Origin of the sequence: Zavarzinella formosa DSM 19928 (assembly GCF_000255705.1) — a bacterium.
GTDB classification, from domain to species: Bacteria; Planctomycetota; Planctomycetia; order Gemmatales; family Gemmataceae; genus Zavarzinella; species Zavarzinella formosa.
The window spans coordinates 309,673-367,343 of sequence record NZ_JH636441.1 but is presented as its reverse complement, the minus strand read 5'-3'; the positions used below and the strand labels follow the sequence as shown (position 1 = coordinate 367,343).

48 protein-coding genes (1 of these 48 running past the window's edge) are annotated in these 57,671 nt (G+C 58.9%); 29 read left to right on the top strand and 19 right to left on the bottom strand.

Annotation, left to right across the window (positions count from 1 at the left end; all coding sequences use genetic code 11):
* Positions 1-811, top strand: the final stretch of a protein-coding gene (locus BGIM_RS57760) for a PAS domain S-box protein (RefSeq protein WP_020471123.1). It extends 1,913 nt beyond the left edge of the window; the window shows 811 of its 2,724 coding nt (coding positions 1,914-2,724); the start codon falls outside the window, past its left edge; it ends in the stop codon at positions 809-811.
* 41 nt (positions 812-852) lie between these two features.
* On the opposite strand, the gene BGIM_RS0117940 is transcribed toward BGIM_RS57760, so the two are convergent.
* Positions 853-1,809 carry a PepSY domain-containing protein gene (locus tag BGIM_RS0117940; RefSeq protein WP_020471122.1) on the bottom strand — a complete coding sequence of 319 codons (957 nt, stop codon included), beginning with the start codon at positions 1,807-1,809 and terminating at the stop codon, positions 853-855.
* Positions 1,810-2,041: 232 nt separating this feature from the next.
* Here BGIM_RS0117940 and BGIM_RS0117935 point away from each other — a divergent pair, with 232 nt between their 5' ends.
* Positions 2,042-2,863: a sugar phosphate isomerase/epimerase family protein gene (locus BGIM_RS0117935; protein ID WP_029630150.1), complete on the top strand. Its 822-nt coding sequence runs from the start codon at positions 2,042-2,044 to the stop codon at positions 2,861-2,863.
* A gap of 4 nt (positions 2,864-2,867) precedes the next feature.
* Here the strand turns inward: BGIM_RS0117935 and BGIM_RS0117930 are convergent, their stop codons facing one another.
* Positions 2,868-3,584 carry a lipoate--protein ligase family protein gene (locus BGIM_RS0117930; RefSeq protein WP_040889652.1) on the bottom strand — a complete coding sequence of 239 codons (717 nt, stop codon included), beginning with the start codon at positions 3,582-3,584 and terminating at the stop codon, positions 2,868-2,870.
* A 45-nt stretch (positions 3,585-3,629) separates the two neighbouring features.
* Here BGIM_RS0117930 and BGIM_RS0117925 point away from each other — a divergent pair, with 45 nt between their 5' ends.
* Complete coding sequence (locus BGIM_RS0117925; RefSeq protein WP_020471119.1) at positions 3,630-4,019, top strand: hypothetical protein; 390 nt, start codon at positions 3,630-3,632, stop codon at positions 4,017-4,019.
* A 3-nt stretch (positions 4,020-4,022) separates the two neighbouring features.
* Here BGIM_RS0117925 and BGIM_RS0117920 read toward each other — a convergent pair whose 3' ends face one another.
* From BGIM_RS0117920 to BGIM_RS0117905, 4 genes are all read right to left on the bottom strand, one after another.
* Positions 4,023-7,220, bottom strand: a complete 3,198-nt coding sequence (locus BGIM_RS0117920) for a PSD1 and planctomycete cytochrome C domain-containing protein (protein ID WP_020471118.1) — start codon at positions 7,218-7,220, stop codon at positions 4,023-4,025.
* Positions 7,221-7,267: 47 nt separating this feature from the next.
* Positions 7,268-8,170 (bottom strand): dihydrodipicolinate synthase family protein, encoded by a 903-nt coding sequence (locus tag BGIM_RS0117915; RefSeq protein WP_020471117.1) that lies wholly within the window; start codon positions 8,168-8,170, stop codon positions 7,268-7,270.
* Positions 8,171-8,209: 39 nt separating this feature from the next.
* Positions 8,210-9,526, bottom strand: coding sequence for a serine--tRNA ligase (serS, locus tag BGIM_RS0117910; protein ID WP_020471116.1), 1,317 nt, complete (start codon positions 9,524-9,526; stop codon positions 8,210-8,212).
* 590 nt (positions 9,527-10,116) lie between these two features.
* The gene (locus BGIM_RS0117905; protein WP_020471115.1) at positions 10,117-11,973 is read right to left on the bottom strand and encodes a DUF4129 domain-containing protein; all 1,857 of its coding nucleotides are present in this window, start codon (positions 11,971-11,973) and stop codon (positions 10,117-10,119) included.
* Between the two features lie 439 nt (positions 11,974-12,412).
* Here BGIM_RS0117905 and eno point away from each other — a divergent pair, with 439 nt between their 5' ends.
* Positions 12,413-13,708: a phosphopyruvate hydratase gene (gene eno / locus BGIM_RS0117895; protein WP_020471113.1), complete on the top strand. Its 1,296-nt coding sequence runs from the start codon at positions 12,413-12,415 to the stop codon at positions 13,706-13,708.
* 43 nt (positions 13,709-13,751) lie between these two features.
* Positions 13,752-14,141 carry a Dabb family protein gene (locus BGIM_RS0117890; RefSeq protein ID WP_020471112.1) on the top strand — a complete coding sequence of 130 codons (390 nt, stop codon included), beginning with the start codon at positions 13,752-13,754 and terminating at the stop codon, positions 14,139-14,141.
* Positions 14,142-14,236: 95 nt separating this feature from the next.
* On the opposite strand, the gene BGIM_RS0117885 is transcribed toward BGIM_RS0117890, so the two are convergent.
* Both BGIM_RS0117885 and BGIM_RS0117880 read right to left on the bottom strand, forming a co-directional pair.
* Complete coding sequence (locus BGIM_RS0117885) at positions 14,237-15,868, bottom strand: ArnT family glycosyltransferase (RefSeq protein WP_020471111.1); 1,632 nt, start codon at positions 15,866-15,868, stop codon at positions 14,237-14,239.
* Between the two features lie 11 nt (positions 15,869-15,879).
* Entirely contained in the window at positions 15,880-17,373 is a 1,494-nt protein-coding gene (locus BGIM_RS0117880; protein WP_020471110.1) for a glycosyltransferase family 87 protein, read from the bottom strand.
* 337 nt (positions 17,374-17,710) lie between these two features.
* On the opposite strand from BGIM_RS0117880, the gene BGIM_RS0117870 reads away from it, so the two are divergent.
* Positions 17,711-18,418, top strand: coding sequence for a hypothetical protein (locus BGIM_RS0117870; protein ID WP_020471108.1), 708 nt, complete (start codon positions 17,711-17,713; stop codon positions 18,416-18,418).
* A 52-nt stretch (positions 18,419-18,470) separates the two neighbouring features.
* Positions 18,471-20,651 (top strand): hypothetical protein, encoded by a 2,181-nt coding sequence (locus tag BGIM_RS0117865; RefSeq protein ID WP_020471107.1) that lies wholly within the window; start codon positions 18,471-18,473, stop codon positions 20,649-20,651.
* Between the two features lie 313 nt (positions 20,652-20,964).
* Here BGIM_RS0117865 and BGIM_RS0117860 read toward each other — a convergent pair whose 3' ends face one another.
* The gene (locus BGIM_RS0117860; protein ID WP_020471106.1) at positions 20,965-21,801 is read right to left on the bottom strand and encodes an alpha/beta hydrolase family protein; all 837 of its coding nucleotides are present in this window, start codon (positions 21,799-21,801) and stop codon (positions 20,965-20,967) included.
* A 165-nt stretch (positions 21,802-21,966) separates the two neighbouring features.
* Here BGIM_RS0117860 and BGIM_RS0117855 point away from each other — a divergent pair, with 165 nt between their 5' ends.
* The 9 genes from BGIM_RS0117855 (at position 21,967) to BGIM_RS0117815 (ending at position 30,224) form a co-directional block, all read left to right on the top strand.
* Complete coding sequence (locus BGIM_RS0117855; RefSeq protein WP_020471105.1) at positions 21,967-22,320, top strand: YegP family protein; 354 nt, start codon at positions 21,967-21,969, stop codon at positions 22,318-22,320.
* Positions 22,321-22,515: 195 nt separating this feature from the next.
* Positions 22,516-23,088 carry an ECF-type sigma factor gene (locus BGIM_RS0117845; RefSeq protein ID WP_020471103.1) on the top strand — a complete coding sequence of 191 codons (573 nt, stop codon included), beginning with the start codon at positions 22,516-22,518 and terminating at the stop codon, positions 23,086-23,088.
* Positions 23,089-23,192: 104 nt separating this feature from the next.
* On the top strand, positions 23,193-25,286 hold the full coding sequence (locus BGIM_RS57755) for a serine/threonine-protein kinase (protein WP_020471102.1): 2,094 nt from the start codon (positions 23,193-23,195) through the stop codon (positions 25,284-25,286).
* A gap of 307 nt (positions 25,287-25,593) precedes the next feature.
* Positions 25,594-26,475, top strand: a complete 882-nt coding sequence (locus BGIM_RS0117835; RefSeq protein ID WP_020471101.1) for a WD40 repeat domain-containing protein — start codon at positions 25,594-25,596, stop codon at positions 26,473-26,475.
* A gap of 1 nt (position 26,476) precedes the next feature.
* Entirely contained in the window at positions 26,477-27,625 is a 1,149-nt protein-coding gene (locus BGIM_RS57750) for a glycosyltransferase family 4 protein (protein ID WP_020471100.1), read from the top strand.
* A complete protein-coding gene (locus BGIM_RS0117825; protein ID WP_020471099.1) occupies positions 27,622-28,524 on the top strand; it encodes a WD40 repeat domain-containing protein in 903 nt (300 codons plus the stop codon). Before BGIM_RS57750 ends, BGIM_RS0117825 begins: the two co-directional genes overlap by 4 nt.
* Positions 28,525-28,563: 39 nt before the next feature.
* The gene (locus BGIM_RS0117820) at positions 28,564-28,794 is read left to right on the top strand and encodes an addiction module protein (protein ID WP_020471098.1); all 231 of its coding nucleotides are present in this window, start codon (positions 28,564-28,566) and stop codon (positions 28,792-28,794) included.
* The gene (locus tag BGIM_RS68315; protein WP_072022269.1) at positions 28,791-29,099 is read left to right on the top strand and encodes a type II toxin-antitoxin system RelE/ParE family toxin; all 309 of its coding nucleotides are present in this window, start codon (positions 28,791-28,793) and stop codon (positions 29,097-29,099) included. The genes BGIM_RS0117820 and BGIM_RS68315 overlap by 4 nt, the downstream gene beginning before the upstream one ends.
* Positions 29,100-29,102: 3 nt before the next feature.
* On the top strand, positions 29,103-30,224 hold the full coding sequence (locus BGIM_RS0117815) for a TIGR02996 domain-containing protein (protein ID WP_020471097.1): 1,122 nt from the start codon (positions 29,103-29,105) through the stop codon (positions 30,222-30,224).
* 7 nt (positions 30,225-30,231) lie between these two features.
* On the opposite strand, the gene BGIM_RS0117810 is transcribed toward BGIM_RS0117815, so the two are convergent.
* Genes BGIM_RS0117810 through BGIM_RS57745 form a run of 3 tightly spaced genes read right to left on the bottom strand, consistent with a single transcriptional unit; the run spans position 30,232 to position 33,045 of the window.
* A complete protein-coding gene (locus BGIM_RS0117810; RefSeq protein WP_020471096.1) occupies positions 30,232-30,627 on the bottom strand; it encodes a cytidine deaminase in 396 nt (131 codons plus the stop codon).
* A gap of 10 nt (positions 30,628-30,637) precedes the next feature.
* Positions 30,638-31,561, bottom strand: a complete 924-nt coding sequence (locus BGIM_RS0117805; RefSeq protein WP_020471095.1) for a sulfurtransferase TusA family protein — start codon at positions 31,559-31,561, stop codon at positions 30,638-30,640.
* A gap of 17 nt (positions 31,562-31,578) precedes the next feature.
* A complete protein-coding gene (locus BGIM_RS57745) occupies positions 31,579-33,045 on the bottom strand; it encodes a serine/threonine-protein kinase (RefSeq protein WP_020471094.1) in 1,467 nt (488 codons plus the stop codon).
* A 144-nt stretch (positions 33,046-33,189) separates the two neighbouring features.
* On the opposite strand from BGIM_RS57745, the gene BGIM_RS0117795 reads away from it, so the two are divergent.
* Genes BGIM_RS0117795 through BGIM_RS51040 form a run of 3 tightly spaced genes read left to right on the top strand, consistent with a single transcriptional unit; the run spans position 33,190 to position 36,745 of the window.
* Positions 33,190-35,307 carry an ABC transporter permease gene (locus BGIM_RS0117795; RefSeq protein WP_020471093.1) on the top strand — a complete coding sequence of 706 codons (2,118 nt, stop codon included), beginning with the start codon at positions 33,190-33,192 and terminating at the stop codon, positions 35,305-35,307.
* Positions 35,308-35,366: 59 nt separating this feature from the next.
* Complete coding sequence (locus tag BGIM_RS0117790; RefSeq protein WP_020471092.1) at positions 35,367-36,200, top strand: thymidylate synthase; 834 nt, start codon at positions 35,367-35,369, stop codon at positions 36,198-36,200.
* A complete protein-coding gene (locus BGIM_RS51040; protein WP_020471091.1) occupies positions 36,200-36,745 on the top strand; it encodes a dihydrofolate reductase in 546 nt (181 codons plus the stop codon). Before BGIM_RS0117790 ends, BGIM_RS51040 begins: the two co-directional genes overlap by 1 nt.
* Positions 36,746-36,747: 2 nt before the next feature.
* Here BGIM_RS51040 and BGIM_RS0117780 read toward each other — a convergent pair whose 3' ends face one another.
* Both BGIM_RS0117780 and BGIM_RS0117775 read right to left on the bottom strand, forming a co-directional pair.
* Positions 36,748-37,152 (bottom strand): hypothetical protein, encoded by a 405-nt coding sequence (locus BGIM_RS0117780; RefSeq protein ID WP_020471090.1) that lies wholly within the window; start codon positions 37,150-37,152, stop codon positions 36,748-36,750.
* Between the two features lie 124 nt (positions 37,153-37,276).
* Entirely contained in the window at positions 37,277-38,323 is a 1,047-nt protein-coding gene (locus BGIM_RS0117775) for a DUF1559 domain-containing protein (protein ID WP_020471089.1), read from the bottom strand.
* A 249-nt stretch (positions 38,324-38,572) separates the two neighbouring features.
* On the opposite strand from BGIM_RS0117775, the gene BGIM_RS0117765 reads away from it, so the two are divergent.
* Positions 38,573-42,481, top strand: a complete 3,909-nt coding sequence (locus tag BGIM_RS0117765) for an amidohydrolase family protein (RefSeq protein WP_020471087.1) — start codon at positions 38,573-38,575, stop codon at positions 42,479-42,481.
* 67 nt (positions 42,482-42,548) lie between these two features.
* Here the strand turns inward: BGIM_RS0117765 and BGIM_RS0117760 are convergent, their stop codons facing one another.
* From BGIM_RS0117760 to BGIM_RS51030, 3 genes are read right to left on the bottom strand one after another with little or no spacing between them, the layout of a single operon-like run.
* Positions 42,549-43,127 carry a thioredoxin domain-containing protein gene (locus BGIM_RS0117760; RefSeq protein WP_020471086.1) on the bottom strand — a complete coding sequence of 193 codons (579 nt, stop codon included), beginning with the start codon at positions 43,125-43,127 and terminating at the stop codon, positions 42,549-42,551.
* Entirely contained in the window at positions 43,124-44,344 is a 1,221-nt protein-coding gene (locus BGIM_RS57740; protein WP_020471085.1) for an ABC transporter permease, read from the bottom strand. The genes BGIM_RS0117760 and BGIM_RS57740 overlap by 4 nt, the downstream gene beginning before the upstream one ends.
* Positions 44,290-45,252, bottom strand: a complete 963-nt coding sequence (locus BGIM_RS51030; RefSeq protein WP_020471084.1) for an ABC transporter ATP-binding protein — start codon at positions 45,250-45,252, stop codon at positions 44,290-44,292. Before BGIM_RS51030 ends, BGIM_RS57740 begins: the two co-directional genes overlap by 55 nt.
* Before the next feature lie 148 nt (positions 45,253-45,400).
* On the opposite strand from BGIM_RS51030, the gene BGIM_RS0117745 reads away from it, so the two are divergent.
* The 7 genes from BGIM_RS0117745 to BGIM_RS0117715 all read left to right on the top strand — a co-directional run bounded on the left by BGIM_RS0117745 (position 45,401) and on the right by BGIM_RS0117715 (position 53,324).
* A complete protein-coding gene (locus BGIM_RS0117745; RefSeq protein WP_020471083.1) occupies positions 45,401-46,297 on the top strand; it encodes a sugar phosphate isomerase/epimerase family protein in 897 nt (298 codons plus the stop codon).
* 79 nt (positions 46,298-46,376) lie between these two features.
* Entirely contained in the window at positions 46,377-48,311 is a 1,935-nt protein-coding gene (locus tag BGIM_RS0117740) for a primary-amine oxidase (protein ID WP_390567029.1), read from the top strand.
* Between the two features lie 27 nt (positions 48,312-48,338).
* The gene (locus BGIM_RS0117735; RefSeq protein ID WP_020471081.1) at positions 48,339-48,914 is read left to right on the top strand and encodes a Uma2 family endonuclease; all 576 of its coding nucleotides are present in this window, start codon (positions 48,339-48,341) and stop codon (positions 48,912-48,914) included.
* A gap of 17 nt (positions 48,915-48,931) precedes the next feature.
* Positions 48,932-49,402 carry a hypothetical protein gene (locus tag BGIM_RS0117730; protein WP_020471080.1) on the top strand — a complete coding sequence of 157 codons (471 nt, stop codon included), beginning with the start codon at positions 48,932-48,934 and terminating at the stop codon, positions 49,400-49,402.
* Positions 49,374-49,736 carry a hypothetical protein gene (locus tag BGIM_RS0117725; RefSeq protein WP_020471079.1) on the top strand — a complete coding sequence of 121 codons (363 nt, stop codon included), beginning with the start codon at positions 49,374-49,376 and terminating at the stop codon, positions 49,734-49,736. Before BGIM_RS0117730 ends, BGIM_RS0117725 begins: the two co-directional genes overlap by 29 nt.
* Before the next feature lie 148 nt (positions 49,737-49,884).
* Positions 49,885-51,537, top strand: coding sequence for a vWA domain-containing protein (locus BGIM_RS0117720; RefSeq protein ID WP_020471078.1), 1,653 nt, complete (start codon positions 49,885-49,887; stop codon positions 51,535-51,537).
* A 239-nt stretch (positions 51,538-51,776) separates the two neighbouring features.
* Complete coding sequence (locus BGIM_RS0117715; protein WP_040889634.1) at positions 51,777-53,324, top strand: hypothetical protein; 1,548 nt, start codon at positions 51,777-51,779, stop codon at positions 53,322-53,324.
* Positions 53,325-53,462: 138 nt separating this feature from the next.
* On the opposite strand, the gene BGIM_RS0117710 is transcribed toward BGIM_RS0117715, so the two are convergent.
* Both BGIM_RS0117710 and BGIM_RS0117705 read right to left on the bottom strand, forming a co-directional pair.
* A complete protein-coding gene (locus BGIM_RS0117710) occupies positions 53,463-54,347 on the bottom strand; it encodes a TIGR03009 domain-containing protein (protein WP_020471076.1) in 885 nt (294 codons plus the stop codon).
* A gap of 197 nt (positions 54,348-54,544) precedes the next feature.
* Positions 54,545-55,381 carry a hypothetical protein gene (locus BGIM_RS0117705; RefSeq protein ID WP_020471075.1) on the bottom strand — a complete coding sequence of 279 codons (837 nt, stop codon included), beginning with the start codon at positions 55,379-55,381 and terminating at the stop codon, positions 54,545-54,547.
* Between the two features lie 264 nt (positions 55,382-55,645).
* On the opposite strand from BGIM_RS0117705, the gene BGIM_RS0117700 reads away from it, so the two are divergent.
* Both BGIM_RS0117700 and BGIM_RS51025 read left to right on the top strand, forming a co-directional pair.
* Positions 55,646-56,029 carry a BlaI/MecI/CopY family transcriptional regulator gene (locus tag BGIM_RS0117700; RefSeq protein WP_040889417.1) on the top strand — a complete coding sequence of 128 codons (384 nt, stop codon included), beginning with the start codon at positions 55,646-55,648 and terminating at the stop codon, positions 56,027-56,029.
* 69 nt (positions 56,030-56,098) lie between these two features.
* Positions 56,099-57,671: M56 family metallopeptidase (locus tag BGIM_RS51025; RefSeq protein ID WP_193788998.1), on the top strand; the 1,573-nt coding region annotated here is incomplete at its 3' end.

Here is a 57,671-nt window from a genome sequence, read left to right as displayed (position 1 = left end):
GGTCGGGCACGTGTTGACGGCCAGTTACCCCAAGACGCCGATCATCGTCGCCGCCGATCCCACCCGGTTGGAACAGGTGTTTGTCAACCTGTTGAACAACGCCATCAAATACACCGAACCGGGCGGCCGCATCATCGTGAATGCGCGTGTCGAGAACGACCGGGCGATCATGGAAGTTTGCGACACCGGGGTGGGGATTTCCCGCGAACAATTGAACCAAGTGTTTGAACTGTTCATGCAGGTAAGCCGGTCCATTGACCGTTCCCAAGGGGGCTTGGGCATCGGCCTGACATTGGTGAAACGATTGGTGGAAATGCACGGCGGGAAAGTGACCGTCCACAGCGATGGCTTGGGTTCCGGCAGCACGTTCACTGTCAGCCTGCCTCTTTCCCGCGAGGCGATCGACACTCAGACGACCAAGTCGAACGCTTCCCCGGCGGCTCCCCTGCGGATCTGCGTTGTGGATGATAATGTGGACGGGGCCGCCAGCATGGCGATCCTTCTGCAAGCCTTGGGGCATTCCACAATGATTGCCCACGATGGCCCAAGTGCCGAGGAAATGATCCGGCGGGAACGCCCGGATCTGGTGATCATGGACATCGGCCTGCCGGGAATGAACGGTTACGAAGTGGCGAAAAGGCTGCGGGAAGACTTTCCTCGCGAGAAACTTCGCTTGGTGGCCCTGACCGGATACGGCCAAGACGACGACCGGCGGCGATCCCTCGAAGCGGGCTTCGACACTCACTTGGTGAAGCCCGTGGAACTTGATGTGCTAAACAAAGTGCTTCAGGAGAGAGAGGACGAGGGATAAGGGCATCATCCCCCGTTCTTCGGCGATTTCAATCGGAATCATCACCGGCCGGTGATTGAAATCTGCTCGTGCATGCCAATTCCCATCAGTGTCGCCGCGACCAAACTGACGAGCAAAATCACCGTCCCCAGCCGCCGGGTAGCCTTGATTTGCCACCACATGAACAGGCCGGACAATCCCCAGAAGAGCATAATCACCGCCATTGCATCAACGATCACGGCCCAGAACCAGCGGGAGCCTGTTTCCGACGGATAGCCGTGGGCCATGTGCAACCGGGTGAGGAATCGGCGCGTGGAGAGGGGATCAGTTGCCGGTTCGTTGTCCGCCAGTTTGCCGCTGATGCTTCCGGCCGATGCGTTGTAAGTCACCTTCCACAATTTGTCGTCCGAGTTCATCAGGAAGGTAACATCGGGCACGGAAGTGATAGTGACATCCCCGGTGGGGAAGCCGGATTTTGTCAGCACGGCAGGCACGGTGGCCTTCATCCGGTCAACCAAGGTTTCGGGAAGTTTCAGCCCTTCGCCGCCGCCTGTCCGCGCCGGCCGGTCCCCGCCTCCCTTGCCTTTCGGAGCCGCGTTTGGTTCCCGCCCGACCGCAAACGGAGCCGCCGGTTCGATGGGCTTGGCGGGGGTCAATGCTTTCGCCCGAATGGTCCCGCCGGCGCCGTTCGCCTCCACCAACACACTGATTTCCTGTTGATCGGTCTTCACGGTGGCGAAGGCAAATTCGCGGTTGAACTTCGCATTGTCGGGGACGGCCAGTTCATATTTTGCCTCCGGTTTGCGCTCCCGGAGGGCGGCGACCACTTGTTCCGCAATCTCGCGGGGGGCGGGGATATGCTCCATTGGCGTGCCTTGGAGGGCATCGGCGCCGAAACTCACGGATTGCTGGTCGCTGAACGCGGTGGGGTGATTGAACAGAAACGCCGTGATGCCATAGAGCAGAACCCACGGCAGCATGAGCAGGCCCGCATAAAGGTGCCCACGCCGAAGCAGCATGAGAAATGACTTCATAGGCGACCGGCGAGTGGCGGCGCGCGCCACGGCCGACGGAGTTTCAACAGGTGTGTCCACGGATTTTCGACTCCCGAAGATGGAGGGGTGTTGGGATACCGCACCGCATCGGGAACTTGGAAAGTAAAGTGTCACCTAGCTGATGCCCGTCAGCCACGGGGTCATCCCGCCGTCGGCCGACTACATTATGCCAAAATCATATGGACTGGGAGATGAAATGCCGGTGAAAATCAGCGTGACGGTGAGTCTGGTTCCCGAGGCCAAAGGCGGCCCGTTTGTTTTCTGGGACGGCCTCGAAGACGGCATGAAACAAGCGGCCGAACTTGGTTACGACGCCGTGGAGATCTTCCCGCCCGGCCCGGAGGCCATCCCCGCCGATGTCGTCCGGTCCCTAATGACTAAACACGGTCTGGCGGTCGCCGCCGTCGGCACCGGCGGGGGCTGGGTGAAACACAAACTCACCCTCACTCATGCTGATGAAACCATCAGGGCCAAAGCCCGTGAGTTTATCTCCAAAATGATCGCCGCCGCCGGGGCGCTGGGCGCCCCGGCGATTATTGGCTCCATGCAAGGCCGCTGGGGCGAGAGCGTTTCCAAAGAAATGGCTTTTGTCTGGCTGGCCGATGCCTTGAATGACTTGGGCGAACAGGCGAAGAAACTGGGCGTGCCATTGCTCTATGAACCGCTCAACCGTTACGAAACCAACCTGTTTTGCACCGTCGCCGATGGCGTGAGCTTTTTGAACACGCTGCAAACCACGAACGTGAAACTATTGGCCGATTTGTATCACATGAACATCGAAGAAGTGAATCTCGCCGATGCCCTCGTCGCCGGGGAAACGCACATCGGACACATCCACTTCGCCGATTCCAACCGCCGCCCGGCCGGGCTGGGCCACACCGATTTCCGGCCGATTGCCGATGCCGTGGTGCGAGCGGGTTACGACGGGTATTTTTCGGCCGAGGTGTTCGCCTATCCGAATTCCCGGCAGGCCGCCGAGCAGACTCGCGCCAAGTTCCGCGAATTGTTTGGTCGCTGAGCGATCAGCGCCGGAAGTTCCACTCACCCCGGCCGTATTTTTCATCAACCAGTCCCGGCACGCTTTCCAATGCTTCGAGTGGAAAGGTGGCGGGATTGGCCTCAAACACTTCCGATAGCCGCATCATGATTTCTTCCCGCGTTCCCGGAATGTTCCGGACGAATTCCTCGTGGGAGCGCCCATGCCGGTATTCGGGCATCCGTTCCGGCGGGTTCAGGTATTTGGGCACGGAGGGAAGATCGAAATCGTACAGAATCGTCCCGTGATGCAGAATTGCCCGTGATTTTCGTTGCTGAGCATTGCCGGAAAACTTGACGCCGTCGATGGCCAGATCGCTGATGCCTGAATGGTCCACGTTGGAGAATGAGGAGAGAGCTGCCTTAACGCGGCCGAGAATCCAACGGTATGAGGCGTTCACATCCCGAATTTCGGCGGCCCGCCGGTGGTTGACGATCAGGCTGAATAACAGACAACCCCGCCCGAGTAACACGGTGCCGCCGCCGCTGGAGCGTCGCAGGATCGGCACGCCGTCTCGTTCACAGGTTTCCCGTTTCACATCAATGGCCACGGAACCGCCCGCCCCGAGAACGACGGCATGGGCGGGATATTCCCAGAACCGCAACCCCTCGAAGGTGTCGGTCTGTTCCGCGTGGAGCAACAGTGATTCGTCGAGGGCGAGGTTCCCGGCGGCATCGGGCATGGTGTGGTCGAAGGCAATCATCGGGTTCATCTTAATGGACTGGCCGGTCAACGATATAATGTCCCCATGCACGAACTCACTCCATCCAACACGCTCGCCTTTTTGCGTCGCTTTCGCCTCAAGGGAGGCGTGATCCGGCGATTCACTCTACGGAACACGGCCGCCGACAGCGTAGCTCTAAAACTGCTCCTCACCGTGACCGATGGATCAACCAACGATAAGGTGAAACTGGCGGTTGTCGTCAGGGATGTGGAGGAATACCGCTTCCAAAAACGGGCGACGATGAACGTCTTTGCCATCCGCGAAGTCCGCATCGGCACGTTTGACGGCATCACCTTCTTAAACCTCGATGCCGACCCGGCCGACCCGGCCCCGAAGCCGATGGATTACCGCATCTCCGATTGCTTCGTCGCCGGCCGGCGAATTTCTTGGGAAGTCATCAACCCGAAGAATTAAGCCTTATCGCACATAGGCAAATTCGTTCGCGCACATCAACACCCGAGACAACTCGGCCCAACTGCCCGTCTTGAGAAAACCGAGCGTCACCCGTTCCTCATCGGCGCTCGGCGGGCGGCCGTAGAGCCGTTCATAAGCCGCTTTCAACTTCGCCGCATCATCACCGGGCATGGCTTGGATGCGATCGGCAAACGCTTTCGCCTGGGCCAGCGCGAACGGGTGATTCATCAGGAACAACGCTTGCGGAGCCACCGTGGAGATGGTTCGTTTCTCCGTCGGCGTTTCCGGATCGGCCGCGTCGAACAGGGCTTGGAAATTGCTTTTGTCCGAGCGGATTGTTCGCAGGTACACGGTTCGCCGGGGGGTGTTGAAATCCGGGTAAGAAATCCCGCCGGGGGTGGAATCGAGTTTACCTGCTACAAACAGCAGGCTGTCCCGCATCGCTTCGGCTTCCAATCGTCGCAGATTGGCCCGGCTGAACAACCGGTTGTCGGCATCCTTGGTTTTGGTTTCTTCCGAGCAAACATCCGATTGCTGATACACGGCCGAGAGCAGAATTCGCTTGTGCAATTTTTTGAGGCTCCAGCCATCAGCGACAAATCCGGCAGCCAGATAATCCAAAAGCTCCGGGTGGGTCGGGCGTTCGCCGAGTTTGCCGAAGTTGCTCGGCGTGCGAACCAAGCCATCGCCAAAGTGCCAAGCCCAGACGCGATTGACCATCACACGAGCCGTCAGCGGGTTCGTCGGACTGGCGATGAAATCGGCCAATTCTTTGCGGCCGCTTTCCTTGGTCACTTCGCTCAACGGTTTCTGATTCGCCGGGGCCAGAATCTCCGGGAATCGCCGGGGAACTTTTTCACCGAGCCGAGTGTAGCTGCCGCGAATGTGAATCGGCACATCCTGCACGGCCGGGAACATGCCCCCCGGAATGCCACCATCTTGAATGGCCAACACCACCGGGACGGGCGGCATCGGCCGGGCCTTCAATGCTTCCAGTTCGGCCCGGAGTGTCAGAACCTCCGGGGTAGCCGGAAGTTCGCCGGGTTTCGGGTAGAAGGGACTGCTGGTATCGACGGCCTTGAAGGTTTTGGCGAACGCGGCGATCTTGGTTTCGACTTCTTCCCGGTTCTTCAAAGCGCCAATGGCGGGCAATGATACGAACGCCGGGGGAATTTGCTTGGCGTCGGCCATGTCCATGAATCGCCAGACGGCCGGATGACCTTGCTGGTCTGGCACGGGGTTCAACTTGTCATTGGCCAGCACGTCCGAAGTGAGATTCCACCGGGCTTTCCCGGTTGTTTCGCTGATGTCGAGTTCGACCAGTGTGCTGTCACACTCATAACCCGCCTTGGGGAGGATCTGAAGTTCGATGCGGTCGCCCGGTTGAACGATGACATTCTTCAGCAACTCACCGGCAAGCGGAGCGCTTTGGCCGTTGTTGATGGCCCCCTCGGCCAGCGTGCGGGAGTTCACCGCTACTTTCCACGCGATGCCGTCGCCGCAGGTGCCGTCGCGGTCGGCCACTTTGCCGGCGATGTTCACGGTCGTCGCCACCGGAGAATCCCAAACAACGGCGACGCCGCTCTTTGGCCCCGGATGCACGCACACGGATTTCGGCGGCAACCGGAAGGTGAGGATCGACAATTCTTCGTTGCCCGTGTTAATCATCGCGTTCGGGCAGTCACTCTTGTTCTTCCATGTGTGATAGTTCTTCACGCCGCCGGAATCGCGTTCGGCCTTGGCCATCAGTTGGTAGCCGCGCGGTGTCAGCATCTCCAGCCACTTTTCCAAGATGTCGGCCCGCAGTTTCATCGACGCGGCATAATCCGCCAGCGGCGGCCGCTTTTTGGTGGCTTGCAAATAGTCCCAAGCCGCCAGCAAATACCCGGCGGTTTCCGGCAGATGTTTGGCAGCCGCTTCTTGCGCGGAAGCAGCCTCTTTGGCGGCAATGGCCCCTTCGAGTGTCTTGATCTGGTTGGTGATCCGGGTTCGTTCCGCTTGCTCGGCCGGGGAGATCAACGGCGTGCGGAGCATGGGGGAGCCGTTTGTTTTCGGTCCCGGCGTCGGCAGAATCTTGCTGCTGAAGAAGATGCCGGCGAGAGCGTAATAGTCCTTTTGGCTTACCGGGTCGAACTTGTGATCGTGACACCGGGCGCAACCGACGGTCAAGCCGAGGAATGACCGCGTCACCACATCAACCTGATCGTTCACAATGTCGGTGACCATCTTCTCTTTGTCCGCATCGCCCGTGCCCCATTCGCCGATGGCCAGCAAGCCGGTGGCGGTGATACCGTCCGCGTTAATGCCACCCGGTTCGGTCGGCGGCATCAAATCCCCGGCGATTTGCATTCGCACGAACTGGTCGTAGGGGATGTCCTTGTTCATCGCCCGGATTACCCAGTCGCGGTAGTGCCACGCTTCGATGATGTCCGTGTCCCCGCCGGTGCCGCGTGAATCGCGGGAGTCCGCATAGCGGGCCACATCCAGCCAGTGCCGGCCCCAGCGTTCGCCGTAGGCCGGTGAGGCCAGCAAACGATCAACGACTTTCTCAAACGCCTTCGGCGAGGCATCATCCAAAAACTGGCGAATCTCCTCCGGTGTCGGCGGCAGCCCGGTCAGGTCGAAGGTGACGCGACGTATCAACGTCCGCTTATCCGTTGTCGCGGCCGGGGCGAGATTGGCGGCTTCCAGTTTGGCGAGGATAAACCGGTCAAGGTCGGTCTTGCACCACGCCGGGCTTTTCACTTGGGGAATCGCCGGGGATACGACGGGTTGAAATGCCCAGAATTTGCGCTGCTCGTCGGTGATTTGGAAGGTTTTGGCGGTGACAGCTTCAGCCCCGGCGTCCGGCCAGACGGCCCCTTGTTCCACCCACTTGGTCAACTTGCCGATGGCCGCGTCGGGGAGTTTGCCCTTGGGGGGCATCCGCAATTCGCCGCCGCCTTGGTAACTGATCGCCTGCAACAGCAGCGATTCCTTCGGCTTGCCGGGCACAATCGCCGGGCCGCTGTCGCCCCCTTTGAGCAACTCGGCCCGCGACATGAGCCGAAGGCCCCCTTTGGTCTTCTTCGGCGAGTGGCATTCCTGACAATGCTCGACGAGGATCGGCCGGATTTCCTGCTCGAAAAACTCGGCGGCCGGTTCGGCCGCGTTGAGCGGGAAAGTGGCCGACAACAGGAAGAAGAGAATTGACCGTCGCATCGGCGGATGCTCCGTTTTCAGGGGCGGGAGAGTTTGCGGCCGGTGAACTACGCCTTCTTGCCCGGTCGCGTTTTGATCGCGTCACGGATGATCTTCAACACGTCTTCGCGTTCCTTGCCGATGATCGGCAGACGCGGGGCGCGGGTTGTTTCGCTGCCCAAGCCACATTCAGCGTTGCACAGTTTGATGTATTGCACAAGCTTCGGCAGCGTGTCGAGGTGCAACAGCGGCGTATACCACCGGTAGACCTTCACGGCCTCCTCGTACTTGCCCGCCTTGGCCAGGTCCCACAGCAGCCGGTTTTCCTCGGGGAAGGCGTTCACCAAGCCGGACACCCAGCCGGTGGCCCCGAGCATGGCGCTTTCCAACGCCAGGTCGTCCACGCCGCCGAAGAGGATGTAGCGGTCGCCGCAGACATTCTTGATGTCCGTGATCCGGCGAACATTTTCGGAGGATTCCTTGATGGCCACGAAATTTGGCTCGTCGGCCATTTCCTTGAACATCTCCGGCGTGATGTCGGCCGCGTAGGCCACCGGGTTGTTGTAAATCATGATCGGCAAATTGGTGGCTTTCGCGACCGTGCGAAAGTGCGTCATCACCTCCCGGCCGTCCGGCTTGTAAACCATCGCCGGCAACACCATCAGCCCGTCCACTCCGGCTTTTTGGGCATCGACGGCATACTTGCACGCCGTGGCCGTCGTGCATTCCGCGACCCCCGTGAGCAGCGGCACCCGGCCGGCGATCACTTCTTTCGCCGTCTTCAGAACGGCGAGTTTTTCCGAGTATTCCAGCGAACAATTTTCGCCGACCGTCCCCAGCACGATCATCCCGTGGACGCCGGACTTGATGAGCGAATCGATGTGCTTCGCCGTGGCCGGGAGGTCAAGGGCTTGGTCCGCGTGAAACTCCGTGGTCACCGCCGGGTAGACGCCGTGCCAGTTCACCGCCATGATGCTGCTCCGTGAGAATTTTAAGTCGGCCAGATTCGATCATTTTCGCGTGATGACATCCCGCCCGACCCACGGTCGCAACACTTCGGGAATCTTCACCGTGCCGTCGGCCTGCTGGTAGTTTTCAAGGATGGCCACCATCGCCCGTGTGACGGCCACGGCCGTTCCGTTGAGCGTATGCACCACGCGCGTGCCCTTGTGGTTCGGTCCCTTGTAGCGGATGTTGAGCCGCCGGGCTTGGAAGTCGGTGCAATTGGACGTGCTGGTCACTTCGCCGTAATCGCCGGTCGGTTTGCCGGTGGTTTTGTCGAGTTCACCACGGAAGGGCATCCATGCTTCCAAGTCGTACTTGCGGTAGGCCGGCCCGCCGAGATCGCCGGTACAGGTGTCCAGCACATGGTAAGGCAGGCCGAGTTCTTGGAAGATTTCTTCCTCGATGGCCAAGATCTCCAGATGCAGGGCTTCCGTCTGCTCCGGCGTGCAGAAACCGAACATTTCGACTTTGGTGAATTGGTGGACCCGGTACAGCCCCTTGGTGTCCCGGCCCGGCGCCCCGGCTTCCGTTCGGAAGCAGTGCGAGAGGCCCACATATTTGCGAGGGAGGGTGGCTTCGTCCAAAATCTGGTCCCGCAACATCCCGCCAAGGGTGATTTCGGCCGTGGCGATCAAACACAAGTCCGAATCGGCGATGGTGTAAACCTGCCGGGTTTCCGGGTTCGGATCGCGGGGCATGAAGCCGATGCCCTCCAGCACTTCCACCCGCGCCAAGTCCGGCGTGATGACCGGGGTGAAGCCTCGTTTCACGAGTTTTTGCATGGTGAACTGAATCAACGCCAGTTCCAGCAACACCGCTTCGTTCTTCAGAAAGTAGAACTTCTGCCCGGTGACGGAGGCCCCGGCCTCGAAGTCGGCCAGGTCCAGCGATTCCGCGAGGGCGACGTGATCTTTGGGCACAAAATCAAACTTGGTCGGCACGCCCCATTTGCTGACGACCTTGTTGTCGGCGGGCGTCGCCCCGACCGGGGCGTCCGGGTGGGTCATGTTCGGGATGGTGAGCAAGGCGGCATGCAAATCGGCCTGCACCTGCTTGAGTTCCTTTTCCAAAGCGGCCACCTGTTCGCGGATGGCTTTGCCCTCGGCGATCAGGGCTTGTTTCTTCGCCGGATCTTTCTCGGCCGGGATGCCCTTGGAAAGCTCGTTTCCCTTCTGTTGAAGGATCTGCGTTTCACTCACGAGCTTCTTGCGGCGGTCATCAAACTCAACAACCTTGTCGGCCTCGGCATGGGCGGCCTGCCGGTTGACGCAATTGGCCTTCACGGCCGCCAAATTGTCGCGAATAAAGCCGGCATCAAGCATGGTCGGAATTTCCGAAGGCAAAAGGGGATGATCTGGAAATAGCCTATGGGAGCGGGGGGAATTGGGCGACGGAGGATCAACTTCCGGCCATCAATCGAACCAAGAACGATCAATTAGAATCATGCTGCCTTCTCAAAAACCAATATGGCTGTGTTCTGATAGATGTGCTGCTGTGATGTTGTTTTCTGGTTTTTACTGACATTAAAATAAATATAATATATTTTGATTGTTGTATAATTGAAGCAAATGCGACCCGCTGACACTCGCAGAAACTGTCCCTGAATTAAAAACCAGTTATTAAAAGAAGAGAATTATTGTGAAAGATGAAATTTTAATGCGGTGGACTCAAAAAAATTATTGCCACAAAATATTTTCAAAAGAACTCTTGTAAATTGCAAAACGGACACGCACCTGCGGCAAATTTCGGGTATATTAGGGTGTAGACAGGTTGAATGTTAGGCTTACTGAACAGCCGGGACTTTCTTTCATCAAATTTATGATTGCTCTTCCTTCTCACCAAGGAATGAGTGTCTAACGATCAGGGGGGTTCGCCCAACCCCCTTGATCGATTTCTCTCCTCCACTTCATCTTCAATCTGCCACCACTTCGACTTCCGCATCATGAATCAGGCATTCCCAAAATGCTTCCAACACCTTCCTTGAGGTTTTGGGCAGTCCGTCTGTGGCATACAGCATCCTCGCCACCAATCCGGCGAGTTGGGCCGCGTTGTCGGCGAGATTCGGAAAGTCTTCGCCAAGTCGCCGGGCAAACTCGATGGCGGTTTCGTCGGCCCGGCGTTCGCGAGCCCGGTCTCCCGCCCATGCTTCTAACGCCTCGAAACTGTACCTCGCCAACGCCTCGACAGATCGTCCGTCGGCCGAGCCATCGGCGAAGGGGTTGGAAAACACGGAGAACGGCGTGCGGGGAATCACCGTCGGCCCGGATTCGCCACGCGATGTCTTCTCGCCCGGTTCTCGCATTCCGAAAAGCCCCTTCCACCACGCATCCAGCGCCGCCAGCAGGTTCTTTGCCCACGGCATGAAGTTGGCCAGAAACGACAGGCCGTGCCGGAAGATCACGAAGACCACCAGCAGAGCCACGGCGGCGAAAACAATCCATTTCAGCACATTGGCGATGGTGGCGAGCGACTTGCTTGCGCTGGATGGGGGAGAACTATCTCCGCTTTTGGAAGAACCGTCTTTGCCGTCTGCGTCCTTGGCGTTGGCCTGTTTGCCGCTGTCTTTGGATTCATTTCCGTCCTTTCCATCCTTCCCGTCCTTGGATTTGTTCCCGTCCTGATCGCCGGATTTGTCCCCTTGTTTGTCGCCGCCGCTGGAACCGTCCTTGCCTTGCTTGTCGCCGCTGCCGGACTTTGATTCACCGCTCTTTCCCTTGCCGCCGGGTTCGCCTCCTTTGCCCGTGGCCTTGCCGTCCCCCTTGGTGGCTTGGTCGCCAGTGCTTCCCTCGCCTTTGGCGCCGCCGCTTTTTACTTGGGCATATTGAGAGGCTTTCTTGTCCCCGGTCACGACCCGCGTGGGGTTCCAGATCGGCGTTTCGGAATATGGTCGGGGAATCAACGCCCCGATCAACACGAACATCAGGATCAGCACGGTTCCCAAGCCCATCCAACTGGCCGTCATCGCCATCGGCATCTTCAACTTGCGTTGCCGGAGGTATCGCCGTAACCCGAGAAAACTCGTGGTGAGCAGCAACCCGAGAGTTGAGGTCACATAAATGGCCATCGTCCAAAAGGTGAAGTTTCGCCGGGCCGAGTCGTCAGAGGGAACCACCGCCTGGCCGAGGCCAAACATGGGAATGGCCGCGATGGCGAAATACACCACCGTCAGGCCCGGTGTGTGCGGTTTCTTGTCGCGAGCTTTTCGCCATTGGTCAAACCGTGTGTACCAACCCGCCATGCCCGGCGGGTATTTGCTTTCATCCTCGGCGGCATCATCCACCACATCCGGCCGCACGTTGGGGCGTTTTTCCCAACCGGCCGCCGCGAGAAGCCCCTGGCCGGAACCGGTTTTGTCTTCGTCAATATGCGTGCAATCCCACACAAGGCGGTTGCTCGCCCACCAAACCACGGCGACCAACCCGATGTTGATGACATCTTTAAAGAGACTGAGAGGGTTATCCGGGGGATATTCCACCCACGCCCGCAGGGCGAAGACGGTGACAATCGCCAAGACGCCCCCATAAGCCCATGCTCGCGAACGGTCGGCCTGCACGGCAATGCGGCCGACCAACACCGCCCCGACCACGAAGAAAAACAGCGTGTAGAGCAGCCTGCCCTCGTATTTCCCTGCGTAAAAGACCTCCGCGAGGAAGAACACCAAACTGCCGACCACCCCCATGATGAGCAAGGGACTCGCGGCCGTCACGATGACATCCGCGACCGTCGGCGGGTCACGCTTCACGCGATACGGAGGATTGATGGCGCTCATGAAGTCTTTCCGGTGACCGGCCAAAACATGATCTGAACACGATTGTCCCTGTTCCGGCCGTTCGGGACAAGTCCCGATTAATTTGTGAAGACTCGGCGAAACCACCGCCGATACGATGGGTGTCAAGAACAAGGCCGACTGGAAAGCGACGAAGGTTCGGAAAACAGGCGACGGTGAGACGACTGTTCCCAAAACCATCGACGACCCCGACAAATACCCGTAACGAGGACCCCCGACTTCGCCAGGGCAGGGACTTTCCATTCGGTCGAGACCCCGGACGTTGATTGTGCGAAGCCAGGCCCCTCGGGGCGGGCGACGCCGATCCGCCGGGGTCTCTTGCATTTCCGGGCAGCCATCCCTATCCCACACCGTACATAACAGACTTCGCGTGTCCCCATCCCTGTCGGGACCGCTTTCTCCAAACGGTGTCATTTCGCACATGTCGAACCCAGCGATTCGGACAGTCAAGGGCCTTGAGATTCTGGACAGCCGCGGCAACCCGACCATTGAGGTTGAGGTGACCCTTGCCTGCGGAACCGTGGGTCGGGCGGCCGTCCCCAGCGGGGCCAGCACCGGGGCTCACGAAGCCGTGGAACTCCGGGACGGCGACAAGAAGCGCTATCTCGGCAAGGGAACGCTGAAAGCCGTCGAAAACGTGGACAAGCTGATCGCCCCGGCCATCGCCGGGATGAACCCGCTTGACCAACTCGGCGTTGACCGGGCCATGCTCACCCTGGACGGCACCGCCAACAAGGCGAAGCTCGGCGCCAACGCCATCCTCGGCGTCTCGATGGCCGTCGCCCACGCGGGCGCCAAGGTGACCGGCCTGCCGCTCTACCGCTACATCGGCGGCACCAACGCCAAGGTTCTCCCCGTCCCGATGATGAACATCATCAACGGCGGCAAGCACGCGGACAGCACGGTTGATTTCCAAGAATTCATGATTATGCCCATCGGGGCCCCGACCTTCAAAGAAGGTCTGCGGATGGGAACGGAAGTGTTCCACTCCCTGAAGAAAGTGCTGCACGACAAGCACCTGAACACCGCCGTCGGCGACGAAGGCGGCTTCGCCCCCAACCTGGCCTCGGCCGACGAAGCATTGTCCTTCATCGCAACGGCTGTCGAGAAGGCTGGCTACAAACTCGGGACCGACATCGCCTTCGCGATGGATGCCGCCTGCACGGAACTCTTCGAGGAAGCCAAACACAAGGGCAAGAACGGCTATTGCTTCTTCAAGAGCGACCCGGACAAGGTCATCTCTTCCGATGAAATGATCGCTTTCTGGAAGGGCTTGGTCGCCAAGTGGCCGATTCTGTCCATTGAGGACGGTCTCTCCGAAGACGACTGGGACGGCTGGAAGAAACTGACGGCCGAACTCGGCGACAAGATCCAACTGGTCGGCGACGATTTGTACGTCACCAACGTGACCCGGCTTCAAGACGGCATCACCAAGAAGTGCGGCAACAGCATCTTGGTGAAGGTGAACCAGATCGGCAGCCTGACGGAAACGCTGGACGCCATCGAACTGGCCAAGCGAAACCGCTTCACGACGGTCATCAGCCACCGCAGCGGTGAAACCGAAGACGTGACCATTTCGGACATCGCCGTGGCCACCAACGCCGGTCAGATCAAGACTGGCTCCGCGAGCCGGACGGACCGGATCGCCAAGTACAACCAACTCCTGCGGATCGAGCAGGAACTGGGTTCGTTCGCCCGTTACGGGCTGTCCAAGTAACGTTGAACTTTTGAGTTTCGGATTTCCACAACGGAGATTTGCAATGATTCAGCGAATGATGGCCGTGCTGGCTCTCACGGTGGCCTTCTCGATGACGGCCAAGGCCGACGAGCCAAACGTCGGGCACATGGTCTTCTTTGAACTCAAGGAAAAGACCCCGGAAGCCAAGGCCAAGCTGGTGGCCGCGTGCGAGAAGTACCTCAAGCCGCAACCCGGCGTGCTGTACTTCAGCGCCGGTGCCCGTGGCGAAGAATTTACCCGCGACGTGAACGCCAAGGATTGGGATGTCGCCCTGCACCTCGTGTTCACGGACAAGGCGGCCCACGACAAGTACGCGAAGGATGCCGAACACGAAAAGTTCATTGCCGAGAACAAGGATAACTGGAAGAGCGTGAAGGTGTATGATTCGCTGCTTGCCCCCGCGAAGAAGTAACACGGATTGATCGAATCCAACGCAAGAAGCCCGGCATGTTTCATCAGAACCATGCCGGGCCTTCTTCGTTGAGGGGCATCTTCGGCGGACGAAGCCTATTTCTTCAACCCGGCGCCAAGGTTGCGGCCGATACTAAGCATCTCAATTTCAAGGAACTCAGACCGATCCGGGTTGCGAATCTTGTTTCGCCAGATTTCCAGTCTCGCGTTGGCGAAGCGAAAATGATTCGTGCGAATCGGGATGGTCTTCTCCAACTGGAACCGCTCCGGGTGATCGTGAAGTGTTTCACGCAGCAACTTGGCGCCGGGCAGGTCGAAATACAACTGCGGCTCTTCGACGATGATAAGTTCCGGATCATAACGATGAATCAGCGAAAGCACTTCTTCCTCTTCACGGGCATGATCCTTATACCCGGCGTCTGGCTCGCTGAGAACGGTGTAGAACAGTTTGTCACCCCGCAGGGTCCAGAGCCGACGTTCGGGATCGTGTCGCCGCAATTGATAGATGAAGCCGCCGTTCAGAAAACCATCCATCAGACAGACGCGGGTTTCACGATTATGCTCGACCACATATTCGGCCGCCTCTTCATACCCGAACACATAGATGGATGGTTCCCGAACGGATGTGCCAATGGAACCGACGGCAACCAACAGCGTCAAGGGAAGCGCCAGACGCGGCCGTCGAACCAGTCCGGCCACCGTCTTGCAGCCGTTCACGGCAAGGATCACCAACCCCGGCAGCCAGTAAATCGTGTGCCGGGAATCCAACTCGGCAATCGGCGTGAAGAACAGATAGGTCGCAAGCAAGAGACCAAACGCCGGACCGGCCGCGCGGCGTGATTCCCGGCGTAACGAACAGAACAAGCCAATAATGGCGGCGACGGCGGCAAACCAGCCGATTTGTTCGGGGATGCACGAGGGATAATAGACAAGGTTGTGGATGCCGAAGGACGCGGTTCCACCGGCCGTCGGGGCTTCGCGGGCGGCTTTGGCGATGGTCGATCCGTACTCTCGCATCGTGAACAGATAATACGGACCAGTCAGAATCCCGGCGGTCAGGATGCCGCCCAACACCGGCCATCGTTTCAACAAAGCCAGATTGCCCGTCATCAACAACCGGATGATGAAATACGGCAGCAGACAGATTCCATCGAACCGTGTCAAGGCAGCCAATGCGGCGAACAGGCAGGCCAGCCAGGCGTCGCGCCGGCGGGTTTCGCCAAGATAACGCTCGAAATGAAACACGGATGCCAGCAGGATCGCCAGACAGGGGATCTCCAGCATCACCTGCCGCGAGAACCGGAAAAACAGTGGTGAAAAGCCAAGGAGAAGCAGTGAGATGGCCGATGTCAGGCGGTCTTTGTCACGGCGAACCAGCCGGTAAAAATAGGCGCAGGCGATGGCCGCGAAGATTCCGATCAACATTCTCGCGGCGAGGAAGGAAGTGCCGGCCAGACACATCCACCCGCCCTCGACCATGTAAAAAAACGGCGGCCACACCATCAGCCCCAAAGCGGGATACTGAAGGTAATAGCCAACCGCATATTGCTTGGGATTTCGGAACGGGGTGTCGCCAATCGCATCGTGAAAGAAAACGCCGGTCATCACATGCCGGGTTTCGTCGTTGTTGAAAACAGGTTCGCTGTCAACATCGACACACAAATGGGCCGCGAGGATCACCAGAACGGGCACGAAAACGAAGGGCGATTCGGACCAAAATCGTTTCATGCGCCGCCCGCTCAGGCCGCCGGGGATGTCTGTTCTTGCCCGACCACGGAGGAAGGGGGCAGACACGGATTGTTTTGATGCGGGATGATGGCCCCTTGCATCGCCGTCATCGGCTTTTGCTTTCGGAGAGCTTGATACATCGCCCGCGAAGACCAGATCGTCAGGATACAAAGCCCGAAGAGGCGAAGATCCAAAATCAGCCAGATCGCCAGCCACGACATGCCGTGGGCGGCGCAGGTGGCGAGCGCCAGATGGAAGAGCGCGTCCGGCAAGGCGAACAACAACAGCAACCCCGCGAAACCAACAGACAAACCACGATGGCCCGTCGCCTGAATGCGGCCGCCCAGAACCGTGAGTGGCAGAATGAGGTAGATGAGATAATGATCCCAAGCCACCGGAGACAACATCGGAATGAGCGTCATCGCCAGCGTGAATTGAAGATCAATCTGTTCTTTTTCCTGCGCCGGTTCGGGCCGTCTGCAAAGTTGCCATGCAAAGGCCAGCGCCATCAACCCGCCGCTGACGAGCCATACGGCCCGCGTGACCGCAAAGGGCATTTCCAAATCGCGGAGGCTGCGGGCCAGCGAGCCGAGCAGCGAGAGATTGCCCGAGTAGGCCGCGTACATTTCGACGACGCCCCGGCTGGTGTTCACGTAATCAAGATGATCGCGGATGCTCGTCAAACCCAGCACGAACAGGCCGATGGAAAGAACCGTCAGCATCGTGGAATAAAACGCCCGGCGATGCCTCATCACGAACACCAGCAAAATGATGCCGGGGATCAGTTTCAGCGAAATCGCCACCCCCGCCGCCACCCCCGCCCAACCGGGACGCCCGCGCCGCAGCAAGAACCAACTGACGGTGAGCAAGCCGCCGAGCAGCAACCCCGTTTGTCCCGACCGGAGCGCGGTCAACACCGGGTCCCAGCCGAGAACCATCAGACAAAGGATGGCGAACGGCCGGGCGCCAAGTTGGGGGAATAATTCCAATCGAAGCAGGCTAAGCGTTACAGCCAAAGCGATCAGTGAAATCAGGATCATGGCCATCTGGGTGCCAAGGACGCCGAAATCCCGGACAAGCGGCACGATGAAGATGGTCATGAACGGCGGATGGGCCTGCACCCAGTGCGAGTTCAGCATGTCATCCAGTTGTTCTCGTTCCCGTTGCCGCAGGCTCGGCCAGGCTTCCAGCAGGGAGGCTCGCGGGCCTTCTTCTTCCAAGGCCAGCCGGATTCGCCGGGTCATGTCCGGTGGATAGAGAGGGCGGCCATCGATGTATTCCTTCGCGGAGACAATGTCCTGCATCACATCGCGAGGCACCGAATAGGCTCGGTAAAGAGACAGGAACAGGTTGGCCCCCGTCCCGACGATCAGCATGAGCATGAAGAGTGTCGAGGCAATGCGTCGTTCCCGCAATTGCCAGTTCAAGGCGAGAGCAACCGTGCCCAATAGCAACAACCAAAAGGTGGCATTGTGCAAACCGCTGTCAAGGATGAGCTTGAACATTGTTAAAGCATCGATTCCGGCGATGGTGGGGCAAGCGATTCGTGGGTAAAACGGCTGGCCGTGCGATGCGGTTATTGAAACCATTCAATCATTAATCTTTCATGATTGAATCTGTCAATCGCCGCGAGTTCATCGAACAATACCGCGCGAGTGTGTCCGTCAAACGTGTTTCGGGAATTATTGTGGTGATTCAGGCCCCGCCTTTTACGGCCGGAACAGAAAACCTTTTAATGCTTGCCTGAACTTTGCCCAAGAAAACTCGGCTTGCATCATTTGCCCATCTTCGCATATGATCCGCGCTCGATTTCCATGACCGGCAAACCCAGGGAGGGGTGCGTTGGCCGATCAGTCGCACCAATTATTGTTGGACGCCCTCACACGGGCCGCCGCCGAACCGGGCGGGTTGAGCCTGTACGCCCAAAAAGGGGAATCCGGGCTGTTCCCCGCCACCACCAAGGCCAAACCATTGGCCGAGCGTGCGAAAACGGAAGGTTTGCTGCGCGTCGTGGAGTTTGACAACAAAGGCCGGGGCGGCCGTGAAGTTTGTGTGTTGACGGAGAAGGGCATGCAGTTTCTCTTGCGACAGGCGAATCCCCGGCAGATCGTGGAAGATTTCGTCCGCGTGCTGGAAGACCGGCAAACCGAGGTGGAACAACTCGGCGACTCGGTCTCGCGCATGGCCGACGGCCTGCAATCCATCCGCGAGGCCCTGAAACAGGTGCTTCCCCGGTTGACCGAGGGGAACGCGGAAAAACCGCTGCCGCCGGAGACGAACGACAACCTGATCGCGGACATCAAGTGTCGGCTGGCCGAGTGGCACGCCAGCGCCGAGGTGTCCCAAGATTGTCCGTTGCCCGTTTTGTTCGCCCGGTTGGAATCGGGCGGCCGCGTGAGCATCGGCCGGTTCCACGACGCCCTTCGGCAATTGCACGACGACCATCAGATTTATTTGCACCCGTGGACGGGGGCGTTGTACGCGATGCCGGAACCGGCTTATGCGCTGCTGGCGGGCCATGAGATCGCGTACTACGCCAGCGTGCGGTGAGATTTCGCAAGACGGATTTTCAGGACATTCGACGTTGAACAGGGAGGTTCCGATGACGACCGTAACAATGACCGAATCTCGCGGCGAGCGGGCGGTGGAGACGCTCCGGCGGTCGGGCAATCCGTTCCGCAATTACTTCGCCCGCAATCCGGATGATGACGTGTGCGCCCGCTATCACGTCCCGGAACTTTATGCCTCGGAACGCGACCTGCTTCTGAACATCATCGACCTCTACCGCTACGACCCGACGACCCACTCCGAAGTCGTCCCGGTGCTGGGGAACAAGGGGGCGGGCAAGACCCACTTGCTGCACTCCATCAAGCACGGCGGCGAGGGCGCGTGGCAACTGCTCGTCACCCCCGGCGTGTATCAGAAGGATGCGGACTTCCTCGAATATCTGCTGTTCCAGATCATCGACACCCTGCTCGGCGGCGGCAAGCAACGCGGCATCCGGCCGTTGGATTACGTCGGCGAACACGTCGTCCGCCGGTTGCTCGGCAACGCCCTGCACGGGTTGACCAACGACCAGAAGGCCGACTTGTTCCCGGCTCCCGGCTTGGGCCGCTGGACCCGCAAGCTTGGCCTCGGGATGAACCAGGCGATCGAGCGCTGCCAATGGCTCGTCGATCACATCGGTGGCCACGGCCAGCTTGGCCGCGGGCCGATGCCGGTGATGCAAGCCCTCACTGAAGCGGGGGTTCCCGTTGCCAAGGCCCTCGAACTCATTGACGGCTACGTGGAAAAGACGGAGCCGCACAACGCCGCCGGATTGATGCGCCGGGAGATGTACAAGGGTTTCACGCGGGCCTTCCTGCAAAAAGACGAAGCTTCGCTGGCTGACTTCCTCACGCATGAATTCGTGGAGATGCCGTTCCAAGTGCGCCCCTCGCGGCAAGACTTGGTGTTGTCTCTCTTCAAAGTGCTGATGGAAGTGTTCCGCGCGTTGAAGACGCCGGTGGTGGTGGCTTTCGACCAGTTGGAAGACTTGCTGCTCGCCCGCCGAAGCGACGACGCCCACAAGGTGGCCGAATCGTTCTTCGCCGGAATCGTGCAGATGATGCACCAGATCGACGGCCTCTGCTTCCTGATCTTTGCCGAACGGGGATTGTGGAACCGCTTTGTTCCGTCGCTCGATGGCTACATCCAAGACCGGCTCAACAACCCGGTGCATGTGCCGAAACACGGAACCATCAAGGCCATCCGTCTGGAAGCCCCCGCCCCGGAACTGGTGCGGAAGGTCGTGGAATCCCGGCTTGGCGGCTCCCTCTCCGAATTGCGGGAAGCCGAGAGTTACGATTCGCTCTACCCGTTTACCGATGAACAGGTCCGACGGATCGCCCTCACGGAACCGACGTTGCGGGACATGCTCCAACAGTGCCGGCACTTGTTCGATCACTTGGTCTACGGCAATGAACAACCGGCGGTCGCCTCCGCGCCGATCACGCTGCCCGCCCAACTGACGCAGCAGGCTCCGGCCGAAGAGACCGTCGAAGTTCAAGTGGTCAATCGTCTGCCGGTGGAAACCCCGCGCCCGACGGTCGATCAAGTGATCGTGAAGAGCGTGGAAATCATCCATGCGGAACCGACGCCCGCCAGTGCCAGTGTGCTGACGCCGATGAGCGTCGCCGAACTCTGGAGCCAGGAACTCCGGGCCGCCATGCGAAAGCTGACGCCCGAAGGATCGATCACCGGGGCCACCCGTGAAATCCAAGCCGGTCTCGGCTCCTTCCTGCAAACCTGCCACGAACACGGCGTGAAAGTCGGCCCGTGGCGGCTTCAGCATGTCGTGCCGGAATATGCGTTCGGCGAACACCCGACCTACGGCGTCATGAGCATCGCCCATTGGGCCTGCAAAGACAGCCAGCCGTGGAAAGTGGGCGTCGGCCTGTTCCTCGCCAAGTCTGCCGGGAAGCCGAAGGATTTGGAAATCAAACTGTCATCGATGAATGTCGAGCCGCCGGTGATCGATCACCTGATCCTGATGCGGACGGAAGACGACCTCACGCTGACAGGCAAGAGCAAGACCGTCTGGGCCGACGCGGAGAAGAAAGGCAAGCACGCCCGCCTCGAACCAGCCTCGGCCGAATCGCTGGCGATGCTCTATTGCTTCCCCCGCTGGATCGCGGCCATGAAGGAATCACTCCCCGAGGGGCAGCCGCTGCCGAACCTCGCGGATCTGATTCAGGAACACTGTGAAAAACTGCTGGAACAGGTTTGTATGCCGGTGCAGTAAGTGAAAGCGGATTTCAAATTGGCATGAGGTCGAAACAGATGGTTTTGTCGGTCCAACGGACCGATTAACATAGCCCAGCCCGAAAGGGCTGGGTCAATCTCCCGCCAACGACCTCGGTCTGAAGGACCGATTATCTTTGGGCTTCGGCCTTCGCGGCCCTGACGGACCTTGAACGAATAATCGGTCCTTCAGACCGGGGTATCTCGATGTGTTTACCCAGCCCTGACGGGCTAGGCTATGTTAATCGGTCCGTTGGACCGAAATCACAAAACACTTTGGTCACTACAGCAGTTTGAGCCTCGCACTAAAATCATCATTTCTTCGCTTCCAACGCCGCCGTAAAGAACTTCAACACCGGGGCGTTGTCCTTCAATCCATGCGGATGATGGTCAAACCCCGGCTTCACGATTCGTTCCACCGGGGCGTTGAGGGCCTTGTAGCGGTCGTAGACCTTTTCCGAATTCTCGGGGTGCGGGACAACCTGATCTTTGTCCCCGTAGACCAGCAACAGCGGAATCCCGGCTTTGGCCAGCGGGGCCAGATTGTCCACCGGGTTCAACTTGTAAGCGATGGCGGCGGCATCATCCGCGAAGTCATACGCCTTCAACATTTTGGCCCATTCTCCCGCCGAGCCGGGGCTGGCGCCGAGCATCTTCGATTTACCACCGGGCCAGCTTTTGAAATCGCACACGGCGTTGTCCAGATAGACGGCCAGCGTCTTGTCCGGATGAGTGGCGGCCCAGTTCATGGCGTACAACCCGCCCCGGCTCAGGCCGATGAGGCCGGGCTTGGGGTGCATGCCGTATTCATCCACCATCAAGGCGTGAAACTTCTCCCACTTGGCGATGGCCTTCGGCGAACCAAACAAGTCCGATGTTTGCAGGTAAGCCAGATGCCAGCCGTTTTCGACCAGCAACTTGTCCGCATCCGCGAAGGCGCCGAAGAATTCCGCCCGCCACACCCACGGACGGCCGGGCAATGCCTTCTTGGGGACAACCACCGTGGCGGTTGTTCCGGCCGCCGGAAAATCATACTTGGGAAAGCCGTTCCACTCCGACGCCTTGCCGGGGAACGCCTTCGGTTCGGCGGCGGAGAGGGAAAATGTTCCGATCAGAAAAACGACGCCGAGATGCAAAACACGGCAAACCATGATGGTCCTTCCGGGAGGAGGTTGGGACGCCGGAAATTCTATCTGAAACCGTTAAAACTCATCTGAAATTCTCTTGTCTCCCGATCCGGGCATGGCCATACTTCGGTGGTGATGACCGTTCGTCATCAAAACTTGAAATGTCTTTATTTTCGGGAGTATTTAAACATGCGAAAGATGATCGCGTTGATCGCCCTGACCGTCGGAATGGGTTCGCTGGCGATGTCCGATGTGCCGTTCGCGGGCGCCCAAGACAAGAAGGATGCGAAGAAGGCCGACACGAAGAAGGTTGACACGAAGAAAGAAGAGACGAAGAAGGACGCTCCCAAGAAGGATGATGCCGTCGGCACCATTGAAATCTACAAGGCGAAGGATGGCTTCCGCTTCCGCATCAAGGACGAAAACGGCAAAGTCGCCGCCATGCCGGTCAAGGGCGTCGAAACCCAAGAAGAAGCCCTGAAAGATCTTGAGTTCATTAAGGCCACGCTGAACAAGGTCAAGCCGACGACGGTCAAAGAGTAAGAGCCAAAAGGCTGGCGCCGGAATCACGCTGATCGTGCGAAATCACATCAAGGCTTCATGAAATGTTGCTTTGATGTGATTTCGTGCGGCCAGCGTGATTTCGTTGGAAAACATGTCGTTCTGTGTGAGTTGAGATGATCCGCACATCATTCTCGTCTGGCCGGGAATGGTGGTGATTTTCGTATCTTGAGCGATATGAGCGACGTCACTCAAATCCTGACGGCGATTAGTGGCGGAGACCGCCAAGCCACGGCCGATTTGTTCCCGCTTGTGTACGACGAACTGCGCCGACTGGCCGCTCATCATCTGGCCGTTGAGTCCGCCGGGCAGACACTTCAACCCACCGCCCTCGTCCATGAGGCTTACGTGCGTCTGGTCGGGACCGGCCATGATGAAAAATGGGATGGCCGGGTACACTTCTTCGCGGCCGCCGCGATGGCGATGCGCCACATCCTGATCGATTCCGCCCGCAAGAAGAAGCGGAAAAAGCATGGCGGCGGCCTCAAACGAGAAGCCTTCGACTTGGATAAAATTGCCGAGCCGCAAATCGCCGACGACCTGTTGGCGCTCGACGAAGCGCTGACGGTGCTGGCGAAAATCGAACCGCAAATCGCCGAATTGGTCAACCTTCGCTACTTTGGCGGCCTGACCATCAAAGAGGCGGCGGCGGCGTTGAAGATCGGCTCCCGAACGGCCGACAGCTATTGGGCTTACGCCCGAGCCTGGCTGCTGGCCAGAATCAGGAGTCAAGACAACACTTCGACGTAAAATGAATTTGTGAATTTCTGAAAGATTTTCGGCGCGATTCGGATGTGAAAATCGCATCTCTCTCATGGTTGCTCCGTATTCGCGAGGACTGGCGGAGGACTCCCTTGAACGAGAGAGACATTTTCTGGGAAGCATTGAACAAGACGAACAAGGCCGAGAGAGCCGCCTATTTGGGCGAAGCTTGCGGCCCAGACAACACATTGCGCCAACGAATCGAACAATTGCTGACGATGCACGAGAGCGCCGATTCGCTGCTGAATCGTCGGCCGGCGGAAATGCTTGCGGAACTCAACGACCGGACAAGGCCGGTTGAGGAAGACACGGAGACTTTTTCAGCCAGGACCGGCGAAGCCCAATTGGCCGCTTTTCTCGCACCGGCGACCCGGCCGGACGCTATCGGGCGGCTCGGCCACTACGAAGTGTTGCGCGTGCTTGGCCAGGGTGGATTCGGGATCGTGGTCAAGGCTTTTGACGAGACGTTGCATCGGATGGTGGCGATCAAGGTGCTGGCGCCGCATTTGTCGGTCACGTCGCCGCCGAGGAAACGCTTTCTTCGGGAAGCCCGCGTGGCGGCCCGAGTCCGGCACGAAAATGTGGTGCAAATTTATGCTGTCGAGGAACAGCCGTTGCCGTATCTGGTGATGGAGTTCGTCGAAGGACAAACGCTGCAACAATATCTGGACGCCAACGGTCCAATCCCGGCGGAAGACGTGATTCGCCTCGGGCAACAGATCGCGTTGGGGCTGGCGGCCGCCCACGAACAAGGATTGATTCACCGTGATGTCAAACCGGCTAATATTTTGCTCAAAACCGGCGTCGATGTTCATGTCAAACTGACCGATTTTGGCCTTGCCCGCGCCAGCGACGACGCCAACATGACACAGAGCGGAGTGGTCGCCGGCACGCCCATGTACATGGCTCCCGAGCAGGCGCTTGGCGAGCGGTTGGACCAGCGGGCCGACCTGTTCAGTTTCGGCAGCGTGCTGTACGCCATGACCAGCGGGCGCCCGCCATTTCGGGCGCCAAGCGCTCTCGCCATCCTCAAGCGAGTCGCCGACGACACGCCACGGCCCGTGCGCGAGATCATCGCCGATGTGCCGGAGGGGTTGAGCGGAGTCATCGCGAAACTTCACGAGAAAAACCCCGATCATCGCTTCTCTTCGGCAATCGAAACGGCCGAGGCATTGTCCCGCTGTTTGACCGATCCTCTTCCCGCAAAGCCCGCGTCAAAAAGCCGGTGGAAGAAAGCGGCCGTCGTTGCGGCCGGATTGTTTCTGTTGGTCGCGGCCGGCTGGCTCGCGTTCCCGCCCGCCAAGCCGGTCAATGGCCGCGATGGTGTGAGGCAAATCGCTGAAACGCCGCCAAATTATCCACCGTCGGTTTCCAAGGAAATCGAAACGCCAAAGCCCGCCCCGGTGGTCTCGAAGGAGGATGCTTGGAAAGCGACGGTGGCTCTCTTGCCGGCGAAAGAGCAATTTGAGGCCGTGGTCGCCAAACTCAAAGAACTTAACCCGGACTGGAACGACAAAAGCGCCTGGCACCGGATCGATGACAACATCGTGGCTCTGTTAGGCATTAACGAGGCCAAGAATCTGAATAACCTCAGTCCGCTTCACGGATTCACGGCATTGAAGGAACTTCGGCTGTATGGAGACGAGACGGGCGTGACCGACCTGAGTTCTCTCCGGGGATTAAAACTTGTCTCTATTGAATCCCATAACAATGCGTTCAAAGATGTGTCGCCGTTGGCGGACATGCCACTCTGGCATCTGTCGATCTGGTCGTCCGCATGCAAAGACTTGTCGCCACTGCGGGGGATGAAAATCACCCATTTAAACTGCGGCGGCAACGAAGTTCTCAAAGACCTGTCGCCGTTGAAAGGGATGCCGCTGAAATTTCTTTGCCTGAATCTGTCGGAGATTGAAGACCTGTCACCGTTGGAGGGGATGCCGTTGAAGGAACTGATGTGCCGGAACACCAAGGTGACCAATCTGGCTCCGTTGGCGAAGTCACCCATCGAAAAGCTGCTGATTGACGGCTCGCCAATTGCCGACTATTCCCCGCTCAAGTCACTCCCCCTCAAACACATCAATCTGACATACATGCCGGAGACGCATGCGGCGTTGTTGCGATCAATTCCCACGCTTGAAACGATCAACGACAAGCCCGCCGCCGAGTTTTTGGGCGTCCCCCCATGAAATCCTGGCAGTCTCCCGGAAATCTTCTCCGCCAAGCAAATCACATGACCACGTCCCGGTCCGAATAACCTTTGGATCGAGCGCAAAAGAATGAACGGTCGGCGATTAGTGTACTCCGCACGCTCCGCGTGCGGATGGGACTTGCCCGGCGGCCAGAGGATGAAGCGGGTCAAAGTCCCGCCCGCACGCGGAGCGTGCGGAGTACTCTAATCGCCGACCGCTTCATTCTTTCCGCTCGCTCTTGATAATCCGGATTCCACCCGGACGGCCTCCCCGTAAAATAGACCATCTCAAGGAGGGAGCCGAAATGCTGATCCGAGAAACCGCCGGGAGCGCCATCCAATCGATGGTGTTTTCCCCGGACGGTGAAACGCTTGTCACCGCCGCCAGCACGGAGAATCGCATCCAATTGTGGCGGGGGCCGTTTTTGGATCAATCCACCCAATTGCTCGGGGGATCGTCCGTCGTCTTTTCCCCCTCCGGCCGCTATCTTCTGACCGGCTCCATTTTTGGCCATCTGGGCATCCACGACATGGGAGACCCGCTTTCCAAAGAGCGGTTGATCGTGTTTCCCGGTCCCATCAGCGGCATCGCGTTTGTCGGCCGGGAACAAATGGTCGTCGCGCTGGGACAGGCGGGGGTGGCCGGGCACTACCCCACCTCTCTTTGGCTGTTGAAAATTCAATCGGACACCCCGCAACGCCTCCCCGTGGACTGCCGCAGCGGCGTGCGGGCCATTGTCGGTTATCCGGATCGTCGGCTGGTCGTCTGGGTGACGGACAACAAATGGCTGTATGTGCAAGACATCACTCGCGCCCCCGCCAAGCCTCATGCGTTGAAGAAAGATTGCCGGGCCATCGCCCTGTCTCCGGATGGCAAGTTCCTCGCGGTCACCGCTGATTGGGATGTGCTGTTGTTCGATGTGGAAAAATGGCCGTCCGTCCCCCGGATCATCGGCCGGCACACCGGCATGGTGACCTGTCTCGCCTTCACGCCGGACGGCCGGACCCTGCTCAGCGGCGGGTGGGATGAGACCGTGCGAACATGGGATGTGCGCGAGACACGCCCGCCGACGGCCTTCGCCTGGCCGGTCGGCCGGGTGACCAGTCTGGCGGTTGCCCCGGACGGCCTCCGGGCGGTTGTGGGCGGGGAAACCGGAACTCTTTCCGTCTGGGATTTGGACGACTGATATGCCGCGAGAACTTAACCGTTGTTCGATTCATCACCTGTTGGACACCGGCGAACTTGGCGGCGGCAACCTCGTCGCGCTGGCCACCGCCCGGTTGATGAAGCCGCTTTTGGCCGAAACCCATCTCTGGCTCGATCACGGCCCGGCCGAGGCGGTCGGGCGCGCGGACGGTCTGACCCTGCATCATCTCGGGCAAGCCAAATTGCGATCAGCCGGGCGTTTTACCGGTCGATACTTGGAATGGAAGCTCGGCCGGCAATTCCGGAAGTTCGGGCCGGGAATTCTTTATTCATCGTCGGCGTTTCTGCACGGATTGACCGGCCGGGCGGCGAAGGCTTCCGGGCTTCCCCGGCTGGTGCATGTCCAGATTGAGGACACGATTCCCAACTGGAAATGGGCCTTCCGCGAACCGCCGGACGCCATCATTACCTGCGCGAAGTTTCTCGCCGCCGGGGTGCGGGAAGCCCTTCCGGTCGCGGTGCGGGATCAAATACCAATCCACTCCGTCTCTAATGCCGTCGATCTGGATCGATTCTCGCCGGGAGACCGAATCGCGGCCAAACAAAAAGTGAATGCCCCGGCGGACCGGCCGCTCATCTTGATGCTGGCCAACCTCGCTCCGCATAAGGGACAACGAACGGCCATTCAGGCGATGGCCGATTTACGCAATCGGGGCATTTTGGCGGAATGCTGGCTCGCTGGCACGGAGCGTGGCGGCCAAACGGAATTCACCAACGAGTTGACCCGGCAAATCGCCACGCTCGGGTTGGGCGACCGGGTGAAACTGCTCGGCCACCGCACGGATGCCCCGGATTTGTTGCAGGCGGCCGATGTGTTTCTGCTGCCGTCCACCAATGAGGGGCTTCCCCTCTCGATTCTGGAGGCCCAAGCGGTCGGCGTCCCGGTGCTGGCCGCCCCGACGGCGGGGGTGCCGGAAACCATTACGGACGACGTGACCGGCTATCTGATCCCGGCCGATGACGCGAAGGGATACGCCGACAAGATTGCCTTGTTGCTGGAACAACCCGCCGTGCGGCATCGTCTGACGGAAGCCGCGATGAGCCAGATCCGGCGTGAATACACTTGGACGGTGTTTGGCGAACGGCTGCGAACCATTTACGAAGACTTGGCGAAAACGCTTCCCACATGAGGCAAATCGATCTAAACGCGGGCTCCATCACTCATCTGGCTTTCCGGCCGGACGGAAAGACGCTTGGCATTTGCTTCCACGGCGGCTTCGCTCTGCTCACCGTTGTGGAGATGCTGGCGGGTTTGGTGAATCCCCGGTTCACGCCCTCGCGGGACCGCGTCGCCGAGATGGCCTGGCATCCCTCCGGGCGATGTTTCGCCCTCGCCGGGGCCGAAGGAATCGTCCAGATTCACACGGCCGAGGGTTACAAGTCGTGGGAACTGGTCGGCCTCCCCGGCCAGCACGGCCCGATGACGGCCGTTGCCTTTTCGCCCGATGGTTTGCATCTCGCGATGGGAGGCGGTTGGTGGGACGAGCCGGGTCACGCGGTCGTCGTTTCCGATTATTATTGGTATCGGGAAGCCGAACTGACCGGGCACGAAAACCAGATCGGCACGGTGCTGTTCACCGGTCCGAACACCATTGCCACCGGAGCCGCCGACCGCCGGGTGATCTTCCATGACCGGGCCACTTCCAAGCATGTGGCCGACATCCCCGTGAACGCCCACGTCCACGCCCTCGCCGTCACGCCGGACGGCGAACGTCTGGCCGTGGCGATGGGCCGCCGCATTGAAATTTGGCCGCTAACCAAATCCGGCTGGTATGTGGAAGGCCCGCGAATCATCTGCCGGGGCCATCAGCAATCCGTGCGGTCGGTGGCGTTCTCCCCGGACGGCCACACGCTCGTCTCCGTCGGCGAAGATTCCGGCGTCCGTTTCTGGAACGCCTTCACCGGTGCCGAACAACTGTCCTTGGAACCCGGCTGCGGCCCCGGCCGCGCGGTGGCATTCTCCCCGGACGGATTACTGGTCGCCGTCGGCGGCAAAGAGGGGAAGTTGATCTTGCTGGATGCGGAGTGACGATATGATGACGCCAGCGAGATTTACCAAGGAAAAACCATGACATCAGAAGTTGAACGGTTACTCAGAGAAGTGACCGCCCTTGAAAAATCCGATCAATTGCTCTTCCATCGTTTATTGGAAGACACGCTGGCGCTCGGTGACGAAATCGAAGAAGACCCAGAATTGCTAGCTGAGTTGGATCGCCGGGAAGCGGAATTCCTGAACGGAGAATCACCGGCGATTCCCGCTGATGAAGTCTTCGCCAAACTTAGGGCCAAGTTCAAATGAAGCCAGTCGCTTTTCATCGACTGGCCGAGCGAGATGTTGAGAATGCCGCTTTTCACTATGAAACTCTCTCGACTGGGCTTGGTCAAAAATTTACAGAAGTCGCCTTTACATTGGTAAACGACATTGCAAATTCGCCCGGTTTGGGCTCGCCATATGGAAGAAATTTCCGATTCCGGGTGATACGTCGTTTCCCATATGTGATCTTTTATCGAGAATATGATGACCTGATTTGGATCGTCGCCATCGTCCACAATCGGCGGCGACCAAAGACTTGGGCACACCGGGATAGGCTCCGAAACTCGTAAATAATGAACGAAGGCAAAGCCCTTTACCAATCGATCCTTGAAAACCCGGAGGATGACGCGCCCCGGTTGATCTACTCCGACTGGCTCGAAGAACAGGGCGACAGTCAGCGGGCGGCGTTTATCCGAGCGCAATGCGAACTGGCGAGGGCGGAACCTTATAGCCCGTTGTTCCGCAAACTCACGGCCAAATCCCGGCGACTGTTCCAACCGCATTGGCTGCACACGTTGCGCGGCAAAGTGTTGAATGCCGAGATGCGGCGGGGGTTCATCCACAAGATTACCATCTACTCGAAACGATTCGTGTTGGATGGCGGGGAAATCTTCGATATCGAGCCGATCCGCGAGGTGAAGTTCGCCGACTTCTCGGCCGTTCGTGGCAATGTCCCTGTCGCCACGCTGGCGATTTGCCCGCACCTGAAGCGATTGACGGGTTTAACTGTCAATGGCTACACCGTCACGGGGCGCATGTTTGACGAGCTTCTTGACGGGGGAAACCTGCGGGCGTTGAAGAAATTGGCCTTTGATAATACCAGAATCGAGTCCGTAACTTATCCAAAGATATTGAGTAAATCGCGGCTTCCGGTTTTGGAGGAGTTAAGATTCGATCAGATGGTGGCACCGGGCGCTGACTATGATTGGCTTCGAGGGTTGGCGTTGGCCGATATTCTGAGTCAATTACGAACATGTCTGATAAACGCTGATTCTTGTTCTTACCAGTCCTCGAATGAATTTATTCAACTGCCTGCCCTTTCAAAACTCGAACGGTTTGCGCTCGTGCTTCCAAATGCCTATCGCAGACAGAGTTTGCCACTTGAATTATCCTTGCTGTATTCCATGACTCAAACCAGACACTTGGGGAACCTCAAAGATCTTGATCTGGCGATGTCCGAAATCACGGACACAGAACTCCAATCATTTGCGGCCAACACGCAATTCCAAAACCTGCGGCGGCTCAACCTGCCCATGAACCACCTCACGGGCGACGGCGTTCAAGCCATCTTGAACGCCGAACACTTGCGAGGGTTGTATTATCTGAATTTGGATGCCAATCACATCACCGGCAAAAGTAAGTGGAAAGAACAGTTGCGGAAGTGGTGTCCCGAGGCCATTGTGCGGGTGAATTGAACATCGGTCACGTCAGATTCTTTGGCCCGAAGGCTCCGGGCAACAAATCTTTTACCGTCGTTTCGATCACTTCCGGGCCGTCACAGGCGGAGACAACGATGGCTTCCGGGTTGAACTCGTAAAGCACCTGACGGCAGGCCCCGCACGGGGCGGTGGGTTTCTCGGTTGGGGTGTAGACCGCCACGATGTCGAATGCCGTCGCCCCGGCCGCGACCATTTGGCCGATGGCGTTCCGCTCCGCGCAACAAGTCAGCCCGTAAGAGGCGTTTTCCACATTGCAGCCGGCATATGTCTCGCCGCCGGGCGTTTGCACGACGGCCCCCACGTGGAATTTGCTGTAAGGGGCATAGGCCCGGCGGGAGACTTCGCGGGCAGCGGCGATGAGTTTGCCGTGATCGCTCATGGTTCGATCCTCAGTAAATGAACTCCACGACATGACCGCTCACGCCGTATCGTTCCCGGATGATGCCGACGGCTTCCGCAATCGTGTTCAAGTCTTCGCCGTCGGTGGTGTGCGTGCAAACCATCAGCCGGTCGATTCCGAAGAGTTCGATGGCCTTTGTCAACACATCGGTAACGGATTCTGATGGATCAATCCGCAACGCCAGACGTTTTTCAATCGACAAATGCCGGAGTGGCTGCAAGTCGTCCACGGCCGAGGCCGGAGTCGCCACAATCACATTACCCACGGGGATGTCACTTAGAAATCCGACCATCCCATCGTCCGCCGGTTGGGATAGCTCCACCGCCAGACGTTCCGGCGGCAGGCCGTGCAAAAGCATTTGCAACTGATCGGTGATCAGGGCCAAATTCGCCGGATCAGTTCCCAATTCCGGCAGAAGCACCCGAATGAGTTGCACACCCTGAGCCAACAAACTTTCGATTTCCACCCGGACGGCTACGTTCATCGAAACCGTCACGGTGGTTAATTGCTGGAATTCCATGTGCGGCGAATGCGGCACGACATCGGCGGCGGGATGAACCATGCCCAAGCTCAGCAAGGCCAGCGGTGGCAATCGCCGCACCACAAGACGGGCGGGTTCCGCCATCGCGGGAGTCGGCGCCTCGGGCCGGTCGCTCAACCGGCCACGGCAAAGAAGATAACTCCGCGTATCGCCTGTCTTTGTTTGGGAAATCAACTCATGACCCGACTGCAAACACCAGTTCGGCAGATGGCTTTCCGATTGCGAATTTATTGAAATCACTTCCAACAATTGGCCCGGTGTCATGCCGCCCAGTTGGCGAAGAATTAGCATGAGCAGGCCCGTGCCCCAGCCCAAATCGCCACCGTCCAGCGTGGCTTCGGGAAGAAACGGGTGTTGGTTCGACCAATCCATGCGCAATGCGAACCAATTCAGGAATCTTCGCCCGGATGCGAGCGACTGCGAATCATGTAGCGGGCGCCCAAAGCCAGAAGCGTCGCCCCCCAGGCGGCTCCAAACACGCCGGGTCCCCAAGCCGTCTCATTCAACCACGTCATCCCCGGAGAGGCCACCAAAAAGAGCAAACCAATCACATAACACCCGCCCCAGACGCACCCGCCCATCGTGAACCACGCCATCCCGCTGAGCACCATCGCCGGGCCGTAAATTTCGAGGTGGCCGTGCCCCATCGCCTCCATCACCAAGAACATCGCGGCAAACGCAAGCAAATAACCGATCCAAGTGGCCCACAACATCCGCTCCAGGGGATTCGATGGCAGTAATCCGTTGCCGAAGCCATAGCGGCGAAGCCAGAATCCGATCAACACAAACAAGATGATTCGCGGCCCCCAAAAAGCCACGGGTTGGAAAACGCCGGCCATCAACAGAATCGATGTCGCCGTCTGGGCGGCGAAGATGATCGCCCCCAGCCACATGATGCCCGCGCCCCACGGTCGCAGTTTCGCCTCATGCTGGTTGCGATGCAATTCGCGGTGCAACCGCTCGAAAAGGTTGACGCTACGGGCGGTGATCGGCTCGCCGTCGAGATAGCGCTTCAAATCGGCGGCCAGTTCGCTCGCCGACGAGTAACGCTCGGAAGGCCGCTTTTGCAGGCACTTCAACGTGATTTTTTCCAAGTCCTGATCGGCGGCATGATTCAGCAATCGCGGGGGGAGTGGTTCTTGTTCCAGGACCTGCCGAATCGTTTCCAGCGTGGTACCCGCGACAAACGGGGGCCGTCCGGTCAGGCATTCGTACAGAATAGCCCCAAGGGAATAGACATCGGCCGCCGGGCCGACATCCTTGTTCATCCCCTCGGCCTGTTCGGGAGCCATGTAACTTGGCGTACCGAGGATTATCCCCGTTTGCGTGTGGGTGCTGTCCTGATTCGTCTTGGCGATGCCGAAATCGGTCACCTTGGGGGTGCCATCGGAGGACATCAAGACATTCGCGGGTTTCAAATCCCGGTGGATAATGCCCGACTGATGGACAATCTCCATCGCCTCGGCCAGTTCACGGATGAGTTCGGCCGCCTCGCGGTTGCCCATCGGCCGACGGCCGATCTTGCGGCTGAGGTTGCCGTTCGGGCAGTATTCCAAGGTGAAAAATGGCGAACCGTCCACTTCGCCAATTTCAAACACGTGAATAATGTTGGAATGCTGAAGCCGGCCGATAGCCTCGGCCTCGACTCGGAACCGGTCGAGTTCTGTCGCGCCGTGCCGAATGAGCATTTTGAGGGCGACAATGCGGTTCAGGGAAAGTTGTCTGGCCCGGTAGACAACGCCCATGCCCCCCCGGCCGAGTTCCTCCAGAATCTCATAACCGGGAATGCCGTCGATCGTTTCGCGAGGCATCGGGCCGCGTTCAAAGTGTTCATACGGAAGCGTGGTGTCGGACATGTGGTCGCCGAGGTTGTCGGACGCGAAATATGACGGCGGGTCATCCGAACATCATTGTATGAACGCCTCCGAAGCGTTTGCATGACGATGCTTGCCCAAATACACTGATCTCGGCTCCGCGTGTCCCCGATCCCCCAAGTGCCCATGAGCGCTCTTAATCCGGCGGAACCACTTCCCAATAACCGGGCATGGCCGTTTCGTCTGGCCGTCGGGGGCTGGCTGCTGGCAGGCATTTTAGGCGTCTGGCTTCTCCCCGATGTCGGCTTGGCCGGGAATGTGGTCCTCGGCGGTTTGTGGCTGGCCGGGTTGGGGGTGTTGCTTCGGGAATTCATCACGTCCCTGTTTGGCCCGGTGCTGGCTTACGACCTGCTCCGCATGGGCCGTCGCAAACGCACCTTCTGGACCCGCGGCCTGTACGCGGTGGCGATGGCGATCATTTTCACGTGGATGTATGTCCTGTGGTATTACACCGCGACCCGATACGGGCCGCTCGCCCATCCCCGCGAAATGGCCAAACTGGCGGAGACGTTTTTCACCGCTTACATGGTGGTGCAGTTTGTTCTCGTCTGCCTGCTCACACCCGGCGGGGTGGCGAGTTCGATCACGGATGAAAAAGAACGCCGGACCATCGAATTCATGCTCGCCACCGACCTGCGGGACCGGGAAATTCTCTTCGGCAAGTTTGCCTCGCGGGTGGGAAGTCTGTTGCTTTTTCTGATGGCCGGGCTGCCGATCCTCTCGCTGGTGCAATTCTTCGGCGGGATCGACCCGGATCAGGTGATGGCGGGTTTTGCCGCGACGTTTATCACAGTCATCAGCCTCTCCGGCATGGCGATGGCAGCTTCGGTATTGTCCCGGAAATCGCGGGATGCCATCGCCCTGACCTATCTGTTCGCCATCGCGTATTGCTGTTTCTCCGGCGTGGCGATGGGCCTCGGAATGGCGGCCACGCGAGCCGGGGAGATGATCACAATTGGCTCGCGGGTGATCGGCTGGGACGATGTGGCTTACCCCTTTGTCTGTGGGAATCCTTTCTACATGGTTCCCAACTTGTTGAGCCGTCGCGGCGGAACCACGCCTTCCGTGTTGCTAAACGGCACACTGCACTATCTGATTTTTCACATGGTGGTGTTCGCCCTGTTCATGGGTTGGTCCGGATTGCGGCTCCGATCCATTGCCCTGGCCCAGACGTTCGGCGGCGGGCCCAAGAAGCGATCACTCGGCCAACGGCTGACCGGCGGGAAGTCAATATCGATCAAGGCCGCCTCCGCATCAATGCGGCCGGACATGGGCAACTCGCCGATTCTGTGGAAGGAGATCTTCATCGAGTCCGGTTTCAAAATGGGATTGTTTGCCAAAATCATTCTCACGATGCTGGTGCTCGCCTCGTTTGCCCCGGTTCTTGTGATTGCCGTCAGTGTGCTGGTCCTCGATAATTCCTGGCGGTACGGCGGCCCGTGGTGGGGCATCGGACGCTGGAAGGAATTCTCCGAGGCCACGAATGCGTATGTTCGTGTGCTTTCCCCGGTGGTTTCTTCGATGATTTTTCTGGCCATCGCCATTCGCGGGGCCGGAACGATCTTGGGGGAGCGGGACCGTCATTCGCTGGATGTGCTGCTGACCACTCCGCTGCCGACCGGGAAGATTCTCTGGGGCAAATGGTGGGGGTGCCTGCTCGGCATGCGCTGGGCGTGGGCGTGGCTCGGCAGTATTTGGTTGATCGGCTTGGCGACCGGGGGAGTGGCCCCGATCATGCTTCCGGCGTTGGCCATCAGTGCGGCCGTGTATGCCGCCGGGTTTGCCTGGATCGGCATTTTTTGTTCCGTGACGATGAAGAGTGCCCTCCGGGCGACGATGGCGGCGATTGCGATCAGCATGTTCGCGGGAGGGGGCTATTTTCTGGGGTTCTTGTTTTGCTGCATCCTCCCCCTCGAACTAGGCGGTGGCCGGCTGGGGGGTGGGCGGGACATGGATATCATCGTCGATTTTTTCAGCGGGTTCTCCCCGCCGGTGAACATGGCGTGGCTGCCGATTCATGAGTTTGCCGACTGGGAGACGTCCCTGAGCCATCGGGACATCCCTTACGCCCCGTTCTGGATTTTGGGATTACTCGCCTGGGGGGGGCTTGCCGTGGCGATTTCCTCCAGTTCTTTGGCGAGATTCCACAAACTCGCCAACCGGTTGCCGATGACCAATCGTCGGCCGTTGACGGGCTTCCAATCCGATACATCCGGCCAATCCCGACCTCTCGATGATGACTGATTCCCCGGCCACTCCCCTGTCGATTGACAGGGGAGGCAAACCGGGCGACACTGAGAAGAATGAAAGCCTACCTTGACCTGCTGAGGGAAATCCGCACAACGGGCGCTCGAAAAGCTCAGCGGGCCGCCTTGCGATCGGACGGTTCCCGGCCGGACGTGTTGAGCGTCTTCGGCCGGCAAATCCGCTTTGACTTGCTGGAGGGCTTTCCTCTTGTCACCACCAAGCGGATGCCGTGGAACGCCGTCGTTCATGAGTTATTGTGGTTCCTCTCCGGCTCAACCAACGTCCGCTATCTGCAAGAAAACAAGGTGACCATCTGGGACGAATGGGCCGACGAGTCCGGCGATCTCGGGCCAATTTACGGCAAGCACTGGCGCCGCTGGGAAGGCCCGCAGGGAACGGTCGATCAGGTGGCGAATGTCATCGCGGGCATCCGCAAGGTGATCGCCGATCCGCACGCCTCCGAAGCCCGCCGGCTTCTCATCACCGCTTGGAACCCGGCTGACATGCCATCATCCAAAGTCCCGACGGGTTGTCACACGTTGGTTCAATTCAACGTCACCGGCAACCGGCTTTCCTGCCAGCTTTACCAGCGCTCGGCCGACATGTTTCTCGGCGTCCCCTTCAACATCGCCTCTTATGCGTTGTTCACGCACATCATGGCGAAGCACACCGGCCTCGAACCGGGCGACTTTGTCCACACATTCGGCGACGCCCACATTTACGAAAACCATTTCGAGGCCGTGGACGAGCAATTGAAGCGGGAACCGTTCCCGTTGCCAAAGCTCGAAATCATCGGCGATGTGAGCAACATTGACGCCGTGCGGGCCGACCAACTGAAAATCATCGGCTACCAGTGTCATGCCCGGTTGCCGGGGGAAGTGGCCGTCTGATGCCGAAGCGAATCTCCCTGATCGCGGCCGTCGCCAAAAACCTCGTCATCGGGGATGCGACGGGAATCCCGTGGCGGCTCCCGGCCGACTTGAAACGGTTCCGCAAACTGACACTCGACAAGCCAATCGTGATGGGCCGCACGACATTTGAACACATCGGCAAACCCCTTGATCGGCGCCTCAACGTCGTGCTGTCCCGCAACTCAGATTATCACCCGGCCGGGGTGGAAGTGGCGGCCAATATTGAGGAGGCGATTGACAAAGCCGTTGGGGCAACCGAGGTGATGGTCATCGGCGGGGAGCAAGCCTACCGGGCCGCTTTCCCGCGAGCGACGCGAATTTACATGTCATGGGTGATGGGGGAATTTCCGGGAACGGCCCGCTTCCCCGCCATCGCCGACTGGCCCTGTCCACCGGATGAAACATGGGAAGTCACGCACCGGGAGAGCGTTCCCGGCGACGTGAACAACGAATACGACCACCACTTTGTGATTTACGAGCGAACGCCGAAAGAGATGACCGCCGGGCGGCGAACCGCACGCTGAAATCATTTGCTCGTGACTTCAAAATTGAATTGATTGGGGCTTCCGGCAGCCACCTTGGCGGTCAATGTGCTTTCGGTGTTGAAGCGTTTGGGAATCAGGCTCTCCTTGACTTCTCCTCCCATCTGGCCGAACCCCTCGGTCCTGACCTTGTAGGCATTGATCTCGACGCGGCGGTCTCCCGCCTCGACATTCCCCTCAAACTTGCCGTCTTTGACGGGCAGTGAGTTTGTCGCCCCTGTGGCTTGGGTTTTGAAGTAGATCAAGCCGTCAGCCAGCGGTTTGCCGTCGAGGGTCACGGTTCCGCTTACCGGAACGAGTTTGATCTCCGGTTTGCTGTCGCAACCGATCATGGCCGAAAAGAGCAAGGCCAAAATCAAATGGAAACAATTTTGGATTCGATGCCGCATGAATGAACTCCGATGATGATGGGTCATGGAGTGGCGAAAAGGACGTAGACACCGCACTTGTGAAGTGAGTGTCCGTCCTTTTCGCCGCTCAAAGAAATTGGGATGAAACAGTTAAACGCTGAAATTAGAAGTTAGACAAAGCGACCCCGTCATCGCGGGTGGCCAGTTGCGCCAAGATGGACAAGGCGGTCGAGTCTCGCAGGAAGCGAACCGATCCGTCGCCAAGCAGGACATTCACCCCGCCCGTGTGGGTCGAGTTGATCGGGACGTTTGCTCCCACGCAGTTTCCGCTAAGCCCGACGCCGACTCCCGCAATGTCGTTGGTCCACCCGCCGGCCGGGGTGTAGTTGATCTGGTAACGGATCGTGGTCAGGTTTGGCTCGCGGTTGTCGCCGCCGTTGTTGTCAAAATTCGGCGGAATGCCGGGGGACTTCACTCCCAAATACCATCCCCAAATCTGGGAGGCCCGCCATTCTTGCTTCACGCCACTGGTGTCTTTCAGGAAATTGGAGTGTTCGCTGATGACCATCGTGTTGCTCAAGCCGTCCGAGATGGAGGCAAACGTGAGTTGACCATTAGGGATCATCACCCCGCCCCCGCTGATCCGGCCGCCGCACGGCAGATCGTTGTAACGGGTTTCGGTATAGCCGGTGATCGCGCCGGGGACGGCCCCGGAGACGCCAACATAATTCGCCAAAGAAACCCCCGGCTGACTGGGAGCCGGCGTTTTGGTCAGAGGCGACGAGGGGCAGAAGAAAGTCTTGATGACCACCCCGTTGGCCAGCGCATTGTTGGTGGCGTTGAAGGCCCCGGAATTCCCGGTGAACTGCCACTTGCTCGCCATGGCGTTCTGTTCGATATGGGCCAGGATGTACGGCATCCAACTGCTGCCCCAGTTGCCGCTGTTGCCGGCGCCGGTGCCGCCGAAGCCTGCCTGATCGTTGGCTCCTCCGGGGGGAATGGTTCCCACGGTGTCGTGATAACTATGCACGGCCAACCCAAGTTGCTTGAGGTTGTTCGAGCAACTCATGCGATTCGCGGCTTCGCGAATCTTCTGGACGGCGGGCAGCAGAAGCCCGATCAGGATGGCGATGATCGCAATCACCACCAGCAATTCAATCAACGTGAACGCTCTCCGCATCGGGACGGAGAGCTTACCCCGATGGTTCATGACAAACTCCAAAAGGAAAGGAGGAAAATATGTTGAAAATTGAGGGTAGCATATTTGGCGAGTGCAAGCCATCGTGAACTGCCGGAGGGGTTACATTTTCTTTAAGAAGATGGCAGTCTGTTCATCGAGGAATCAATCGAACTGAAATGTCGAATTCGTCAATGATTTGAAAAACCAGATTCCGAAAGCCCTTGGTTCGGAATACACTTCCCTTCACCTCTCGCACCATCATTATTGAGTATCCCCGCGATGCGCAGGCACGTCCTTGGTTTGCTTTTGCTCATGTCATCCGTGGTCGCCGCCCAGGCGCCGAAGGCCCAGCCCCACGCCATCACCGGGGCGAGGGTGATCTTGCCGGGCGACAAAACATTGTCGAAGGCGACGGTCATCCTCCGTGACGGGCTGATCGCCGAGATCGGGCCGGAGGCCAAAATTCCCGGCGACGCCATCGTGATCGATGGCACCGGCCTTACCGTATACCCCGGCCTGATCGACGCCGGGGGAATCCGCGGATACGACGCGATGATGCGGCGCTCCGGCGGCGGCCCCCCCGCTCCGGAGGATCTGGCGAGCGACATTCTCGCGGCCACCAAACCTGACAATCGCCGGGGACTGACGCCGGAATTTGAAGTTCACACGGCCTTGCAATCGGCCGACGATTCTCAAATGCCGTGGCGGCGGCTCGGTTTCACCACCCAACTTGCCATCCCCGAAGGAGGCATCCTCAGCGGGCAAAGCGCCTTGCTGAGCCTCAACGGGCAGGTTCCCCGGCAAAGCGTGTTGAAGCCGGTGGTCGCCTTGCATGTCTCGCTGAAGAACATCCCCGGCGCGGAATACCCGCGGGCCTTGATGGGCGTCGTCGCCCATGCCCGGCAAACCTTCTTGGATTCAGGCTGGCATCTTCGCCGCTTAAAAGCGTTCGAGGCCGGCGGTCGTGTCGGAAGCCGGCCGCCGTTTGACCCGTGTTGGGAATCGCTAGTGCCCGCCTTGGAAGGGAAGATGCCCGTGGTGTTTGAGGCCGACCGGGCCGACGACATTCACCGGACGCTCGACTTTGCCGAGGAATTCAAATTGAAGCCGATCATTTTCGGCGGCCGTGAGGCGTGGAAGGTGAAAGACCGGTTGAAGACGACCGGCGCCCCCGTGATCCTGCGGCTGAACTTCACCGAACCGGGTGAAAAGGAAGGCGATCTTCCGGCCCGCGTGAAGGCCGACAAAGAACACCAGCGCAAAGAGGAAGCGGCTTGTGCCGGTGTCCTTCATCAGCATGGCGTGAAGATTGCCTTCGCCAGCGCCAACATCCCCGGCGACCAGTCGTTCAACAAGTTCCGTGACAATCTTCGCAAGGCCATCAAGGAAGGATTGTCTCCCGCCGCCGCGTTGCAGGCATTGACACAGAACCCGGCCGAAATTCTCGGAGTGGCCTCCCAAATTGGCGGGGTAGTTCCCGGCCGGGCGGCCAACATCGTCGTTTCCGAGGGCGATTTGTTCGATGCCGATTCCAAGGTGCGGTTCGTCTTCGCGGACGGCGTGAAACTTGATTTGGAGATTCCTGTAACACCGAAAAAGGAACCGGCCAAAGAGAAGCCGAAGGAAAAGGAGAAAGAAAAGGAACCCGCCAAGGCGGCTGTCATGGAGGGGGAACGAACGACGGAACTGGAAAGCGACCGCGTGCCGAAGTTTCGCACCAAGGGATCGGTCCTGATCCGCAATACGACAATCCTGACGGCCGCCCGCCCGGCCCGGTTGGAGAAGGCCGACATTCTGATTATCGACGGCAAGATCAAGGCGTTCGGCCCGAGCGATGAAACCCGGCGGTTTGAAGGAGCGGTGCTGGATGCCGAGGGAATGTTCGTGATGCCGGGCATCATCGACACGCACGCCCACTTCGCCATCAGCGGCGGGGTGAATGAATTTTCGCTGTCGGTGGTTCCCGAGGTTCGCGTGCGAGACGTGATCGATTCGGACGACGAGCAAATCTACCGGGCGCTCGCCGGGGGTGTTTCGATGGCCCGGTTGCTGCACGGAAGCGCCAACGTGATCGGCGGGCAGGATGCCGTCATCAAGTTGAAGTATGGGGCCTCTGCGAAAGAATTGTTGCTCGCCGATGCTCCTCGCGGGGTCAAGTTCGCCCTCGGCGAGAACGTCAAGCGGAGCGACGGCCGGTTCCCCAACTCCCGGCCGGGTGTCGAGGCCGTGCTGGTGCGGGCGTTTAGCGAGGCGCAAGCGTATCGCAAGACTTGGGAAGAATACGAGCAATCCAAGGGGAAACTGCCCGAACCCCGGCGTGACCTGCGGCTCGAATCCCTCGTCGATGTGTTGAAGGGTGATCTGCGCGTGCATTGCCATTGCTATCGCAGCGACGAGATTTTGATGCTTCTCCGGGTCGCCGACCGATTCGGCGTGAAGATTCGCTCGCTTCAACACGTTCTCGAAGGCTACAAAGTCGCCCCCGAGATCGCGGCCCACGGAGCGAGCGTCTCCATGTTCGCCGATTGGTGGGCTTACAAGATTGAGGCGTTCGACGCGATTCCCTATGGCCCGTTCTTGATGCACGACGCCGGTGCCACTGTTTGCCTGAAGTCAGACAGCAACGAACTCGTCCGCCATCTCTATCAGGAAAGCGCCAAGCTGGTGAAATACGGCGGCATGACCGAAGAAGAGGCGTTGAAGACCATCGCCCTGAACGCCGCGAAACAACTGGGGCTGGATGGCCGCACCGGGAGCATCGAAATCGGCAAGGACGCGGATCTGGCGATCTTCAACGGCCACCCTCTCAACGGTTTTAGCCGATGTGAAATGACCATGATCGAGGGCGAAGTGTATTTCCAACGGGGAGACAAGTTCGCCCCGTATCGACCGGCTGCCGACAGCCCGACGCCGAGCAACAAGGAAGTCTTGTTCCCCCGGTTCAAATCAGACGGGCCGATTCTGCTGCGAAACGTGACGATTCACAATCCGGGCAAAGCGCCCGTCGTCGCCGATGTGCGGATTCTGAAAGGCCGGATTGTTGATGTCGGCCGGGATTTGGAAACGAAGTCGGACACCGTTTTGAACTCCCGCACCTTGCATGTGTTCCCCGGCATGATCGATGCCGGAACGGTCTTGGGGCTTACGGAAATCGGCCAGTCTCGGGAAACCCATGACTATGCCGACGCCGGGGACTTCCAACCCGACCTGCGGGCGGCGGTGGCCGTCAACCCGGAATCGGAACTCATCCCGGTGACACGGGCCAATGGCGTGCTGACCGTGGTCACCCGGCCAAGCGGCCCGATGATTTCGGGGCAGGCCGCCCTCATCAACTTGAACGGCTGGGTTCCGAAGGACATGGTCGTCGTTGAGCAACTAGCCCTGCATGTGGACTTCCCCGTGGACACCGCCTTCTCCAGCGGCGACCCGACCATGCCGGTGATCGGCCGGGCGGTGGCCAAGAAGCAGCGGGAGGAAAAGATTCGCAAGGTCAAGGAACTGTTCGCGGACGCCAAACGCTATGAGGCTAGCCGCAAAGAGAACCCCAATCTTCCGGTGGTGCCGCGATTGGAGGCGTTGCTGCCGTATGTTCACGGCGAAAAGCCGGTGATCGTGACAGCGTATCGCAAGAACGAGATTCAAGAAGCCCTGAAACTGGCCGATGAACTCAAGTTCAAGATGATTCTCAGCGGGGCGGTGGAGGCATGGAAAGTGACAGACGAGCTGAAGAAGCGGGATATTCCCGTGATTGTTGGCCCGGTGATGACCATGCCGCAGGAACACTTCGATTGTTACGACGCCCCTTTCACTTGCGCCGCGAAACTCCATCAAGCGGGCGTCCGGTTCTGCATCCGCAGCACCGGGGCCAGCAACACGCGAAACCTCCCTTATGAGGCGGCGATGGCCGTTTCCTACGGTCTCCCGGCCGACGAGGCGTTGAAGGCCGTCACGTTGTCACCCGCCCAAATCTTGGGGGTGGCCGACAAACTCGGAAGCATCGAAACCGGCAAGCAAGCCAACTTGGTGATTACGAACGGCGACATTCTCCGACCCTCCACGCAAGTGCTTGGCCTGTTCATCGACGGCAAGCCAGTGGAACCGACCAGCAAGCATACCCGCCTGTTTGAAAAGTACCGCGAGCGGTTGAAGGAATTTAAAGAGGGGAAGACGGGGTTGGGGACGAAGTGAAGAAAGCCGATGGTGTCTGATTCGGAAAAGTGAATAGGGTTCGCGGAAATCCGCGAACCCTTGTTGTTTATCTCGCCGCTTCCGTCCGCAAATAATCGACCACTTCAATCAAACGGGCCTTCGTTTTCGCGTCGGCCTCCCCCAGCACCCGGAAGCGCATCCGGCCTTCGGCATCGACCACGATCAGGTTGGGCTCCCCTTCTCGCAAGCCATAAACATCCTTCATCGTGTTCGCCGTGTCGAACCACAGGGGCATGTCCGGGGAGGCTTTTTTCACTTCCCGCTTCACGAAGCTCATCACCAATTCAGGCACCGGGCCGGTGCAGGCCACGGGGATGACATGCACGTTCGGCGACTTGGCGCTTCCCTCCAGTGGCAGCACCGGGGCCTTGTGGGCGTCGGCGGGCTTCATCGTTTTGGCGGTCGGATGGTAGTGGATGTGGAGTTTTTCGCCGAGTTCCTTGTTCGCATCGGTGGCCTTGCGATCGCCGTAAAGCAAGATCACCACATCGCCGCGAAAATCGCGGAGGTCGTGTTTTTGGTCAAACTGATCAAGCATCGCCAGTTTCACCGGCGGCGGGGGCGCCTCCCCGAATGCAGTTCCGGCCAGCACACAGATGCCCGCTAACAGAAGACAACACCTCATGCGGAAACTCCCTTGCGTCGTTGTCGTTCGGCCCAATGAAACCGGCCGATGGCAAGCGCCATGAAGGCGATGGCGAACAAACTCACGGCCAACAAACTTGGAAACATGCGGGCAAAATCCTGCCCCTGCCAGGTGACGGCATCCATCCCCCGCATCGCCCAACTGGTCGGCAATGCCTGGCTGACATCCTGCACCCACACAGGCAGCAGAAACGCCGGAAGCCAAAGCCCCCCGAGCATGGACAGCCCGAGGATGACCACGATGAACATGCTGCGGGCGCGGGCCTCGGTCCCGCCGATGGCCGCCACGCATAACCCCGTTCCGGCGGCTAACAAACTAACCGTTACAGCAAGGCCGATGAAGCCCCACCATGAACCGGTGATGGTGACGCCGAACACGAGGTTGCCAAAGGCGAACGTGCAGGCGATTTGAAGCAGGGCAATGCTGGCAGTGGCCAGCGCCCGGCCGAACAGGACCGTGGTGAGGGACACCGGGGCGACCCGCACCCGGCGCCACAGGCCGCGTTGTCGTTCTCGCAGGAAAAGCAGGCCGCTTTCGAGGCCCCAGAACAGCAGGTATTGCAGCGTCATGCCGCAGAAACTATGCGAATACGAATTGAACGGATGGGAGCCATTGGCGGGGATCGTGACCCGGCACACCTCCACCGGCCGGGACATCTCCCCGGCGGGCTTCAGCCCGAACGGCCGCAGATAGCCCGCCGCCAGTCGCTTGAGGCAGACTTCCATCAGCAAGCCCTCGGCCCACTGGCTTTCAGCGGCGCTCATCGGGTGATGCAACATCTCCACTCGGGGCTTGTTCGCTTTCCAATCGAAGTCGGCGGGGAAGACGATGGCCACGCCGCAACTTCGCCGAGCCACTTCTCGCTCGGCCGTCGCTCGATCAACCACTTTTCCTTCAATGTGGCCGCCTTTCAGCAGATCATCAATGATCGGCTGGGCTTTGCCGGTGGTATTCTCGTTGACGAGTAACAGGGGTAGTTTGTGTTCGCCAAGGTTTTGGCCGGGGCGGTCGAAGATCAGCCCGAATGCCGAGGCGAGGACAATGGGGACGAGGAAACACATCACCGCCGCCCGGCGGTCTGCAAGGAAGAGTTTCCAGTCGTTCCGGGCGAGGTCAACGATCAAACGAAGCGTGCCGATGGTCAGATCCCCCCGGCGAGAACGGCGGGAATGGCCGAGTCCGAGTGGCTTTGACACAATTGTTCCAGACGGGTCGCCGGGGTGCGGAAAGATTCCACGTCGGCCCCCTCGGCTTGCAGAACCGCCAGCCCATAGCCAATGGCCTCGGCATCCGCGCCGACGAGTTCAAAGGACCGGCCGTCCAGCGTCAGTTCGGTGTCGAACGAAAGCCGGTCGCGGATGGTTGCTTCGGCGATTTCGGAAAGCTCGTCCCGCAACCGCCCCACAATGACCATGCGGCCGGTTCGTTGCCGGAGTTCCTCGGGCCGGCCCACGGCGAGCAGGCGGCCTTGTTGGAGAACAGCGATCCGGTCGCACCATTGCTCCGCCTCGTCGAGATGGTGTGTCGTGAACAGAATCGACCGGCCGGCGGCGCGAAGATTATTCAGCGTTTCGTAAAGCATTTGCCGGGAATCGGGATCGAGGGCGGCCGCCGGCTCGTCGAGCAGAATCACGGCCGGTTCGTGAATGAGGGCACAGGCCAGGTTCACCCGCCGTTGCATCCCGCCGGACAGCGTGCTGAGCCGGGACCGATAGCGATCCGTCAATCCGACCAGTTCGGCGGCGGCCTCGGCCCGTTCGTTCAACAACCGGCCGCGAATGCCGAACAACCGGCCGAAGAAACACAGGTTGTCCCGCACGTTCAGTTCGTCGTACAGGGCGATTTCCTGCGGGACGTAACCGATGAGTTTGGCGTATTCGGTGCGATGCTTCCAAGGATTGAGGCCGTTGATCTCGACACGCCCGCCACGGGGATCAAGCGCCCCGGCGGCGACGGCCATCGTGGTGCTTTTGCCGGACCCGTTCGGCCCGAGCAGGCCGACGATTTCACCGGGCCGCACCTCCAGTGTCAGACCGTCCACGGCCCGGCGCGGGCCGTAACAAACGGAGACGTTTTCCAGTCGCAGCGTGGCCAGCCCGGTCATGGGTGCCTCTTCCGTGAGGACAAACAACCATCTGGGAAATACCCGCAAGCCGGGAAAGAAACAAGGCGAACCCGGCAAACCTATTGCCGGATAATCCTTCAAGGGTTGTAATCTCAGTTCGAGCAATCAGTTTCTCGGAGATGCCTCCATGACGCGGCGTGAATTTTCATCATCCTTTCTCGCGGCCGCGTTGTTGGCGAATCGCTCGCTGGCCGATGCCAAGCCCGGCTTGTCGCTTGGCTTCAGTCTCTACGGCATGAAGACTCTGCCCGTCGCGGAGGCCATCGCCGCGTGCGCCAAATTCAAATATGGTTCCGTAGAACTTGCGTGCATGCCCGGCTGGCACGGCGACCCGGAAAAACTGACGAAAGAGGCCCGGAGCGATCTCGCCAAGACTCTGCGGGACGCCAACCTGACGGCGGCTTGCCTGATGGAAAGCACCCCGCTTGACGCGGATGACAAGAAGCACCGCGAGAATCTGGACCGCCTGAAACGCGCGGCCGAACTGGCCCATGATCTCGGGATGCCGACGCCGCAGATCGAAACTGTCCTCGGCGGCAAACCCGGCGAATGGGAGACGCGGAAGAACCAATTTGCCGAACGCCTCGCCGGGTGGGGCAAACTTGCGGAATCGGCGAAAGTCGGCATTCTTATCAAACCGCACCGGATGCAAGCGACCACCGACCCGGCGCATGTGGTCTGGCTGCTTGAGCAAGCCAACAGCAAACATCTTGGCAGCGTCTTCGACTGGAGCCACTTCGAGCAGCGTGATTACAAGCTAACCGATACGCTGAAACTGCTTCTTCCCTCGATCCGCTTCATTCATGTGAAAGACACGATTATCGAAAAAGAGAAGGCAATGTTTGTCCTGCCGGGGAAAGGATCAACTGATTACCTCGCCTATTTCAAACTGCTCAACGAAGCCAAATTCACCGGCAGCGTCTGTGTGGAAGTCAGCGCCCAAGTGTTCAATGAAAAAGGTTACGACCCGGTGGCGGCAGCGAGAGAATGTGCGGAGAAACTGCTGCCAGCGATCAACACATGAGGCGAAATCCGCGTTCGCCGTGTCAAAGACTTCTGTGTTGCGGCGAATCGTTTGGTCATTGGCTGTTGGTCATTTTACAATATCCCCACCTTCCGCACTTAACTCATCGGCAGCCAACATGCACCCATTAGAACCACTCACCGCTAGTGAAGTTTCCAATGTCGTCATCATCTTGCGAGACGCCGGCAAAGTCACGCCGACGACGCGATTTGTCTCCGTCAGCCTGAAAGAGCCAAACAAGGCCGATGTCCACGCCGGGAAGACCGGGCTGGCCCGGCAATCGCTGGCCATCCTGTTCGACAACGCGACCAACTCCTGTTACGAAACGGCCGTTTGCCTCGCGTCACAAAAAGTGTTGTCATGGAAGCACATCCCCGGTGTGCAGCCAACAATGACCATCGACGAACAGGCCGAATGCGAGCAGGCGGTCATTCATTCCCCCGAGTTCAAAGCCGCCCTCAAGAAACATCACGGCATCGAAGACACGTCGTTGGTGATGGTCGATATCTGGAGTGCCGGGAACTACGGCAGCGAGGAAGACCGCACAAAACGACTCGCCCGTCCGTTGTGCTTCCTGCGGACCGACCCGACCGACAACGGTTACGTCCGGCCCATCGAGGGGATTCGCCCGATTGTGGACCTCAACGAGATGAAGGTCATCCGCGTTGAGGAATACGGCACATGGGATCTGCCGCCGGGCGAGGGGAATTATGCCGCCTCTCGAATGAAGAACTTCCGCACGGACATCAAGCCGCTGGACATCAAACAACCGGACGGCCCGAGCTTTACCGTGGAGGGCAACCAAGTCAGTTGGCAGAACTGGAAGTTCGTCATCGGCTTCACCGCCCGCGAGGGGTTGGCCCTCCATCATCTCCGTTACACCGACGGGGGCAAAGACCGTTCGATTCTTTACAAGGCTTCCCTCACGGAAATGGTCGTGCCCTATGGCGACCCGACGCCGACGCAACGCCGGAAGAATGCCTTTGATGTCGGCGAGTATGGCATGGGCATGTGTGCCAACAGTCTGCAACTCGGCTGCGATTGCCTCGGGCTGATCCGCTATTTCGATGCCCACCTGTGCGACAGTCACGGCGACCCATTGACCATCTCAAACGCCATCTGCATGCACGAGGAAGATTTCGGCATCCTCTGGAAACACACGGATCGCCGGCTGCCGCATGCCCCGGAAGTGCGGCGTTCCCGGCGGTTGGTGGTATCGAGCGTGTCCACTGTTGAAAATTACGAATACGGGTTCTTCTGGTATCTCTATCAAGACGGCAACATTCAGTTTGAGATCAAGCTGACGGGCATCCTCTCCCTCGGGGCTTATGCCAAGGGTGAAAAGCCGAAATACGGCAATCTGATTGCACCGCAACTCTATGCCCCGAATCACCAACACTTCTTCAACATGCGATTGGATTTTGATTTGGACGGCGTTAATAACACCGTCCAGCGGGTAGATGTGGTCGCGGAACCGGAAGGAAAACATAACGAATATGGCAACGCCTTTTACGCCCGCAGCGAACCGTTGAAGACAGAGGTGGCCGCCCGCGATCACTTGAAACTGGAAACCGCCCGGACATGGAAGATTGTCAATCCGAACGTGAAAAACCACGTCGGCGAACCGGCCGGATACAAGTTCCTCCCCGGCGACAATTCCTTCCCGCTAGCCAGCCCGAACGCTTGGTGGAGAAAGCGCGCCCGGTTCGTCGATTATCATGTGTGGGTGTCGCCCTACGATGAAACCGAAAATTTCGCGGCCGGGGATTATCCCAACCAAAGCTCCGGCGGCGATGGCCTGTTGAAATACACCGACCAAGATCGGCCCATCGAAAACACCGATGTCGTCTTCTGGTACACCTTCGGCCACACCCACATTCCCCGTCCGGAAGACTACCCGGTGATGCCGACCGCCTACATCGGCTTCCTGCTCAAGCCCAACGGCTTCTTCGAGATGAACCCGGCTAACGATGTGCCGCCATCGGAGAAGAAAGCGAAGACTTGTTGCATGTGATTGTCAAATAACATCGAGAATATGGCCATGAATGAATCGAGCCAGCCAAAAGTGGTGATCGCGGGAGAACACCTCCTCACCGCCGAAGACTTGGTTCGGTTCCACGGCGGCGATAATGTGGAATTGATCGACGGAGTGGTATTTCCGCTTCCGGGCGGCGATTTTCAACACGGATATATTTGCGCCAACATCGCCTGTTCATTGGCGAAATACGCCATCAACCACGACTATGGCCGGGTGGCCAGCAACAATCCGTTCGTCTTGGTAAAGCGTAATCCGGATACGGTGCGCGGGCCTGATGTCGCTGTGTTTGGTTATAAGCGTTTGCCCAAGGGGCCGCTTCCTGTTGATCTGGTCGAAGTGGCTCCAGACGTGGTTGTTGAAGTAGTCGGTTTAACAGAACAATGGGATCATTTATTCAACAAAGTGCCGGAGTATCTGAAGGCCGGAATCTTCGCGGTGCTCTTGCTCGATGTAAAGTCTGAAACGGTCCGCATTTTCCATAGTGAATCGCCACCGGTGGATTTGCGAATCCCTGACACGCTGACCATTCCTGAGATTCTGCCAGGTTTTTCAGTCCCGCTGGCTGATCTTTTTGGATAATTTCGGAGGTGTTGCCTATGCCTGACTATTTGGAATCACTGGAGCGAGGAGAACGCAAGTCAGCCATTATTGTTCTTTGGGTGGCGGTCATTTTGCTGGCTTTTATTGAATTGATGTTAATCGGCTTGGTGTTTGGCCCTGATGATGACCGTCCCAAAAATCGGCCGGATCAATTCTGGCCAATGATTGGCATCATGGCATTCTTTGGCGTGTTTCTGTTCATTTGTTCATTGATGCTTTATCGTCTTCGACAAGGCACCTTGTCTTCAAACGGTGTCACCATTTTGCCAGGTTGGCTGATCCAGTTTTTTGGTTTGGTGCTTCTTGCCGGTGCAGTGGTCATCGGACGAGACGGCAATCTGCTCCTGGCGATTGGGACGGTTCCGACTGGGTTGGCGATGGTTTTTGTAAACCGGTTGATTCGACAAGAGAAGATGCCAGCGGCCCCACAATCAATCGATGACGAGCCTCAGCAATCTGACCAGTGACTTCCCGTATGTTTCCAGTGTTTTGCAGGATGACGGCATGAATGCCTCCCAAATCCGCAATCAGATTACCCTCATCCAAGACGCTGTCGGTGATTTCGGCAGCGCCCTCGGCGCGATGGATCGGGGGTTCGGTTTGGCGGCCGATGATTTGGAGGCCAGAGGGCATCAGCATATCCGATCGGCGTTTCGGAATGCTCCGGAACTTCAGGATTTGTTGCCGCAACTTTGGGCCAAGGTCCAGGCCGGGGAGAATCTCGCGGATCTTGGATACGCCATCAGCAAAGAAGTGGATGAGGCCTTGCGAGTTCTCAAGACGATGACCGATCCGTCATAACGGGCCATTGGCCCCTTTTCAAATCTCTACGATTAAATTCTCGACGGAATTTCCGGGAATAAATTTCGCCGTCGCGCATCTCATCTTTGCAACACGTCAATCGTTTCAAGAATCCGATTTTCCAATCTCTCTTTGCAAGGAGTGTCCCATGTTGACACTGCGCCATCGGCACGCGCGTCGGGTCGTCGCCGCTTTGTTTTTGCTTGTTCCCATCACAGCTTGTGAAGACAAAAAGCCCTCTAATGCCGGGGGTGTCCGGTACGAACCGGCCGGTCCGAGGGGAACAATCAGTGTCACCAAATCAGAGTCCAAATCAGCCGATCCACACAACCCGTATGTCCCCGCCAATGGCGATCCAAAGCCAGCTTCGCCTCCTGCCGCGAATACGGAAAACTTCCATCATTTTGTTGACAACGACTATGTTTCGGTGGTCCGCGAGCCGCGTTCCACTTTCTCGGCCAGCGTGGACACGGCCGCTTATGGACTTGTCCGGGCCAAGATCAACAGCGGGCAATTGCCGCCCAAGGATGCCGTGCGGGTCGCGGATTTGTTGAACTATTTTGATTACGACTATCCCCGCCCGGCGGGCGACGAACCGGTGGCCGCCCGGTTGGAGCTTGCGCCGTGTCCTTGGAACGCTCAGCATCATTTGCTCCGGATTGCCCTGGCCGCGAAGAAATACGACGCGAACAACATGCCAGCCCGCAATCTCGTGTTTTTGATCGACACCTCTGGTTCGATGGAGGGGGAGGCAAGGCTGCCGTTGGTGAAGAAATCTCTCTCGCTGCTGGCCGACAAGCTGACGGCCCGCGACCGGGTGAGCATTGTCACCTATGCCGGGGAAGCCTCGCTTCGACTGCCATCCGTCTCCGGCGACCAGACCGGTCGCATCAAGGCCGCGATTGAAAGCCTGCACGCCGGCGGGTCCACCAACGGCGGGGGAGGCATCACGATGGCCTACGACCAAGCCGCCAATTCGTTCATCGAGAACGGCGTCAACCGGGTCATCATCGCCACGGACGGTGATTTCAATGTCGGCGTGTCCAGCGAAGGAGAGTTGGTTCGGATGATCGGGGACAAGCGGAAAACCGGCGTGTATCTGACCGTCCTTGGCTTCGGCATGGGCAATCTCCAGGACGCCAAACTGGAACAACTCTCGCACCACGGCAACGGGCATTATGCCTACATCGACACGCTGGACGAGGCTCGCAAAATCTTCGCAGATCAAGGGGGTTCGCTGGCTGTCGTCGCCAAGGATGTCAAGATGCAAGTGGAGTTCAATCACGGCCGGGTGAATGCTTATCGCCTGATCGGTTACGAAAACCGACTGTTGAAGAACGAAGATTTCCGCGATGACGGCAAGGACGCCGGGGACATGGGAAGCGGCCACACGGTGACGGCCCTGTACGAAATTGTCCCGGTCGGCGTTCAAGTGCCGGTGCGGGACGCCGGGAAGTTGAAATACCAAGCCACGCCGACGGACACGCCCGCCGCCAAAACCGGCGAATGGCTGACCCTGCGGGTTCGCTACAAACACCCCGACGCGGAAGATGCCCGCGAAATGGCTTTTGCGATGGGCAAGGATGGCTTGTCCCCCGCCGCCTCGAAGGATTTCCGATTCGCCTCGGCCGTCGCCGCTTTCGGAATGCTCCTGCGGGAATCTGAATACAAAGGAACGGCGACTTGGGCCGATGTCCGCGAATGGGCCTCGGCCTCCGTCGGCGCCGACCCTCGCGGCCTTCGCGGTGAGTTTCTTGAATTGGTCGGTAGAACGGAAAGATTGTCAAAGAGGAAAGATTGAATGACTGGTGCTTGGTGAGATTTTGGCGAACCGAAGGCCGGCCTTCGGTTCGTTTTGATTTTCGGCTGCGATCAAATTCTTCTTGTGTCCACGCTCTGCCGGTGGGACAATCACTTTTCATCCCACACATTCGCCCTTCGTGGTTTTCAACTTCGTCGCCGATTGTTGATTCTCTCACTCTCCGGGCGTCTTTCGGTTGCGGCCGATCACACGCCCCACTTCGCAAAGGAGCGATGGTCATGATGTCGCAATCTCGTCGAGACTTTTTGGCGGATGTCGGTCGGGGCATGTTGGTCGCCAGCCTCGGTTCGGGCCTCACCTTGGAACTGGGCCTTTCGGATGCTTTTGCCGAGGAGACGGTCGAGAAACTATCGTTCGGTTCGATTGAACCGCTCGTCGGATTGATGCAAGACACCCCGTTGGACAAACTCATCCCGGCGCTCGCCAAACAACTGGCCGAGGGCACGGAATTGCGGCAACTCGTCGCGGCCGGGGCGCTCGCCAACGCCCGGACGTTCGGCGGGCAAGACTACATCGGGCATCACACATTCATGGCCCTCGGGCCGGCGTTTGCCATGTCAAAGGAAATGCCGGAAGCCAGCCGGGCGTTGCCGGTCTTCAAGGTGCTGTATCGCAACACCAACCGCATCCACGAACGGGGCGGCAGCAAAGTCGAGATGCTCCACCCGGTCCACGGGGAACCGGCCGAAACGGCGGAGAAACCGGACGACATGCGGGAAGCCACCCGCAAGGCCGACATGACGGAAGCCGAACGACGCTTCGCCAAACTGGCCAAAAACGAAATCGGCGAAGCCTACAACCACCTGTTGTTCTCGGTGCAGGACGAAGTTGACGTTCACCGCGTCGTGCTGGCGTGGCGGGCCTGGTCCACGATTGATATCACCGGCAAGGAATACGCTCACACGCTGCTCCGTCAATCGGTGCGGTATTGCACAGACAACGAGATCACCCGCCTCAAGCAAAAACGGCCTGAACCGGGAATCCGCGCGTTGCTGCCGAAACTGCTTGACGAGCACAAGCTGCCGGGCAAGGCGGCGGGGACCAAGAAGGGCGATGATGCGTGGGTGACCCAACTTGCGGAAATCATCTACGGCACAAACCGGGATCAGGCCGCCGCCGCCGTGGCCGCCGCGCTGGCCGAGGGGATGAGTCCCGAAAGCATCGGCGAGGCGATGTCGCTGGCCGCCAACCAACTGGTGCTGCGTGATCCGGGTCGGCCGAAGGCTTGGGCGTCGGACGCCAAGCCGGTCGGAAGCGTCCACGGGGATTCGCCCGGCGTGCATGCCTCCGATTCGGCCAATGCCTGGCGAAACATCTCCCGCGTGAGCAACGCCCGGAATACCGCCGCCAGTTTGATCGTCGGCGCGTACCACACCGCCGGGCAAAGCGGGACGTTCCCGAAAGAATCCCACCCGATGGCCGCCCTGCTGGAAAAGGTCACGGCCACGGAATCGGCCGTCTTGTTGAAGGAAGCCGATGGGGCGATCCGCGAGAAGGATCAGGCCCGCGCGGCCGCCATCATCTCCAAGTACGGGCAATTGGGACATGCTCCCAAGGATGTGTTCAACTTGTTGCTCGGCTTTGCCACCAGCGAAGACGGGGCGTTGCACGCAGAGAAGTATTACCGCACGGTGAGCGAGGAATTCGCCGCCGCCCGCCCGGCCTTCAAGTGGCGGTATCTGACGGCCCTGGCCCGCGTGACGGCCAGCGAATTCGGTTCCACCGCTCCGGGCTATGCGGAGGCCAAGCGAGTGTTGAAGGTCTGAAAAGCCGAAAGTCACCAATCACAAAGCCGCGAAGGGCACACAACGTTTCACCAAACAGACCGAAGAAAAATTCTTCAACAGTCTGCTTGGTGAAACGTTGTGTGCCCTTCGCGGCTTTGTGGGTCTCTCCGCTTCCGCTTATTTCTTGATCGGGTCAAGTGTTCCGGTCGACTGCCGAACAGTCGTCGGGGAAAGTTGTTTTTCATTCGGGTTGACAGCCCATTCTCGCGTCCATTCCTTGTCCGGGAAGGCCGGGGCCGAGAAATCACGGGCGATGAGTTTCTTTTGGGTGTTCATGCCGTTAAACTCCCAAATCACCTGATTTTTGTTCGGATGTTGGAACCACAGGCGGGCGGGGAGCATCCAGTAGTCGGCATACTTGGGGTCTTTGTTGTTCTTCCACAACACCAACTCGGCCTTGGCGAATTCTTGCATGTCCTCGCGGGTCTTCGGCAGGATCATCAAGTGGACGTAATGCTCGTTGAACTTGTCCGGGTTTTCCGGTTCCACCGTGATGTGGTAACGCTTCTTGATCTCGTCGGCCTTCATCCCAAACATGAATGACAGCAGCGTGTTGTCACCGATGTTTTCTTTCGGCAATTTGGCGACCTTGGCCACCTTGGTCTTGTACTGGTAATCCCACAAATAACTGCCGTCGGCGATGTAATGGCGCCACCGCTTGGCGTTGGTGGGGTCGTCGGATTGCCGGAGGAACATTTTGGCGAAGTTGGGCCGCATGATTGTGGCTTCGCCGTTGTAGACGGTTTGTTCCTTGTCGGCGATTTCGGTGAGCTTGAGTTTTGTTTCCAGTCCCTCGATGGACTTCATCCGGTCTTCCCACGCCTTGAGATAGGCGTCCAAAAACTTCTGGCTCCGCTCGCTCAGCGGCGGGTAGTTCGGCATCACGGCCGTCGGCGGCACCCCGACCTTGGAGGTCGGCGTTCCGGGCGTCACGGGAGCCTGGGCCATCGCCAGCACGGCCATGAGTCCCAACCAAACCAAACCGGCAATGCTCCAACGCATGGTTATGTCTCCCAGCGAAAATCGGCGAGGCAAAGTCACCCTATACCCCCTTTAGTTCATTCACGGAAGGCGAACTGGCCGCCGGAGCCGAAAGGGGCTCAATCTTGGGAAAGATGGGAAGACCCGGAGGGGTTTGCGGGATGTGAAAGGGAAAATCTGTCAAAAAGGTTGCCCGGCCCTCCCGACGGTCAGCCGCATTATTTGGGATCGATTTTCGCCGAACCGGATGGTTTGGAAAAGACGTTTTCACGGGTCCATTCTTTGTCGGGCAAGGTGGCCTCAAAGGTGCGAGGCAGCAATTTCTTTTGGGTTGTCATGTCGAAGAACTCCCACATCACCTGATTCTTGTTCGTGTTCTGGAACCACAGGCGGGCGGGGAGCATCCAGTAGTCGGCATACTTGGGGTCTTTGTTGTTCTTCCACAGCACCAACTCGGCCTTGGCGAATTCCTGCATGTCTTCACGGGTCTTCGGGAAGATATTCAGGCAGACATAATTCTCGTTGAACTTCTTCGGGTTTTCCGAATCCACTGTGATGTAATAACGATTTTTAATCTCATCCGCCTTCATGCCCAACATGAACGACATCACGGTGTTGTCGCCGATCTTTCCTTTTGGCAGTTCAACCACTCTGGCGATTTTGTTCTTGTATTGGAAATCCCACAGCAATTTGCCATCGGCGATGTAATGACGCCACCGTTTGACGTTGGCGGAGTCGTCCTTTTCCCGGAGAAACATCTTGGCATAATTGGGCCGAAGAATGGCGGCCTCCCCGATGAAGACCGTTTCATCTTTGCCCTCAATCTCCGTGAGCTTCACCTTCGTTTCCAACCCCTCAATTTTGGTCATCCGCTCTTCCCACTTTTTCAGGCAGCCATCCAGCAGATCTTGGTTTTTCTGACTGAGGGGAGGATAGTTCGGCGTCGCCGCTGGCAGAGGTTGCCCGGTTTTGGAGGGTGGCACAACGACATCTTGCGCCATCGCCAGCACGACCATCAGCCCCAGCCAAACCAATCCGGCAATGGTCCATCGCATTGACGTGCCTCCCGTCGAGATGGTGTGAGTTTAAAAACGTGCCATACCTTCCGTCGTTTGTTTGCGGAAGGCGAGATGATCGTCCAAAACAAAGCCGAGACCGGTCTCGAAGTTCGGGAAACCTAGCTCGGTTGGCGGCTTTGGCCCAAGTGCGGAAGAGAATCTGGCAGTGGTGAGAGATTTCTCAGTTGATTAAAAAGACAATCTGTCTTACCATGCTTGTGTCGAGTTGAAGACAGTTTGTCTTGTCAATGGATTGCAATCATGCCAAGAACTCCCCGAGATGTGACCGATGCGGAACTCGCGGTGCTGCGGGTGCTTTGGGCGGATGGTCCCCGCACGGTGCGGGAGATTGCCCAACTCCAGACGGACGCAGGGACGGCCACACAGGCGGCCACCGTGCAGAAGCTCTTGGAACGTTTGGAAGACAAAGGCTGGGTGGAACGGGACCGCACCGGGCCGGTGCAGCGATTTCAAGCCACCGCCGACCGGGATGACTTGATTGGCCGACGCCTCAGCGGCATCGCCGAGGAACTTTGCGAAGGCTCCCTGACGCCCCTTCTGAGCCACTTGGTCAAAAGCGAACGCCTCACCAACACGGACAAGCAGGCGCTTCGGGATTTAATCGAACGCCTGGACGAAAAGTAACGCGGTGACCGGTCGGATTCCTTGGGATCATTTCTGCTGTTTTTATTCTGAGTTTCAAAGGGTGAACGAATGCGAACCCTGATCGAATACGCCCTGACCAACGCCCTGATGGCAACGTTGCTGGCGGCCATTGTGTACGGTGTGACGTGGTTTGTCCGGCGGCCGGCCGTGCGGAATGCCCTTTGGCTGCTGGTGTTGATTCGGCTGCTGTTGCCGCCGGTGTTGGGAGTGCCGCTGCCGATTGATTCGCCCGTCAGCGAACCGGTTGCTGTTCCGGTGGTTGCCCCCGTGATGATCTTGCCGGAGCCTGTTTCCCCGGCAAAAACGGGCGAACTGACTCCGGAAGAACTGGCGTTGGCCCTCGCGTTTTTGGAGGAGAATCCCGCGACGACGGAAGGGGCCATGACGAAACCAGTGTCGGAGCAACCCCGCCCGGCAGTCACAACGCTTGCGACTCCGACAACATCCGTCAGCAGGTGGCAACTGGTTTATCTGCTGATCGGGTTGGTCTGGCTTGGCGGAACCGTGTGGATTGCGGGTCGGTCGGTGTGGTTGGTGCGGCGGTTTCAGCGAATGTTGCGGGATGCGACACCGGCTCCGGCTTCTTGTCAAAATCAGGCTGAAGGTCTGGCTCGGGTGATGGGGCTGGCCGCGTGTCCCGAAGTGCTGATGGTGCCGGGGAGACTGTGGCCGAGCCTGTGGGCGCCGGTCCCGTGGCGCCGGAATGCGAAACTCCTCATCCCTGCCGGGCTTTGGCCGCTTCTGGATGCGGAGCAACGGCGGGCGGTGCTGGCCCATGAACTATCCCATTGCCGGCGGGGCGACCCGTGGGTGCGATGGCTCGAACTGGTCGCGGTGGCGGTGTATTGGTGGTACCTCCCGCTGGGGTGGGTACGCCGACAACTTCGCCAAAGCGAGGAAGAATGCTGCGACATGTGGGTGGTGGCGGCCCTGGAGGGGCGAAAAGCCTATGCCACCGCCCTTGTGGAAACAGCCGGGTATTTGAGCGGTCCGGAACCGGCTTTCTCTTCCGCTCTGTCGAGCGGAGCCGGCCCGGTCGAAGACATTCAACGGAGAGTGACGATGATTATGCGAGCAACATGGCCTGCCCGGCTGACCCGTCTCGGGTTGGCGACCGTGCTGGGTTTGGGGACGGTGGGAATGGCCTTCGGGCCGACGCTCGGCTCGGCCGACGCCCAAGAGCGGAAGTCGTTCCCCAAAAAGGACGGCGACCGCAAAGACAGAGAAGACGAAGGCCAGCGCGGTCCCCGCGACGGCGAACGCGGTGATCGCAAAGACGGCGAACGCAAAGACGACGAACGCGGTGAGCGTGGAGACCGCAAAGGCGGCGACCGCAAAGACGGTGATCGTGGTCCTCGTGATGGCGACCGGAAAGATCGCGGCCCGCGTGACGGTGGCGACCGCAAGGAAGGCCGAGGCGAAGCCGGACCCGCTCCGCGAGAAAAATCCCGCGATGGCGGCGATGTGAAGCCCGATGTCAAAGCGGCCCGCGAGGAAGCCGAGACGGCCCGCGCGGAGTTTCGCAAGGCGGTTGAAAAGATGCGAGCCGCCGAGGAAAAACTGGCCAAGGCCGAAGGCCGGCCCGTCAACTTCCCGATGATGGGTGGCTTCGGCGGCGGCG

What these genes read in the sequence shown, in the direction of transcription:
- BGIM_RS0117765 (WP_020471087.1), top strand. Translation starts at nt 38,573, where the DNA reads ATGCGCAGGCACGTCCTTGGTTTGCTTTTGCTCATGTCATCCGTGGTC.
- BGIM_RS0117940 (WP_020471122.1), bottom strand. Translation starts at nt 1,809, where the DNA reads ATGCTGCTTCGGCGTGGGCACCTTTATGCGGGCCTGCTCATGCTGCCG.
- BGIM_RS0117705 (WP_020471075.1), bottom strand. Translation starts at nt 55,381, where the DNA reads ATGCGATGGACCATTGCCGGATTGGTTTGGCTGGGGCTGATGGTCGTG.
- BGIM_RS0117925 (WP_020471119.1), top strand. Translation starts at nt 3,630, where the DNA reads ATGCACGAACTCACTCCATCCAACACGCTCGCCTTTTTGCGTCGCTTT.
- BGIM_RS0117815 (WP_020471097.1), top strand. Translation starts at nt 29,103, where the DNA reads ATGAACGAAGGCAAAGCCCTTTACCAATCGATCCTTGAAAACCCGGAG.
- BGIM_RS68315 (WP_072022269.1), top strand. Translation starts at nt 28,791, where the DNA reads ATGAAGCCAGTCGCTTTTCATCGACTGGCCGAGCGAGATGTTGAGAAT.
- BGIM_RS0117720 (WP_020471078.1), top strand. Translation starts at nt 49,885, where the DNA reads ATGTTGACACTGCGCCATCGGCACGCGCGTCGGGTCGTCGCCGCTTTG.
- BGIM_RS0117760 (WP_020471086.1), bottom strand. Translation starts at nt 43,127, where the DNA reads ATGAGGTGTTGTCTTCTGTTAGCGGGCATCTGTGTGCTGGCCGGAACT.
- BGIM_RS0117935 (WP_029630150.1), top strand. Translation starts at nt 2,042, where the DNA reads ATGCCGGTGAAAATCAGCGTGACGGTGAGTCTGGTTCCCGAGGCCAAA.
- BGIM_RS0117700 (WP_040889417.1), top strand. Translation starts at nt 55,646, where the DNA reads ATGCCAAGAACTCCCCGAGATGTGACCGATGCGGAACTCGCGGTGCTG.
- BGIM_RS0117795 (WP_020471093.1), top strand. Translation starts at nt 33,190, where the DNA reads ATGAGCGCTCTTAATCCGGCGGAACCACTTCCCAATAACCGGGCATGG.
- BGIM_RS0117920 (WP_020471118.1), bottom strand. Translation starts at nt 7,220, where the DNA reads ATGCGACGGTCAATTCTCTTCTTCCTGTTGTCGGCCACTTTCCCGCTC.
- BGIM_RS0117735 (WP_020471081.1), top strand. Translation starts at nt 48,339, where the DNA reads ATGAATGAATCGAGCCAGCCAAAAGTGGTGATCGCGGGAGAACACCTC.
- BGIM_RS0117930 (WP_040889652.1), bottom strand. Translation starts at nt 3,584, where the DNA reads ATGATTGCCTTCGACCACACCATGCCCGATGCCGCCGGGAACCTCGCC.
- BGIM_RS0117880 (WP_020471110.1), bottom strand. Translation starts at nt 17,373, where the DNA reads ATGTTCAAGCTCATCCTTGACAGCGGTTTGCACAATGCCACCTTTTGG.
- BGIM_RS57750 (WP_020471100.1), top strand. Translation starts at nt 26,477, where the DNA reads ATGCCGCGAGAACTTAACCGTTGTTCGATTCATCACCTGTTGGACACC.
- BGIM_RS0117805 (WP_020471095.1), bottom strand. Translation starts at nt 31,561, where the DNA reads ATGGATTGGTCGAACCAACACCCGTTTCTTCCCGAAGCCACGCTGGAC.
- BGIM_RS0117745 (WP_020471083.1), top strand. Translation starts at nt 45,401, where the DNA reads ATGACGCGGCGTGAATTTTCATCATCCTTTCTCGCGGCCGCGTTGTTG.
- BGIM_RS0117810 (WP_020471096.1), bottom strand. Translation starts at nt 30,627, where the DNA reads ATGAGCGATCACGGCAAACTCATCGCCGCTGCCCGCGAAGTCTCCCGC.
- BGIM_RS0117915 (WP_020471117.1), bottom strand. Translation starts at nt 8,170, where the DNA reads ATGGCGGTGAACTGGCACGGCGTCTACCCGGCGGTGACCACGGAGTTT.
- BGIM_RS0117890 (WP_020471112.1), top strand. Translation starts at nt 13,752, where the DNA reads ATGATTCAGCGAATGATGGCCGTGCTGGCTCTCACGGTGGCCTTCTCG.
- BGIM_RS0117825 (WP_020471099.1), top strand. Translation starts at nt 27,622, where the DNA reads ATGAGGCAAATCGATCTAAACGCGGGCTCCATCACTCATCTGGCTTTC.
- BGIM_RS0117905 (WP_020471115.1), bottom strand. Translation starts at nt 11,973, where the DNA reads ATGAGCGCCATCAATCCTCCGTATCGCGTGAAGCGTGACCCGCCGACG.
- BGIM_RS0117865 (WP_020471107.1), top strand. Translation starts at nt 18,471, where the DNA reads ATGACGACCGTAACAATGACCGAATCTCGCGGCGAGCGGGCGGTGGAG.
- BGIM_RS51030 (WP_020471084.1), bottom strand. Translation starts at nt 45,252, where the DNA reads ATGACCGGGCTGGCCACGCTGCGACTGGAAAACGTCTCCGTTTGTTAC.
- BGIM_RS0117790 (WP_020471092.1), top strand. Translation starts at nt 35,367, where the DNA reads ATGAAAGCCTACCTTGACCTGCTGAGGGAAATCCGCACAACGGGCGCT.
- BGIM_RS0117715 (WP_040889634.1), top strand. Translation starts at nt 51,777, where the DNA reads ATGATGTCGCAATCTCGTCGAGACTTTTTGGCGGATGTCGGTCGGGGC.
- BGIM_RS0117725 (WP_020471079.1), top strand. Translation starts at nt 49,374, where the DNA reads ATGACGAGCCTCAGCAATCTGACCAGTGACTTCCCGTATGTTTCCAGT.
- BGIM_RS0117820 (WP_020471098.1), top strand. Translation starts at nt 28,564, where the DNA reads ATGACATCAGAAGTTGAACGGTTACTCAGAGAAGTGACCGCCCTTGAA.
- BGIM_RS0117835 (WP_020471101.1), top strand. Translation starts at nt 25,594, where the DNA reads ATGCTGATCCGAGAAACCGCCGGGAGCGCCATCCAATCGATGGTGTTT.
- BGIM_RS57745 (WP_020471094.1), bottom strand. Translation starts at nt 33,045, where the DNA reads ATGTCCGACACCACGCTTCCGTATGAACACTTTGAACGCGGCCCGATG.
- serS (WP_020471116.1), bottom strand. Translation starts at nt 9,526, where the DNA reads ATGCTTGATGCCGGCTTTATTCGCGACAATTTGGCGGCCGTGAAGGCC.
- BGIM_RS0117780 (WP_020471090.1), bottom strand. Translation starts at nt 37,152, where the DNA reads ATGCGGCATCGAATCCAAAATTGTTTCCATTTGATTTTGGCCTTGCTC.
- eno (WP_020471113.1), top strand. Translation starts at nt 12,413, where the DNA reads ATGTCGAACCCAGCGATTCGGACAGTCAAGGGCCTTGAGATTCTGGAC.
- BGIM_RS0117730 (WP_020471080.1), top strand. Translation starts at nt 48,932, where the DNA reads ATGCCTGACTATTTGGAATCACTGGAGCGAGGAGAACGCAAGTCAGCC.
- BGIM_RS51040 (WP_020471091.1), top strand. Translation starts at nt 36,200, where the DNA reads ATGCCGAAGCGAATCTCCCTGATCGCGGCCGTCGCCAAAAACCTCGTC.
- BGIM_RS0117860 (WP_020471106.1), bottom strand. Translation starts at nt 21,801, where the DNA reads ATGGTTTGCCGTGTTTTGCATCTCGGCGTCGTTTTTCTGATCGGAACA.
- BGIM_RS0117775 (WP_020471089.1), bottom strand. Translation starts at nt 38,323, where the DNA reads ATGAACCATCGGGGTAAGCTCTCCGTCCCGATGCGGAGAGCGTTCACG.
- BGIM_RS0117855 (WP_020471105.1), top strand. Translation starts at nt 21,967, where the DNA reads ATGCGAAAGATGATCGCGTTGATCGCCCTGACCGTCGGAATGGGTTCG.
- BGIM_RS0117845 (WP_020471103.1), top strand. Translation starts at nt 22,516, where the DNA reads ATGAGCGACGTCACTCAAATCCTGACGGCGATTAGTGGCGGAGACCGC.
- BGIM_RS0117710 (WP_020471076.1), bottom strand. Translation starts at nt 54,347, where the DNA reads ATGCGTTGGAGCATTGCCGGTTTGGTTTGGTTGGGACTCATGGCCGTG.
- BGIM_RS0117885 (WP_020471111.1), bottom strand. Translation starts at nt 15,868, where the DNA reads ATGAAACGATTTTGGTCCGAATCGCCCTTCGTTTTCGTGCCCGTTCTG.